Origin of the sequence: Candidatus Kapaibacterium sp. (assembly GCA_025059875.1) — a bacterium.
Taxonomy (GTDB): Bacteria; Bacteroidota; Ignavibacteria; order Kapaibacteriales; family HRBIN21; genus HRBIN21.
Genome location: JANXCT010000003.1, coordinates 1 through 57,671 on the forward strand (window position 1 = coordinate 1; position 57,671 = coordinate 57,671).

Annotated in this window: 50 protein-coding genes (1 of these 50 running past the window's edge); 22 read left to right on the forward strand and 28 right to left on the reverse strand. The window is 61.2% G+C overall.

Annotated elements, in window-relative coordinates; all coding sequences use genetic code 11:
- Positions 1–377, forward strand: a 377-nt coding sequence (locus tag NZ960_04850; GenBank protein MCS7176934.1) for a sodium:calcium antiporter, incomplete at its 5' end; no start/stop codon positions are given.
- Between the two features lie 16 nt (positions 378–393).
- Here NZ960_04850 and NZ960_04855 read toward each other — a convergent pair.
- Entirely contained in the window at positions 394–1,611 is a 1,218-nt protein-coding gene (locus NZ960_04855) for an MFS transporter (protein ID MCS7176935.1), read from the reverse strand.
- 191 nt (positions 1,612–1,802) lie between these two features.
- Between NZ960_04855 and NZ960_04860 the strand changes: the two genes are divergently transcribed.
- Positions 1,803–2,258, forward strand: coding sequence for an SRPBCC family protein (locus tag NZ960_04860; protein MCS7176936.1), 456 nt, complete (start codon positions 1,803–1,805; stop codon positions 2,256–2,258).
- A gap of 332 nt (positions 2,259–2,590) precedes the next feature.
- Here NZ960_04860 and NZ960_04865 read toward each other — a convergent pair whose 3' ends face one another.
- The 9 genes from NZ960_04865 to asnS all read right to left on the reverse strand — a co-directional run bounded on the left by NZ960_04865 (position 2,591) and on the right by asnS (position 12,522).
- Positions 2,591–2,812 (reverse strand): hypothetical protein, encoded by a 222-nt coding sequence (locus NZ960_04865; GenBank protein ID MCS7176937.1) that lies wholly within the window; start codon positions 2,810–2,812, stop codon positions 2,591–2,593.
- A 7-nt stretch (positions 2,813–2,819) separates the two neighbouring features.
- Positions 2,820–3,629 (reverse strand): 5'/3'-nucleotidase SurE, encoded by an 810-nt coding sequence (gene surE, locus NZ960_04870; protein ID MCS7176938.1) that lies wholly within the window; start codon positions 3,627–3,629, stop codon positions 2,820–2,822.
- Positions 3,608–4,969 carry an RIP metalloprotease RseP gene (gene rseP, locus NZ960_04875; protein ID MCS7176939.1) on the reverse strand — a complete coding sequence of 454 codons (1,362 nt, stop codon included), beginning with the start codon at positions 4,967–4,969 and terminating at the stop codon, positions 3,608–3,610. Before rseP ends, surE begins: the two co-directional genes overlap by 22 nt.
- A 15-nt stretch (positions 4,970–4,984) precedes the next feature.
- Positions 4,985–6,154 (reverse strand): 1-deoxy-D-xylulose-5-phosphate reductoisomerase, encoded by a 1,170-nt coding sequence (locus tag NZ960_04880; GenBank protein MCS7176940.1) that lies wholly within the window; start codon positions 6,152–6,154, stop codon positions 4,985–4,987.
- Complete coding sequence (locus tag NZ960_04885; protein ID MCS7176941.1) at positions 6,154–7,758, reverse strand: Rne/Rng family ribonuclease; 1,605 nt, start codon at positions 7,756–7,758, stop codon at positions 6,154–6,156. Before NZ960_04885 ends, NZ960_04880 begins: the two co-directional genes overlap by 1 nt.
- 68 nt (positions 7,759–7,826) lie before the next feature.
- Positions 7,827–8,459: an LON peptidase substrate-binding domain-containing protein gene (locus tag NZ960_04890; GenBank protein MCS7176942.1), complete on the reverse strand. Its 633-nt coding sequence runs from the start codon at positions 8,457–8,459 to the stop codon at positions 7,827–7,829.
- Positions 8,452–9,327 carry a pantoate--beta-alanine ligase gene (panC, locus tag NZ960_04895; protein MCS7176943.1) on the reverse strand — a complete coding sequence of 292 codons (876 nt, stop codon included), beginning with the start codon at positions 9,325–9,327 and terminating at the stop codon, positions 8,452–8,454. The genes NZ960_04890 and panC overlap by 8 nt, the downstream gene beginning before the upstream one ends.
- Positions 9,312–11,153 carry a M3 family oligoendopeptidase gene (locus tag NZ960_04900; protein MCS7176944.1) on the reverse strand — a complete coding sequence of 614 codons (1,842 nt, stop codon included), beginning with the start codon at positions 11,151–11,153 and terminating at the stop codon, positions 9,312–9,314. Before NZ960_04900 ends, panC begins: the two co-directional genes overlap by 16 nt.
- A 16-nt stretch (positions 11,154–11,169) precedes the next feature.
- Positions 11,170–12,522, reverse strand: a complete 1,353-nt coding sequence (gene asnS / locus NZ960_04905) for an asparagine--tRNA ligase (GenBank protein ID MCS7176945.1) — start codon at positions 12,520–12,522, stop codon at positions 11,170–11,172.
- Positions 12,523–12,647: 125 nt separating this feature from the next.
- Between asnS and NZ960_04910 the strand changes: the two genes are divergently transcribed.
- The 3 genes from NZ960_04910 to rpsR are packed head-to-tail and all read left to right on the forward strand — an operon-like array spanning position 12,648 to position 13,333.
- Positions 12,648–12,836, forward strand: coding sequence for a hypothetical protein (locus NZ960_04910; GenBank protein ID MCS7176946.1), 189 nt, complete (start codon positions 12,648–12,650; stop codon positions 12,834–12,836).
- Positions 12,833–13,093 (forward strand): 50S ribosomal protein L31, encoded by a 261-nt coding sequence (gene rpmE, locus NZ960_04915; protein MCS7176947.1) that lies wholly within the window; start codon positions 12,833–12,835, stop codon positions 13,091–13,093. The genes NZ960_04910 and rpmE overlap by 4 nt, the downstream gene beginning before the upstream one ends.
- Positions 13,094–13,096: 3 nt before the next feature.
- Positions 13,097–13,333, forward strand: a complete 237-nt coding sequence (rpsR, locus tag NZ960_04920) for a 30S ribosomal protein S18 (protein ID MCS7176948.1) — start codon at positions 13,097–13,099, stop codon at positions 13,331–13,333.
- Between the two features lie 123 nt (positions 13,334–13,456).
- On the opposite strand, the gene NZ960_04925 is transcribed toward rpsR, so the two are convergent.
- The 5 genes from NZ960_04925 to recJ form a co-directional block, all read right to left on the reverse strand.
- Complete coding sequence (locus NZ960_04925; GenBank protein ID MCS7176949.1) at positions 13,457–17,683, reverse strand: T9SS type A sorting domain-containing protein; 4,227 nt, start codon at positions 17,681–17,683, stop codon at positions 13,457–13,459.
- 136 nt (positions 17,684–17,819) lie between these two features.
- Positions 17,820–20,051, reverse strand: coding sequence for a hypothetical protein (locus NZ960_04930; GenBank protein ID MCS7176950.1), 2,232 nt, complete (start codon positions 20,049–20,051; stop codon positions 17,820–17,822).
- Positions 20,048–20,518 carry a 6,7-dimethyl-8-ribityllumazine synthase gene (ribE, locus tag NZ960_04935; GenBank protein ID MCS7176951.1) on the reverse strand — a complete coding sequence of 157 codons (471 nt, stop codon included), beginning with the start codon at positions 20,516–20,518 and terminating at the stop codon, positions 20,048–20,050. Before ribE ends, NZ960_04930 begins: the two co-directional genes overlap by 4 nt.
- A gap of 15 nt (positions 20,519–20,533) precedes the next feature.
- Positions 20,534–22,078 (reverse strand): glutamine-hydrolyzing GMP synthase, encoded by a 1,545-nt coding sequence (guaA, locus tag NZ960_04940; protein MCS7176952.1) that lies wholly within the window; start codon positions 22,076–22,078, stop codon positions 20,534–20,536.
- Positions 22,079–22,546: 468 nt separating this feature from the next.
- Positions 22,547–24,253, reverse strand: coding sequence for a single-stranded-DNA-specific exonuclease RecJ (recJ, locus tag NZ960_04945; GenBank protein MCS7176953.1), 1,707 nt, complete (start codon positions 24,251–24,253; stop codon positions 22,547–22,549).
- 148 nt (positions 24,254–24,401) lie between these two features.
- Between recJ and NZ960_04950 the strand changes: the two genes are divergently transcribed.
- From NZ960_04950 to NZ960_04975, 6 genes are read left to right on the forward strand one after another with little or no spacing between them, the layout of a single operon-like run.
- On the forward strand, positions 24,402–25,412 hold the full coding sequence (locus tag NZ960_04950) for a formimidoylglutamase (protein MCS7176954.1): 1,011 nt from the start codon (positions 24,402–24,404) through the stop codon (positions 25,410–25,412).
- Positions 25,413–25,445: 33 nt separating this feature from the next.
- A complete protein-coding gene (locus NZ960_04955; protein ID MCS7176955.1) occupies positions 25,446–27,449 on the forward strand; it encodes an extracellular solute-binding protein in 2,004 nt (667 codons plus the stop codon).
- Between the two features lie 9 nt (positions 27,450–27,458).
- Positions 27,459–28,700: an ABC transporter permease subunit gene (locus NZ960_04960; GenBank protein MCS7176956.1), complete on the forward strand. Its 1,242-nt coding sequence runs from the start codon at positions 27,459–27,461 to the stop codon at positions 28,698–28,700.
- Positions 28,701–28,703: 3 nt separating this feature from the next.
- Positions 28,704–29,870: an ABC transporter permease subunit gene (locus NZ960_04965; GenBank protein MCS7176957.1), complete on the forward strand. Its 1,167-nt coding sequence runs from the start codon at positions 28,704–28,706 to the stop codon at positions 29,868–29,870.
- A gap of 6 nt (positions 29,871–29,876) precedes the next feature.
- Positions 29,877–30,890: an ABC transporter ATP-binding protein gene (locus NZ960_04970; GenBank protein MCS7176958.1), complete on the forward strand. Its 1,014-nt coding sequence runs from the start codon at positions 29,877–29,879 to the stop codon at positions 30,888–30,890.
- Complete coding sequence (locus NZ960_04975) at positions 30,883–31,914, forward strand: ATP-binding cassette domain-containing protein (GenBank protein ID MCS7176959.1); 1,032 nt, start codon at positions 30,883–30,885, stop codon at positions 31,912–31,914. Before NZ960_04970 ends, NZ960_04975 begins: the two co-directional genes overlap by 8 nt.
- On the opposite strand, the gene NZ960_04980 is transcribed toward NZ960_04975, so the two are convergent.
- Genes NZ960_04980 through kdsA form a run of 4 tightly spaced genes read right to left on the reverse strand, consistent with a single transcriptional unit; the run spans position 31,911 to position 34,571 of the window.
- A complete protein-coding gene (locus tag NZ960_04980) occupies positions 31,911–32,510 on the reverse strand; it encodes a CDP-alcohol phosphatidyltransferase family protein (GenBank protein ID MCS7176960.1) in 600 nt (199 codons plus the stop codon). The two genes, NZ960_04975 and NZ960_04980, sit on opposite strands and share 4 nt — an antisense overlap.
- Entirely contained in the window at positions 32,501–33,268 is a 768-nt protein-coding gene (gene tpiA, locus NZ960_04985) for a triose-phosphate isomerase (GenBank protein ID MCS7176961.1), read from the reverse strand. The genes NZ960_04980 and tpiA overlap by 10 nt, the downstream gene beginning before the upstream one ends.
- On the reverse strand, positions 33,265–33,774 hold the full coding sequence (gene lptC / locus NZ960_04990) for an LPS export ABC transporter periplasmic protein LptC (protein ID MCS7176962.1): 510 nt from the start codon (positions 33,772–33,774) through the stop codon (positions 33,265–33,267). The genes tpiA and lptC overlap by 4 nt, the downstream gene beginning before the upstream one ends.
- On the reverse strand, positions 33,774–34,571 hold the full coding sequence (kdsA, locus tag NZ960_04995) for a 3-deoxy-8-phosphooctulonate synthase (GenBank protein ID MCS7176963.1): 798 nt from the start codon (positions 34,569–34,571) through the stop codon (positions 33,774–33,776). Before kdsA ends, lptC begins: the two co-directional genes overlap by 1 nt.
- Between kdsA and NZ960_05000 the strand changes: the two genes are divergently transcribed.
- The 4 genes from NZ960_05000 to NZ960_05015 all read left to right on the forward strand — a co-directional run bounded on the left by NZ960_05000 (position 34,570) and on the right by NZ960_05015 (position 39,741).
- Positions 34,570–35,196, forward strand: coding sequence for a hypothetical protein (locus NZ960_05000; GenBank protein ID MCS7176964.1), 627 nt, complete (start codon positions 34,570–34,572; stop codon positions 35,194–35,196). The two genes, kdsA and NZ960_05000, sit on opposite strands and share 2 nt — an antisense overlap.
- A 65-nt stretch (positions 35,197–35,261) precedes the next feature.
- On the forward strand, positions 35,262–35,633 hold the full coding sequence (locus NZ960_05005) for a hypothetical protein (protein ID MCS7176965.1): 372 nt from the start codon (positions 35,262–35,264) through the stop codon (positions 35,631–35,633).
- Between the two features lie 162 nt (positions 35,634–35,795).
- Positions 35,796–38,309, forward strand: a complete 2,514-nt coding sequence (locus NZ960_05010; GenBank protein MCS7176966.1) for an N-6 DNA methylase — start codon at positions 35,796–35,798, stop codon at positions 38,307–38,309.
- Positions 38,310–38,439: 130 nt separating this feature from the next.
- Positions 38,440–39,741, forward strand: coding sequence for an HAF repeat-containing protein (locus tag NZ960_05015; protein ID MCS7176967.1), 1,302 nt, complete (start codon positions 38,440–38,442; stop codon positions 39,739–39,741).
- Between the two features lie 28 nt (positions 39,742–39,769).
- On the opposite strand, the gene NZ960_05020 is transcribed toward NZ960_05015, so the two are convergent.
- Together NZ960_05020 and NZ960_05025 are read right to left on the reverse strand one after the other, a co-directional pair.
- Positions 39,770–41,950: a TonB-dependent receptor gene (locus tag NZ960_05020; protein MCS7176968.1), complete on the reverse strand. Its 2,181-nt coding sequence runs from the start codon at positions 41,948–41,950 to the stop codon at positions 39,770–39,772.
- Between the two features lie 115 nt (positions 41,951–42,065).
- Positions 42,066–42,515 (reverse strand): hypothetical protein, encoded by a 450-nt coding sequence (locus tag NZ960_05025; protein MCS7176969.1) that lies wholly within the window; start codon positions 42,513–42,515, stop codon positions 42,066–42,068.
- 203 nt (positions 42,516–42,718) lie between these two features.
- Between NZ960_05025 and menA the strand changes: the two genes are divergently transcribed.
- The 5 genes from menA (at position 42,719) to NZ960_05050 (ending at position 50,742) form a co-directional block, all read left to right on the forward strand.
- Entirely contained in the window at positions 42,719–44,074 is a 1,356-nt protein-coding gene (gene menA, locus NZ960_05030) for a 1,4-dihydroxy-2-naphthoate octaprenyltransferase (GenBank protein MCS7176970.1), read from the forward strand.
- Between the two features lie 4 nt (positions 44,075–44,078).
- Positions 44,079–44,711 carry a CPBP family intramembrane metalloprotease gene (locus NZ960_05035; GenBank protein ID MCS7176971.1) on the forward strand — a complete coding sequence of 211 codons (633 nt, stop codon included), beginning with the start codon at positions 44,079–44,081 and terminating at the stop codon, positions 44,709–44,711.
- A 2-nt stretch (positions 44,712–44,713) separates the two neighbouring features.
- Positions 44,714–45,745, forward strand: a complete 1,032-nt coding sequence (locus NZ960_05040) for an alcohol dehydrogenase catalytic domain-containing protein (protein ID MCS7176972.1) — start codon at positions 44,714–44,716, stop codon at positions 45,743–45,745.
- Positions 45,746–46,234: 489 nt separating this feature from the next.
- Positions 46,235–48,583 carry a hypothetical protein gene (locus NZ960_05045; GenBank protein ID MCS7176973.1) on the forward strand — a complete coding sequence of 783 codons (2,349 nt, stop codon included), beginning with the start codon at positions 46,235–46,237 and terminating at the stop codon, positions 48,581–48,583.
- 221 nt (positions 48,584–48,804) lie between these two features.
- Positions 48,805–50,742 carry a competence protein ComEC family protein gene (locus NZ960_05050; GenBank protein ID MCS7176974.1) on the forward strand — a complete coding sequence of 646 codons (1,938 nt, stop codon included), beginning with the start codon at positions 48,805–48,807 and terminating at the stop codon, positions 50,740–50,742.
- On the opposite strand, the gene NZ960_05055 is transcribed toward NZ960_05050, so the two are convergent.
- Positions 50,725–51,399, reverse strand: a complete 675-nt coding sequence (locus tag NZ960_05055) for a thiamine diphosphokinase (protein ID MCS7176975.1) — start codon at positions 51,397–51,399, stop codon at positions 50,725–50,727. The genes NZ960_05050 and NZ960_05055 overlap by 18 nt on opposite strands.
- Positions 51,387–52,202: a cobalamin-binding protein gene (locus NZ960_05060; protein MCS7176976.1), complete on the reverse strand. Its 816-nt coding sequence runs from the start codon at positions 52,200–52,202 to the stop codon at positions 51,387–51,389. The genes NZ960_05055 and NZ960_05060 overlap by 13 nt, the downstream gene beginning before the upstream one ends.
- On the opposite strand from NZ960_05060, the gene NZ960_05065 reads away from it, so the two are divergent.
- Positions 52,191–52,523, forward strand: a complete 333-nt coding sequence (locus tag NZ960_05065) for an MGMT family protein (GenBank protein MCS7176977.1) — start codon at positions 52,191–52,193, stop codon at positions 52,521–52,523. The genes NZ960_05060 and NZ960_05065 overlap by 12 nt on opposite strands.
- Before the next feature lie 103 nt (positions 52,524–52,626).
- Here NZ960_05065 and groL read toward each other — a convergent pair whose 3' ends face one another.
- From groL to NZ960_05090, 5 genes are all read right to left on the reverse strand, one after another.
- Positions 52,627–54,246: a chaperonin GroEL gene (groL, locus tag NZ960_05070; GenBank protein ID MCS7176978.1), complete on the reverse strand. Its 1,620-nt coding sequence runs from the start codon at positions 54,244–54,246 to the stop codon at positions 52,627–52,629.
- A gap of 33 nt (positions 54,247–54,279) precedes the next feature.
- Positions 54,280–54,579 (reverse strand): co-chaperone GroES, encoded by a 300-nt coding sequence (gene groES, locus NZ960_05075; protein MCS7176979.1) that lies wholly within the window; start codon positions 54,577–54,579, stop codon positions 54,280–54,282.
- Positions 54,580–54,776: 197 nt separating this feature from the next.
- Positions 54,777–55,211, reverse strand: a complete 435-nt coding sequence (gene atpC, locus NZ960_05080; protein ID MCS7176980.1) for an ATP synthase F1 subunit epsilon — start codon at positions 55,209–55,211, stop codon at positions 54,777–54,779.
- Positions 55,211–56,641 (reverse strand): F0F1 ATP synthase subunit beta, encoded by a 1,431-nt coding sequence (atpD, locus tag NZ960_05085; protein ID MCS7176981.1) that lies wholly within the window; start codon positions 56,639–56,641, stop codon positions 55,211–55,213. The genes atpC and atpD overlap by 1 nt, the downstream gene beginning before the upstream one ends.
- 60 nt (positions 56,642–56,701) lie before the next feature.
- Positions 56,702–57,409, reverse strand: a complete 708-nt coding sequence (locus tag NZ960_05090) for a succinate dehydrogenase iron-sulfur subunit (protein ID MCS7176982.1) — start codon at positions 57,407–57,409, stop codon at positions 56,702–56,704.
- Between the two features lie 147 nt (positions 57,410–57,556).
- Between NZ960_05090 and NZ960_05095 the strand changes: the two genes are divergently transcribed.
- Positions 57,557–57,671 carry the 5' portion of a glycosyltransferase gene (locus NZ960_05095; GenBank protein MCS7176983.1) on the forward strand. It continues 1,091 nt past the right edge of the window, so the window shows 115 of its 1,206 coding nt (coding positions 1–115); the start codon lies at positions 57,557–57,559; the stop codon falls past the right edge of the window.

The window sequence follows — 57,671 nt, forward strand, 5'->3', positions numbered from 1 at the left end:
GGAACGTCGTCGGCAGCAACCTCTTCAACCTGCTCCTCATCTTGGGTGCATCGGCCTCTCTGGCACCCGGTGGCATCCCCGTGCCGCCCTCTGTGAAGTCGTTCGACTTGCCAATCATGCTTGCCACAGCAATCGCCTGTCTGCCGATCTTCTACACGAACCGGCGGATCGAGCGCTGGGAAGGTGGCCTCTTCCTGGCGTACTACGCCCTCTACACCGGCTACCTGGTCACGAGTGCGCTCGGCTATCCTTGGGTGCGTGACGTAGAGGCCGCTGTGTTAGGGTTCGTACTGCCGCTGACAGCCATCACGCTGCTCGTCCTCTTCCTCGGCCATCACTGGCGCTCTCAGTCTCCCTCAGCCCCACCGCAGACGTAGACTTCTGCAGTTGAGATCAGCTAACGGAACGTGTCAGACCGTTCGTTCCAGAGCGGCGGGTGCTGGCTACTGTCGCCGCTAGGAAGACAACAGCCGCAGCCTGTCCTGCCAAGACGAGAGGCATGATGGCGTCGATTCCTCCCCGGTCATACAACCATCCCATCGCGCTGCTGCTGAGCATCCACGCAGCCCCGTACGCAGCATTGAAAACCCCATAGGCACTCGCCCGCCACGAATTCGGGGCTACGTCGGCAATAGCCGCCCGCATGACCGACTCCTGAATTCCCAGCACAATCCCCCAAAGCCCAATCCCCACCCAGATTCCAAGCGGCTCAGAAGCTACGACAGCCGCTGCTGAACAGACCGTGAGGGCGGGCACGAGGAAGAGCAGCTGTAGTTTCACGCGATCGTATAGGCTGCCAGCAAGGAGTGCGGCTACAGCATCCGTAGCCATCGCGATGCTGAAGGCCAGTGGAATTGCCGGCTCGGCGAGCAGCCCCTGCATCTTAACGTGGTATGCCACCAGCACGAAGTGTGGGAATCCAACGGCTGCGGCAGCAGCAAACAGCACATAGAGCCAGAAACGGCGCGACAAGCTCCTTGGAGCCAGTCCATACCCCCTCTCCTCGCGATACGGCTCCGGAGCGTGGCGCTGCGCCGCCAGTAGCGCCACCATGGTAAGGACCGCCGGCAGTCCCAACACAGCGAATCCCCAGCGGTACCCCGCGCCCATCTGTAGCACGAACGCTATGAGGAGTGGCCCTAATAGTGCCCCGAGCTGGTCCAGTGCCTCGTGGAGGCCGAATGCAATTCCTCGGCCTGTTGGTGGAGCTGCGTATGACAGCAGTGCGTCTCGCGAAGGCGTCCGCACTGCCTTTCCGAACCGCTCCGCCAGAAGTAGCGCTGCTGCCACCTCCCAGTGCCCCACCAGCGCTAGCGCAGGGACTGCAAAGACGTTGATCGCATACCCCAGTAGCGTGATTGCCCAGTACTGTCCCGTCCGGTCTGCCACCACCCCTGCGAAGAGCCGGAGGCCGTACCCCAGGAACTCTCCGACTCCGGCCACGATACCGACAGCAGTCGCGCTTGCTCCCAGCAGCGAGAGGTACTGGCCAGCAATGCTCCGCGCTCCTTCGTAGGTAGCGTCCGCGCACAGGCTGACAAGCCCTAAGAGGAGCACGAACCTCCACGTCCCTTTCCGCGCTGTCGCTGCCACCCCGCGGAGCCTCGGCATCGAAGAGACCATACCGACCTTCCGCTTGGCAGCAAAATTATGCCCCCGGGTATCCTACCTACGTCCGCTCCGCCGTTGGCCCCTTCGGATGGCCCCCGGACGGCTGACAGACCTGCCGGCCCGCTCTACGCCAGCCGCCTGCTCCATCGTCTCTACGAGCCGTGCCACAGACACAAGGCAGAGCAAGACCGATGAAGCTCTACCGCCTCTACCGAGAGCAATGGGTGCCGAAACCGCTAGAGGAGGTCTTCCCCTTCTTCGAGCGCCCGGAGAACCTCAGCCTCATCACGCCGCCCCAACTGGGCTTCCGGCTCTTGACCCCATCACCCGTCCCAATGCACCAAGGGGCTCTCATTGACTACACGATCCGCCTCCTGGGGCTGCCTGTGCGCTGGACGACCTACATCGCGGTCTACGATCCACCCCACTGCTTCGTAGACGTCCAGCTCCGCGGCCCATATAGCTTCTGGCACCACACTCATCGCTTCATCCCAGAAAACGGCGGGACGCGCCTCATTGACGAGGTCCTCTACATCCTGCCCTTTGGTCCCTTGGGACGCCTACTCCACGCCGTCTGGGTTGCCCGCTCGCTGGACTTTATCTTCTCCTACCGCCGCGAGCGCATCCGAGCCTTCTTCGGAGGGTAGTCCTACCGGCGCTAGCCGAGCTCCGCTGACTGCCAACCGAACGCGAAAGCACGCACTTGCGACTCCTCCTGACACCTTCTCGAAGTGCCCGACACACCCCCAGCTCGAGACCCTCTCACCTCCACCCACATTGCAGCCCAGCCACCGCAAAGCCTTCCTCATCCCATGCCTACGCCGCAGCGGCACCCTACGCCGTTTCCTACATCTACGAGTCCAATTCCCCAGCTATGCTCCCCGAGAGCCTCGCAGGCGCTGCTCTTAGCCATGTTGCTGTAAGCCGCACTGCTATTGACTGCACGTCGTTCAGCGTACCCTTCGAATCCGCAAGGGGGTTAGGTAGAGGGAGATTCGGTCTCGGTCGGTGAGCTAGCCTCGCGTTGGAGTTGCTCTATCCACTGCTGGATGTACTGCCGCAGGCGCTCTTCCACCTCTTCGTGGCTGGAGCCTTTGACCATGTAAGCCAGCTGCGGGCAGTAGGCAGCGTAGTCGCGTTCGCCTCGGCGACGGATCAGAATCTCGTAGTCGAGCGGGTTCGTGCTGCGCAGCTTCTCCATGGGCCTCTCATGGCGTGTGGGACATCGGCAGCGGGATGAGCCCTCCGAGGACACGCTCCAGATGCGGCAGTAGCGCTGTGTCGGTGAGCTCGTAGCGGATAGGGGTAACGGAGACGTAGCCCTGCGTCAAAGCAACATCGTCGGCATCGGGATCGGAATCGGCCAAGAGGTACTCGCCAGCCAGCCAGAAGTACTCGCGTCCCCAAGGATCACGACGGCGTTCGTACCAATCGCGCCAGACCGAAGTCCCTTGCCGCGTTATGCGGATACCACGGATCTGCTCCAGCGGGAGCGCGGGGATGTTGACGTTCAGCAGTGTCCCCGGAGGGAGCCCCAGCCGGGGCAGATGCTCCACCAAGTAGCGGGCTACAAAAGCGGCAACAGTGAAATCGGCCTCGAGTTCGTACGTGTCCAGCGAGAAGGCGATCGAGGGGATGCCGAGCAGCGTCCCTTCTGTGGCAGCCGAGACGGTGCCTGAGTAGAGGATGTTGACCGCGGTGTTGCGCCCATGGTTGATGCCGGAGGCCACAACATCGGGCCGCCACGGCAGAAGCGTGGTGACCGCCAGCTTGACACAATCGGCTGGAGTGCCGTTGACAGCGTAACCGACGGAGCGTCCATCAAGCCGGAAGGGCACTACCCGAAGCGGTTCGCTGACGGTTACGGCATGACCGACGGCGCTCTGCTGCCGGTCAGGGGCAACGATCACCACCTCCCCCAACGGGCGGAGCGCATCGGCCAAGGCATGGAGACCGGGGGCCTCGATACCGTCGTCGTTGGTCACCAGAATCCGCATCATCGCCGCAGGTCGTTCCACAGCACGAACAACATGAGCATCGCCAATAACGCAACCCCGATCTGCTGAATCGTGAGCTTCAGCCGCACAGGCAGTTCACGCCGCAGGAGTGCCTCAACTGCAGCGATGACCAGATGTCCACCATCCAGCGCCGGCAGCGGAAGCAGGTTGATGAAGGCCAGCATGACAGAGAGCTGAGCCACGAACAGCAGGAAGGCCTCCACTCCCACGCGGGCCTGTTCGGTCGCTAAGCGGGCAATCTGGACCGGCCCACCGATTGTCTCCCGCACGGAGAGCTTGCCCTGGAAGATGGCAGCAATTGCCGAGAAGAAGCCAGCTACGACACGCAGGGAGCTCTCCACCCCAATGCCAAGGGCCTGGGGCAGGCTGTACGTGAGGGTCTGCTTCGGGCCTGTGTAGACGGTCGTGATTTGGACACCAATCTTGCCGTCAGCATCCGGCCGGAGCCGGGCACTTAAGGTATCTGCACCACGCTTCCACAGCAGCGTGAACTCCTGCTGACGATGCTCCCGGACGAGCCGCACGAACTGGGTTGTGGCAACAATCGGTTGCTGATTCAGCGCCAGCAAGGTATCCCCGGCCGTAAGCCCAGCACGTCCCGCGGGCTTAAGGGCGTCTGTAGCCAAGACGACAACACGGCTTGGGTCTGGAAAGAGCTCTAGCTCGCGCTCTCTGACCAGCAGCGAGAGGAGCGTGGACTTTGGGATGCTGAGCCGATGGCGCTCCCCACCAGCAGGGCGCTCCAATTCAATGACCCGCTCCTCGCCCCGGAAATCCGTGGACACGAGTCGCTCCAACACCTCGTTCCAGGAGCTCACCTCCATCCCGTCAATGGCAAGAATACGGTCGCCGTCCCGGAGGCCCAGCTCAGCACCGAAGGAGCCTGGCGGTACGTAGGCAATGGTTGTCGTCTTCCACTCTTGCCCTCCTCTGAGGAGCGCCAGACCCGCGAAGATGCCAATGGCCGTGAGCACATTCATGATGACGCCAGCGGAGAGCACCAGCGCCTTCTGCCAGAAGGACTTGCTCCGGAATTCCCATGGCCGCGGTGAGGAATCGCCTGCTTCCGGGTCTTCCTCCACCATACCGGCAATCCGGACGTAGCCACCGATGGGCAAGAGGGAGAAGCGGTAGTCCGTTGCGCCTCGGCCAAGCCACCCTGGAGGGAGCGGCCCAAAGCGCCACCCGAGACCACGCATGTATCCAAACAACCGAGGACCCATGCCAATCGAGAACACATCCACACGGATCCCCACCGCACGAGCCGCTAGGAAGTGCCCCAGCTCGTGCACCGTCACGATGATGGCAATAGTGGCCAGGAAGTAGATGAGCTCTTGCACGGGGCTGTTCCTACGCTATGGAACTGACGTCGGTGTTCCATCGGCAATGAGTGCATGGACGAAGAGCCGCGCCTGACGGTCTATCTCCAGCACCTGCTCCAGTGTCGGGTGCGGCAGGACGTCGAAGTACCCTAGAGCTTCTTCAACCAGTCGAGGAATGTCCACAAAGCGGATTGCTCCCCGAAGGAAGGCCGCCACGGCGACCTCGTTGGCAGCATTGAGGACAGCCGGTGCAGAACCACCATGCCGCAACGCCTCCAAAGCCAGCCCCAGGCAAGGGAAACGTTCGGTGTCGGGTTCCTCAAACTCCAAGCGTCCGAGGGCTGCAAGGTCCAGTCGTGGCAGGGCCAACGGATGCCGCTGCGGGTAGCTGAGGGCATAGGCAATCGGGATACGCATGTCCGGGAGCGAAAGCTGCGCTTTGACCGAGCCATCTCGGAAGTACACCAATGCATGGATGATGCTCTGCGGATGGATGAGGACGCGGATGCGCTCCAGCGGCATCCTAAAGAGCCAATGGGCCTCGATGACCTCCAGCCCTTTGTTCATGAGCGTTGCCGAATCCACCGTGATCTTGGCACCCATCTGCCAGTTCGGGTGACGCAGCGCCTCCTCAACTGTGACTTCCGCCAAGCGCTCCTTCGGCAGCGTGCGGAAGGGGCCGCCAGAGGCCGTCAGCACAAGCTCCTCCACACTCCCGTCTGGCTCGCCTTGGAGGCACTGTAGGATGGCGCTGTGTTCACTATCGATCGGGAGCAAGGGGACGCGGTGCTCTTCGACTGCGCGCATCACCAGGTGGCCAGCGCTGACGAGCACCTCTTTGTTGGCCAAGGCAACGGGAATCCCAGCCTGGAGCGCTGCCAGAGTTGGAAGGATGCCGCCAGCTCCGACTAAGCTCACGACAACCAAACCATTGCTGCTCTCTGCCGCAGCCTCCTGTAGCCCCTCAAAGCCGCAGAGGACTGGCCCCGGGAACGGAACCTGGCGGCGGAACTCCTTCCAGGCTTGCTCATCCACAATCACCACGCCTGCAGGCTGGAAAGTACGGACCTGTTCGGCCAGAAGCTCTACGTTGGAGTGGGTTGCGAGGTAGCCAATGCGAAATGGCTCAGGCCACTGACGGAGCACTTCCAGGGTCTGCCGCCCGATGGAGCCGGTGGAGCCCAAGATGGTAATGGTGCGCATCAGGAGCGGTACTCGTCGGTGACATCACGCTGCCGGCGCAGTGAGAAGCATCGGAACTGGTCCATCGGCAAACGTGGCTCGGGCTGGACGCGCAGCCAGACGCGATAGCGCAGCATGAGCCGCAGACGCCGGGAGAAGATTCCCTGCGTGAGCTGACGTGCTACCGTCGGGTGGACCCGGACGAGTACCCGCCATTCCCGGGTGTGTGTCCGGAAGTTCCGTAGCCATCGCTCTAGGGAGTTGAGCACAACGACGCTGCCGTAGAGGCGTCCACTCCCTTGGCATGTCGGACAAGGCTCGGTGAGCTTCTCCAGGATGTTTCGCCCAACGCGCTGCCGGGTGAATGGCAGCATCCCTAGGTGGGTCATCGGGTAGACGACCGTCTTAGCGCGGTCACGCGCCAGCTCGCGTTTGAGCTCTTCATAGACCTGCTGCCGATGCCTCTCCTGCTGGAGGTCAATGAAGTCTACGAGCACAATTCCGCCAATATCCCGCAGCCGCACCTGGCGAGCAATTTCCCGCGCTGCCTCGAGGTTCGTACGTAGAGCATTGATCTCCTGACTCGGATCGCTGAGACTACGTCCAGCGTTGACGTCAATGACGGTCATTGCCTCTGTGTGATCGATTACCAACGAGCCGCCACTAGGCAGCGGGACCCGGCGCTGGTAGAGGCGAGCCACCTCCGACTCGATCTCGAAGCGGTCGAATAGTGATTCCTTGTCCGTGTAAAGCTCCAGTCGAGGCAGGAATCCTGGAGCAACTCGCTTGAGGTACTGTCGGAGGGCGTTGTAAATGGGCCGGGAATCCACCAGGATGCGCTCTACCTCTGGGGAGAGGAACTCCCGCATCGCTTCAATGTAGATGGGGTCCTCGGGGCGAAGGAGCTGTGGTGCCCTCCGAGTGCGTGCCTGCCGTTCAATGCGCTGCCATTCCGCCAGCAGCCACTTGAGCTCCTGCTGCAGGACTTCAGGGCTCTGTCCCTGGGCTGCCGTCCGGACGATGCAGCCGTAGTCCTCTGGCAGCACTGAGCGTACAACCCGCCGGAGGCGACGGCGCTCCTCTTCGTCGGTAATCTTCTGCGAGACTCCAACCCCAGAGCCCAAAGGTGACAGCACCACGTAGTGCCCTGGGATGGTGACGTGAGTCGTCACACGGACCCCCTTCTCCGCGTAGGCATCACGCATCACCTGCACAAGCACTTTCTGCCCTGCCTCCAGAGGGATGACCACTTTGCCAGCCCGTCGAGTCTGGAAGACAGGGTAGCTCGGTGGACTGCCGTTTTCTCGTCCGGAGCGGATCCTCTGCCGTGCTGCAGGTGTACTAGAGGCCGACTCCTCCTGTCCTTCCTCCTGAATGGCTGCCGTCAGTTCTGCTACTGACTCCGCCACATCGGAAAAGTGCAGGAAAGCATCCTGCGGCAGTCCAATGTCTACGAACGCTGCGTTGATGCCTCTCACGATCCGCTTTACCCGTCCCAAGTAGATGGCTCCCACAAGCCGTTCCCGGTCCGGGACATCAATCCAGAGCTCCGTCAGCCTCCCATCCTCCAGGACCGCAACACGGATTTCGCTGAGGAGTTCTGCAATGAGGATCTGGCGCCTCATCGTACCTTCCAACGCTCCGCCGGAAGACTTCCGCAGGAAAGACGAAGGCTGCAAGCGTTATCGTACACTTACCGGAAATGCCCGTTGCTCCTCACACGACGCACGAAGAGCTCCAACTGCTCCAGTCGGGGGAGGAGACGCTCCAGGTGTGCCCGCAGCCATTCCAACCGTTGGCGCTCGGAACGGAGCTCCAAGAGGTGCTGGCGCTGGAGGACCTCTAGCCCAAGCTGTCGGCCGATGAAGAATGAAAGGGGCTCGGCTTGGCGACTATCTGCTAGGATCAGCTCCTCTACATCTGGCGTCGTCCCACGGAGAAGCTGCAGGAACCGAGCATAGAGCTCCACACATGCTTGCCGCAGCTCGTCGGGGGCAGTATCCTCCTCGTCGAGGAGCCACTCCACCTCGGCCGTCCAGTATGGGTGCGTGCGCTCGTCTAGGCTGAGTGTCTGGTAGCGTTGGACTCCTTCAACGGCAATGTCCATGCGCCCATCACGGTAGCGGCGGAAAACCTCTCGCAGAGCACTCACACAGCCAACTCCGTAGAAACGACCCTGCCACAGCAGATTGATCCCCATCCGTTCCCGGCCATCTAAAACCCGCTGCACCAGCAGCTTGTACCGAGGCTCGAAGATGTGGAGCGGTATCACCTCGCCCGGTAGCAGCACAGTCGGTAGCGGGAAGACAGCAATCCGTTCAGCCACGCTGCCCCTCCAACAGCGGTACTTGGACGAGCTCGTTGTCAATGAGGCGCGTCGTCCCAAGCCGAGCAGCGACGAGGAGGACGAGCTCCTGGCCCGGGCTGAACGTGTCCGGCTCTTCCAGCGTGTACGCCTCGGCAGCAGCAGCGTAGTCCACCTGCAGCTCGGGGACGGTGAGGAGCTCCCGCTCCATCGTCTCAACGATTGCCTGTCGTCGGCGCTCTCCGAGCAGAACGAGCTCTCGTCCGCGCTGCAGGGCACGGTAGAGTACTGTTGCCTTCTGACGCTCCTCGGCTGATAGGTAGACGTTCCGAGAGCTCATTGCCAGGCCGTCCGGCTCCCGAACCGTCGGTGCGACGACGATCTCGGTATCCACGTTGAGGTCCCGCACGAGCTGCCGAACGACTAACGTCTGCTGCCAGTCCTTCTGCCCGAAGATCGCCACGTGAGGTTTCGTCGCTAGAAAGAGCTTCAGCACGATCGTGGCTACGCCCTCGAAGTGTCCAGGCCGGAAGCGGCCTTCAAACTTGCCGCTGATGCCGCGGACGCTAACCACAGTCGTGTAGCCTCCTGGGTACATCTCCTCCACACTGGGGACGAAGAGCACGTCGCAGCCGACCTCTTCTGCCAGCCGGCGATCGCGCTCCAGATCGCGTGGATACCGCTCGTAGTCCTCGCCTGGGCCGAATTGCGTGGGGTTGACGAAGAGGGTCGTAACGACCACGTCGGCAAGCTGCCGAGCACGCCGCATGAGACTGAGGTGCCCCTCGTGGAAGTAGCCCATCGTTGGGACCACAGCGATACGCCGTCCAGCACGGCGTTGCTGATCGGCGTACTGCTGCATGTGGTGCACCGTTACGATGAGCTCCATTCCTCCGCTTGGGCAATGAAGCGCTCAATGACGGCCAACCCTTGGCGCCAGAAGGCCGGCTGTGTGACATCAATCCCGAACTGCTGGAGCAGAACCTCAGGAGCTTCCGAACCACCAGCAGCTAACAGCTCGCAGTAGCGCGGTAAGAACGCCTCTCCCTTGCGCTGGTACTGCTCGTAGAGCGACAGGACTAGTAGCTCGCCGAAGGCATAGGCGTAGACGTAGCCGGGTGTATGGAGGAAATGCGGAATGTAGCTCCACCAGAGAGCGTAGTTCTGCGTCAGCTCCACGCTGCCTCGGAACATGGCCTGCTGTGTCTCCATCCAGTAGGCAGAGAACTCCTCGGTCGTCAGCTCCCCTTTCGTCGCACGCTGGCGGTGGATGGCATCCTCAAAGCGGTTCATCGCCACCTGCCGGAAGACCGTCGCCAGGAGGTCATCCAGCTTGCCCAGGAGCAGCGCCAATCGAGCCCGGCGGTCATCGGTCTGGCGCAGCAACCGCTGGAAGACGAGCATCTCTCCGAATGTTGAGGCCATCTCCGCCAGCGTCAGCGGCGCATGCGTCTGCAAGACGCTGTGCTGCCGCGAGAGGTACTGATGGATCCCATGCCCGAGCTCATGGGCAAGGGTCAGCACATCCCGAGTCGTACCTGTGAAGTTGAGGAAGACATACGGGTGCACCGATGGCACCGTAGGAGCAGCGTAAGCCCCTCCTTGCTTGCCCGGGGTGACAGCAGCATGAATCCAGCCCTGCTCGAAGAAGCGGTCAACGATGCGGCCGAACTCTGGAGAGAAGTCCCAGTACGCCTGGCGGACAATCTGCGAGGCTTCGCGCCAGTGCCACCGATGTAATCCCACCGGCAGCGGTGCATAACGGTCCCACTCATAGAGCCGATCCAGCTGGAGGAGCCGACGCTTCAGCGTGTAATAGCGCTCCACCAGCTCGTAGCCCTCAACAACGGTGCGGATGAGTACCTCAACAGTAGAGTCGCTGACCTCATTCTCCAGGTTCCGCGGAGCTAACCAGTGGGGATAGCCGCGGAGTTGGACGACCGTAGTGTGCCAGTCAGCCAGGAGCGTGTTGAAGATGAAGGTTAGGAGTCGAGCATTCGCACGCAGGCCTTCAGTGAAGGCTTCCGAAGCGCGACGCCGCAGCTCTCGGTCGGGATGGTGGAGGAGCGCCAGCAGCTCCTGCTGCTGGTATGGCTTGCCATCTAAGGTGTAGACGGCACCGCTGGTGAGCTCATCGAAGAGTCGAATCCAAGCAAAGCGGCTGGTTGTCTCCTTCAGTACCAGCACCTCCTCCGCTGCCTCCTCCAAGGTGTATGGCCGGAACTGGAGGGTATGGGCCAGCCAATGCCGCCAGCGTCGAATGCGAGGTGAGCTCAGGATACGCTGTTGGAAGTCCTCCGGAGCATGTATCCACTGCAGGGGCACGAACACCAGAGCGCGCTCTGCAATCGCGCTCTGCTCCCTAACTCGCTGCAAGAGAGCGCCAAGCTGTGGGTTCCCCGTGTCAGTCGACCACAGCAAGTACACGTAGCTATTGAGCCGAGAGCTCGTCTCCAGCAGGGCTTCATATTCGCGGAGCAGAGCCTCTACTTCCTCTTCGGTCGCTGTAGCGAATTTCCCACGCCAGCGTTGGGCAAAGGCTTCTGCCCGCTGCGGGAGTTCCTCGAGGTCAGAGCGGAACTCGCGGGAGTCAATTCCCGGATAGAGGTCTTTCAAGTCCCAAACGACGGTTTCGGCTCCAGAATCCCGGTTCTGCTCCCCCGTTATCGTCCCAGACTGGAGGCCTTCAGCTTTCAGAAGTGCTCGATAGTGCATTCTCGCACTGCTATGCTTATGGCACAATACGGTACAACATTCGCGGGAACGGAATCGTTTCCCGGATATGCTGGGCACCGGTGATCCACTTGACCGTGCGCTCTATCCCAAGCCCGAAGCCACTGTGGGGTACCGAGCCGTAGCGGCGTAGGTCCAGATACCACTGGAACGCCCCCTCCGGCAAGCCATGCTCGCGGATGCGCTGGAGGAGTGCATCGTAGTCGTCCTCCCGCTGGCTGCCTCCGATGATCTCCCCTCCACCTTCAGGAGCCAACATATCCATGGCGAGGACAAGGTCAGGGTTTTCCGGATCTCGCTTCATGTAGAAAGCCTTCACAGCCGCAGGATACCGATGGATGATGCAAGGCTTGTCGAATTCCTCCATGATAGCATCCTCTTGGGGTGCACCGAAGTCCTCGCCCCATGGAAAGTCTACGAGCTCCTCGCTCCCATCGGGCAATTTCCGGTGGAGCTTGACCCCTTTGCGGCGCACAATCTCCACGGCCTCGGTGTAGCTGATTCGATAGAATGGACGCCGCACCTTCTCTAGCATCGATAGGTTCCGCCCCAGTGTCCTCAGCTCCTGCTCGCAGTGGCGCAGCACGTACTGTACGATGTACTCAACCAAGTCTTCGGCCAGGTCCATGTCGTCCTCCAAGTCAAAGAAGGCTGCCTCTGGCTCCACCATCCAGAACTCCGTCAAATGGCGGCGAGTCTTCGAGCGCTCAGCTCGGAAGGTGGGCCCCAGAGTGTAGACCCGGCCGTGGGCCATTGCTGCAGCCTCCGCGTAGAGCTGGCCCGATTGGGAAAGGTAAGCCTTGCCCAGGTCGAAGTAGTCTAGCTCGAAGAGCGTTGTCGTCCCCTCGCAAGCATTGGCAGTCAAGATTGGAGCATCGATTCGCACGAAGCCATTCGCATCCAGGAACTCACAGATGGCTCGGATAACCGCCGCCCGAACCCGCATGATAGCATGCTGACGTGTCGAACGGAGCCACAGGTGGCGATGCTCCATGAGGAATTCCACGCCATGCTCCTTCGGCGTGATAGGATAGCCACGCGAGAGGTGGAGAATCTGGAAATCTCGCACCTGGAGCTCATATCCTCCTATGGCCCGCTCATCTCGGCGAACGATCCCTCGGACAATGACCGAAGATTCTTGTGTCACCTCCTTCACCGCCGCAAAGACCTCCGGGATGACCTCAGGCTGGAAGACGACCAACTGGCAGAAGCCCGAGCCATCCCGAAAGCGCAGGAACTGAAGCCGCCCTTTATCCGTGCGGTCTGCAATCCACCCTCTCAAGGTAACCTCCTCTCCGACGAGCTTCGGCAAGTCGGCAATTCGCTGGTAGCTGCGGTAGCGTGAACCCATTACTCTGGCCTGCTATAAGGCTCGCAAAATTACGCAACCCCGGAAGGGCTCTTTCCCGATGGAGCATCTACGACCTAGGGCGTAATTTTGCAGTCAGCCGTAACTCTGAGACTGCGGATTTGGCCATGGCGAAAGTACAGAGCTTTGCCGACAAGGTTCGGAAGGCAGAACAGCGAGGAAAGGGCCCCGTCATGGTGCAGGTCATCAAGGGGTACCGATCTGAGCGCGGAACGATTCGCTTCCTCAAGCGCTTCGTCCGCGTCAATGACCTGAGCGAAGTAGACACGTTGGACATTCAGAAGGACGGCCAATGAAGAAGGGCATTCACCCTTACTACCGCCCGGTTGAGGTCGTGATGACCGATGGGACTACGTTCGTCACCCGCTCGTGCGCTAAGCGTGACCGGCTGGTCCTGGAGATTGACTCCAAGAGTCACCCCTTTTTCACTGGCAAGCAAATCCTTGTCGACACCACCGGTCGTGTTGAGCGCTTCCAGCGCCGACTCCAGAAGACGGAGCAACTCCGCCAGCAGAAACAACTCCAACGGCAGCAAGAGACCTTACAGGAGTAGACCATGGCTGTCACCGTTCGCAAACGCAAAGCTCGTCGGCGCCCCAATCCCTTAGGGCGTAGCCGTTACGTTGACTACCTGAACATTGCTCTGCTTCAGAACTTCATCAACGAGGAAGGCAAAATCCTGCCTCGGCGTCTCACTGGAGTTACAGCGGTACAGCAACGCCGAATTGCGAAGGCGATCAAGTACGCGCGCCACCTCGCCCTCCTGCCGTTCGTTGGCTATGACCTGAAGTAGCGCCTCTCTACAATGGCGCTATCCTCCTCAGAAGAGGACTCTTTGCGCATCGCCGAGCAGAATCCATCGTACACAGTACGGCCCTCCAGGGAAACCCTGGAGGGCCACTTCCGTTTTAGCCACTCACTGCCCGATGACCAGTCGCCTCGTCTCCGTGTACGGACCCGAACGCAGGCGGTAGAAGTAGATCCCTGGTGCAAGCTGCTCCACCGGCAGCGCGACTCTGTAGACTCCCGCCTCTAAGACCCCTTCCACAAGCGTCAGCACCCGCTGTCCCATCGCATCGTACACCACTAACTCCGTCGGAGCAGCCATCCCGATGGAGAACTCTACCTCTACCTGCCGCTGCCCACGAGCCAGCGGCTGCGGATGCACTTGTTGTAGGCTGTACCCCTGTGGACTCAGCCTCACTCGACGGAGGTCGTAGACGCATACTGGCACCACCTGAAAGCTGCTGCCGGTTGCTGTAAAGATAACGCAAGCATTCCCTGGAGCTTCTACATTCAGCTTGATCTCGCTCTCCTTCGCCAGCGGAGCTAGATACGCCGTGAACAGCACCCGTACCAACTCCCCGGGTTGGCCGGTGAAGTATTCACCCTGCGGAGCCAGCAACCAGAAGCGGAGCTCCCCACCGGCTACCTGCACATTCTCCAGCCGCAGCCTTGCTGCAGCCGGGCCTAGCCGGATGCTTCCAGCTTCCGGGGCAATAACTGTGGGATCGAACGTCATCCGCACCCGAAGTGCCGTAATGGCTGCTCGCTGGATGTCATCGCCTGGCTGGACTTGCACCGGAACCCAGAACTGCGTCCCCGGTATCCCACTCCATGGACCGCCAGCGATCTGGAAGCTCCGCTGGAAGAAGAGTGCCTCTACCGATAGCCGGGCTCGCACCTCCGGTCGCTCCGAGCTGGTGTTTGCAATCACAAGCTCAACGTCGTAGTTACCTGCCTGCGGTACCATATAGACTACAGGGATGTCCACCCCCGCCCCAGGCTGCAGCTCGAACGGTGTAGTAGGTGCTGCTGGACCGAGCTGGAAGGTTGCCCCTGGCGTAGCGTTCTCCAGACGTATCTCTGTAATCCGAATCGGAGCTGTTCCTGTATTCGCCAGACGCGCATTCAGAGTGCCCTCCGTCCCAGCACAGACGGTCGTCCGTGCACCCGTCAAGGCCAACCCTTGGCTGATCCCATTCCCCAGCCAGACGCAGACGGCTTCCGCATTATTCTCGGCATCACTAACTAGTCGCAGCTCTGCTTGGACGGGCCCTGCCTGCTGAGCTACGAACTCACCCGTAAAGGTCACCCGCTCGCCAGGTTGCAGCACTCGAGGAAGGCCAAGGGCCGCCTTGTTGTATCGGAACCCGAGCGTTCCAAAGGTAGCCCCTGTCTCCCCTACACTCCCTGCTGGCACAGCCACGATATCCTCTATCCTCACAGCGTCTTGGAACTCCCACTCCAAGCATTCAATCGTCACCGTCCCTGTATTGGGTGTCGGAGCATTCACCAATGTCGTACCGAAGTCTACCTGTGGTGTCATCCGTACCCGCGGCACAATCCCAATCCCTCGCAGGCTAACTGTCACCGGGACCCCGGTGGTGTTCTGCAAGGTTAGCTGCAGCTGGTAATAGCCCGTCGCTTGCGGGTCAAAGCGCACTGGCACGAGCCTTTCTTCACCCGGCTGGAGTGTCAACCCCACGAAGTCCCCACGGTCGTAGAGGAATCCCGTCGTTGGCCCCGAGGGCACAGCATCTGTCACTGTCAGCTCCTGTGTCCCAACGTTGCGGATGAGCACCCCACTGCGCCCGTTATCATCGTACGGGCCACGTCCCACTCGGCGCCGTCCCCAGTCATATCCTTGTGCCCAAATCTCCGCCCTCACTCCCACACCCTGTAGCAGCGCCACGCTGTCCACCCGACTGGCATTGCTGCTGAACTCAATGGCGTCCGTGTACGACCGGACCTCTGAAGGAAGGAAATTGACCTGCAGAGTACGTACCTCACCGGGACGTAGCACCAGCGGATTGGTTGGCGAGATGGTCGGCCAGTTCACCAGACGGAAAACTCCTGGTTCCCTCGGGCCTCGATAGCCCGTGATGACCAAGTCCGTCCGACCTGTGTTGCGCACTTGAATCCATCCCGCAACCTCTGTCTTTACGGGAACGGATCCGTAGTCGTAGTCGCTGACCTGAATCTCTGGCTCGTCCACCCGTGCCCTAAGTTCTGTCAGGTAGCGAAAGCTACATTCATCTCCGATTCCTACTGAGTCCACAAAGCTGCCGACGGCTGTCGCTGTGAAGCGGATCTGGTACTCCACCTCCTCGCCCGGCCGCACCACTAATGGCAGCGTTGGCGGTGACACAAACGCAAAACCTCTGTTCCCGTCCTTCAGCCGTAGCTGCGTGATCCGCATCGGCTGGTAGCCAGCCACGTCTGGCACACTGATCCGAACCGTTAGCATCCGGCTCTGCCCTATCTGCAGTAGTCCATAGTCGAGCAGTGCTGGCTCCATGCGCACTACAAACGGAGAATACTCCGCTGTAATGCAGGTGTCATTCCCCCGCCGATCGGAGAAGACCACTACCGCCCGTGCTGGCTGGAGTGGGTCCTGCACTTCGAGGCGCCACCGCACCGCTGCTGTAGTACCCGGTATCAGCTGATCTAGCAGCGTCAGTGTGTAGTTGTAACTCCGCTCCGCATCCAAGCGTACCTCCGACAGGTTGCTGCGAATGGCTGCGTCCGTAGGACGATCGCTCACGAACCCCTCCGCTGTCCCGTCGCATTGCTGCGTCCACGTCACTAGCGGTGGCAGCGTGTCAGCCGGGTCCAGCATCCTGCCGAATGCCATCGTCGTTACAAAACCGTACGAGTCGTAGTCAGAGCCTCCGTAAGAGTATGCCATGAAGGGGAAGTTCCCACTCCGCGAGCGGATCTCAAAGACTCCGTTGTACGGCAGGCGCAGCAGCTTGAACGCCCACATCCGCCCGTTGACCCGAACTCGGAAGGGAATCCGTGTGGGGTCGAACTTAGAGCGAATCGGTGTCCAAACGAGCTGTCCCCCAATGAACTCCCCGAACTCTAAATCGCTGGGCACTGTCCCGTCTGGATTGAGCGGGAAGACCAGATTGATGAAGTTTCGCGGGAAGGGAGCCACCGCCCCTCCACGGGCACCAGGAGTGGAGAAGATGACATGGGTCTGGGCCTGCTCCAACGGCGGTAGTGCCATCTGGAAGGGGTCCGTAGGCTGCGGTGGATCGGTCTCTTGCCCTTTGTTGTACTGCACTACATAAATCGGCTTGTCAGCAGAGATCACGATTGGCCGAGGTCCTGCCGGATCCGGGTCTTCAATATCCAGCCATGCCTCCCCACGCAGTCCACCAAACCCCTTGGTGATGACGGCGTACTCTTGACCATCCAGATACACCCGCGTATTGGGCTCTTTGGCAAAGATGCGGACGACGGAATTCTGATTCCGCATTCGGTTTGCGCCGAAGATCGGCGTCACGAAGTACGTCTTGCCCCATGCGTACATGGGTAGCTCCATCTCCACGATGAAGTCGCACCATCGCATGGAGGTGGGCACGTTCGCACACTGGTTCCCTGAGATAACCGCCACCGGCTTTGTAGCCACAATCCGACTTCCACTCAAGTCAGCTTCCGGCCCGTAGCTGCTGATTGCCACTACATCTCCCTTCTGCAGCGTCCATCGCTTCGTCTGTCCAGGCCGCATGCCCCCACGTGTCCTCGTGTAGGGGTTCCCATACAGTGTGAAGAAGACCTCCGTGTTGTCATAGGCTGCCACAATCACCGTCTCCGAGGGCAGATAGTACCCTGGGTACATCGCCGACATGTCCGGATAAGAGGCTACGACGTACTCAGTGCCCAACATCGACACCGGTATCGCCATGAAGGCGTCCGTCGTGTAGACGAAGCGCGTCACGCCGTAGACGGCAATCGGGACCTCCGACACGATATGGACCCCCGCTTTGGAGTAGATTTGATCCTCCGACGGAGCATCCCCCGTAGGAGCCTTTGTGTATGGCTGGCCGATTGCGGGCGTCAGCGTCACCTCCACAACATCATGCGGGATAGTGTAGACCTCCCGGTAGAAGCCCTTGCCTGGGACCTCTACGACGACCTTCCCGCGCGCCCAAGCAGCGATGTAGATAACCACATTGTTCTGTGCCCCGAAGACTTCTTCATAGCAGGGGGGGAAGGAGAGGTAGAATTCTGTGCCAACATTGCTGTTCTTGAAGCGCTGGAAGCAGACCTGACCTGTCTGCGCCGCTACGTTACTGACCGCTAGGAGCAGCATTCCAACGATGCTCCCCCACAGAACTCGCTGCAGTGTCATAGTCCACCCCGCTGGGTAACTGTGCAACATCCTAGCACTATGTGCCCCAAAGTTACAAATTCTGCCCGGACTAGGCTTAACTGCCAAAGTCGTCCGTGCGACTATGTCAAACCGCAAAGAGCGCCCTTTTCCTCCCTTACGGACGCAGAAGGAGGACCTTGGCTTGCGCCCACTCTCCCGTCGCCGCCGAGAGGGCCGTAATGATGTAGACCCCCTCGGGAACCAGTTCCCCCCGCTCGTTGCGACCGTCCCAATACCCCATACGACCGCTCGTCTGGAAACGTGCTACTACAAGCCCCTCAAGCGTTAAGACCCGGACGATGCTCTGCTCTGCAAGACCATCAATTCGAAGCACTTCGTCCTGCTCTGGCACAAACGGCTGTGGAAAGCAGCGTAGAGAGTAACTTCCTTGCGGCAGGCGCGCAGAAGTCTCAAGCACTGCCAGCCCTGCCCGAGTTCCAGCGAAGACACGGCCACTCTGATGTTCTATCGTCACGCCACGCACCCCATTGCTCGGGAGAGGGCTATTCTCAGCCGTCAGGCGCAATAACACAGCCGTAGCATCTGGGTTTACAACCCAGAGTCCCGCGTCAGTGGCCAACCACTTGTTGTTGTGGACATCCACAGCTATGGCGTACACGGCCTGCTCGCGCAAGAGACTGACGTTCCGGACTACCGGGATGCTTCCACTGAGCACAGCCCCAGGGTTGAGAACGACGCCAACCCCGCTCGGAGTTCCCACCCACACCATTCCCTCGCGATCTACCGCTAAGGCGTAGATGATGTTACTCGGCAGCGCCGAGCTTGCCGTGGTTAACCGACCGAGTACCTCTGGACGCCCTCCTTCTGCTTCGCGGAAGTAGAAGAGTCCATCGCTGACAAGGGAGCCGAACCACTTCGTCCCGAAAGGATCCACCACGAGTGGAAGATTCTGCCGCTGGCTCGTGGGTAGCCCAGTGGCGAAAGACTCTACCTGGCCGTCTGGAGTACGTCGGAAAAGCGCACCACTAACACACCAGTGGCATATCCCCCACAGGTTGCCCATAGCATCGGCGGCCAGCTCGCCAATGGCAAGGTACATCGTATCCGACGGTATCCCTCGGAGTGGTGTCGTGGTGGCGTCATAGCGCGTCAGGACGAACCCTGTGTCCGTAGCCATCACCTGCATGAGCCCCCGACCCCAGCTTGCGAACCAAGCTTCCCTACCTGCGGCCGAGACAAAAGCTCGGTGGTACTCGTTTACACCTAGCTGCGGTGCGGTAGCCGTAGTAAATCCATACCACTGTCCACGGTAGAGGCAGGCAAAGCCGCGCCCAGCCGTGCGATCCGTAGCACACCAGAGGTTCCCCTCAGCGTCAACAGCACACGAGAGTAACAAGTTCGTATGTGGAGAGTTTGGTCGTAGCGGATGCCAGCGCTGTCTATCCCAACCCCACAGCCCCTGCTCTTCGGCACCCACCATTAGATAGAAGCTCCCCCCGACGACGCTCCCCCACATCCCCGACAGCGTGGCTGTTGGAGCCACGAGCTGTTGACGGGTCGGCAATTCCTGCCATACTTCCCCTCGCGTCGCCACCCAAAGGCTGTCCCGATGGCCCGCTATTCCAACAACAGGTTGCGAATACGCGCGGAGCTGCCCGACAGCGCCGTCTCGGTAGAAGAAGACCTCCGTCGCCGTTGCTACAACCAGTACCGACGCCATCGGCAGCAAGAAGCGCACCCCTGAACTCAGCTCTCGGCTCTGGATGACACGCCACGCCGCCGGGTCCCCAAGGAAAGGAGCATCCAACCCAATGGCGGCCAGTCCCGATGCTGTCCCTACCCACAGAGTATCCCGCCATGCGCAGAGAGCGGTCACTGCTGTCCCGGCTTGGAAGCCTCCGATCCGTAGGACTGATTGGGCAATGATCCGGCGACGTAGCTCCAGCAGAACCAGTCCAAAGCCCGTTCCTAAGTAGGCATAGGGACCGCGGAGGAGGATTGCTGTGATCTGCTTCGAAGGGAGCCCCGGCTGTGTATAGATGTCGGTGACGTGGTACCACTCCCCACTGCTGTCCCGTACCTCCACGATACCATCGAAGCTGCCGGCCACAACATAACCGTCACCGGCGGCAATGGCAGTAAAGTCGTGTGTCAAGAGCCCCTCCGTGCGTCGCACAGTTGTCAGCTGTCCTGTCTGTGGGGTGTAGGCAAAGAGTCCTCCGCTAGTGGCAGCCCAGAGGCGTTCGCCATCGGTGGTGACACCTCGGACCGTGAGGAGCGAAGTGTGGAGCTCCCACCGCTCGATCCGCGGAACAACGTCAGCGAGAGCGGCACTGCTACCAAGTGCAACGCCTAGCAGCACGCATTGCAGCCCTCTCTGCATCATTCACGCAAGCGCCGCAGGAGATTGACCATCTCCAACGCCGTCAGAGCAGCCTCTGCTCCCTTGTTCCCAAGCTTCCCACCTGACCGCTCGAGGGCCTGCTCCAGCGTGTCCGTCGTCAACACGCCGAAGACACAGGGAAGACGCACCTGAAGAGCGCTCTGCATGATCCCAGCCGCTACCTGGGCGGCAATGTACTCAAAGTGTGGGGTCTCGCCCCGAATGACGGCTCCAAGCGCAATGACAGCATCGTATCGGCCACTCCGGGCCAGCTCTTGGACAACTAGCGGGATCTCAAAGCTCCCCGGACAGTGCACGACCGTAATCGCATCGTCCGCCACCCCATGCTGGCGCAATGCGATGAGAGCCCCCGCCAGAAGGCGCTCGGTGACGAGTTCGTTCCACCGTGCGACAACGATTGCAATCGAGACACCCTCGCCGTACAGTCTCCCCTCTATGGCCTGCGGCATGGCAAGCCCACAAATTCACTCCCACTCAATCGTGGCTGGCGGTTTGCTGGAGATGTCGTAGACGACACGGTTGATCCCCCGCACTTCGTTGATGATACGGTTTGCAACCGCTGCCAGGAACTCCTCTGGCAACCGAGCCCAGTCAGCGGTCATCCCATCGGTGCTGGTCACAGCCCGTAGAGCACACACGTACTCGTACGTACGTTCATCCCCCATGACTCCGACGCTCTGGACAGGGAGGAGTACGGCGAAGGCTTGCCAAACACTGTCGTAGAGTCCTGCCTTCTGGAGCTCCTCCACGAAGATGGCATCGGCACGCCGCAGTAGCGTAAGCCGCTCAAGAGTCACCTCCCCAAGGACGCGAATGGCCAGCCCTGGCCCGGGGAAAGGATGGCGCCGCAGGAACCCCTCTGGGATTCCCAGCTCTCGTCCGACGGCCCGCACTTCGTCCTTGAAGAGCTCACGTAGAGGCTCCAGCAGCTTGAGCTGCATGCGCTCCGGGAGGCCGCCAACGTTGTGGTGGGTCTTGATCGTCGCCGATGGGCCTCGCACAGAGGTAGACTCAATCACATCGGGATAGAGGGTCCCCTGGGCTAACCAACGGGCATCGGGGAAACGCTGGGCTTCACGCTCGAAGAGCTCTATGAACGTGTGCCCAATGATCCGGCGCTTCAGCTCTGGATCCACAACCCCCCGAAGTCGGCTCAGGAAGAGCTCGCTGCCGTCCACGACCGTCAATGGAATGCGGAAGTGCTGCTGGAAGAGATCCGCAATTGTTTGGCTTTCCCCCTCGCGCATGAGGCCAGTGTCTACATGGATGCAGTGCAGACGGTCACCGATGGCACGATGGACGAGGACTGCCGTCACTGTAGAATCCACCCCACCGCTCAAGGCGCAGAGGACCCGTTCCCTATTGACCGTGCGGCGAATCTCTTCCACGGCAGCTTCGATGAACGCTGCTGGCGTCCACTCTGCGCGGCAACCGCAGATACGGCGAGCGAAGTTCTCCAGCATCTGGCGCCCGTACGGAGTATGCTCGACCTCGGGGTGGAACTGCACTCCCCAGAACTGGCGCTCCCGATAGCGGATAGCAGCAATGGGGGCATTCTCCGTGTAGCCGATACGTTCAAACCCTTCCGGCAAGCGGCTGAGGGCATCCCCATGGCTCATCCACACCGTCGTCGGGCTAGGGATGCCGGCGAAGAGATCGCTGCTATCCAGGATATGGAGCTCGGCGCGACCGTATTCGCGCCGGTTCGCCTGGATGACCTCCCCGCCGAAGAGGTGCCCCAGCAACTGGAGTCCGTAGCAGATTCCCAAGATCGGAACACCGAGCTCAAAGACGCCCGGATCCGGATACGGCGCCCCAGGCTCGTAGACGCTAGCTGGCCCCCCTGAGAGTACGATTCCCTGCGGGGCCAGGGCTCGTAGCGTGGAAGCCGGTGTACTGTACGGCACAATTTCAGCGTATACGCCGCTCTCCCGAATCCGGCGGGCAATCAACTGCGTATACTGGGAGCCGAAGTCCAAGACAACGATCCGCTCACGATGCTCCATCAGTGCAGGCAGCCACACCAGTCGCTACAAACTTAGGGCGCTTGCCCTCTCACGGTGGCTTCCCAGCAGGTATAGAGCGGCTATCCTGTGCTGCCGAAGCCTGTGGGGAGCGTTCGTAGAGGAAAGCCTTGCCTCAAGATGGCCACCACTCCCCGACCCGAATACCTCCGTGTGGCCACAGCAGTGTGGTAGCGGTGCTGCAGCCACGGCAGCCCTCCCAAACTGTCCGTTAGCCACGACTCACGGCGTCCCTTCCTGCCAGGCCGCCAGGACATTTTCCAACCGAAGAGACGCTACCATTCGCCCGTTGCAGAGACGGCCAGATGAGGTACCTGGGAGCTATATCACGGGCGCCGCCCGAGAGGACCTTCTCCTTGTGGATTAACGCTGCCACCTCTGCGATGGCCTCGCAAAGGACCGACCACCAACTCGCTCCTCCCGGAGAACTAGCAGAAGAAGTCTGCTACGCCCTCACTTCAGGCATGGCCGTTCGCTATCCAAGCAGAAATCACGCACGTGAATGACTGGCACACCAGCTTGCCGTTCCGTCCCGCCTCGCTCCTCTAGAGTGTAGAGGATACTCAGCGGTTGCCGCTCCCCCACAACATCGAGGTAGTGCACGCCATTCAATACGCCATCCATCCAGACCCCTTGCTGTTCCAAGCGGCAGCTATTGTCGGAACGGCAGCGGTGGAGGCGGACGCGATGTGCCAGGAAGACTGGGCGGAAGTTCTCGTACCCGAACGGCGCCAAACGGCGAAGCAGCAGCAAAAACTGCGGCGTAATCTTGGCAAAGTCTAGCACGGCATCGACTCGGAGCTCGGGACGTTCAGCAGGCTGCAGCTCACTCTGACTAGCGAATCGCTCCACAGCTTCGCTGAAAGCCCCTACCTGGTCCTCCCGCAGAACGACACCGGCTGCAAACGGATGGCCACCGTAATCGCATGTATGGGCTGAACACGCCGCCAGCAGCTCCAGTAGGTTCACCGCTCCTCCACTTCGCGCCGAGCCCTTCACGAAGCCACCAACACGGCTCAGCAAGATGACCGGAACTTGGAAGCGTTCTGCGATCCGCGTAGCTACAATGCCCAGTACGCCAGGGTGCCATTGCGGGTTGTAAAGCACCACCGAACGGTATCCTTGGCGCGTCAGCAGCTCCTCAGCTTGCCCTATGGCCTCAGCATAGACCTGCTCAGCGATTGTGCGGCGCCGGAAGTTCTCGCACTCCAGCTCCTGAGCGATCCGGAACGCAACACCTTCGTCCGTCTGGAGCAGCAGCTCCACAGCTCGGCGGGCATCCCCTAGCCGTCCGGCAGCGTTAATCCGCGGTGCTAGTGCTAGCAGGATGTCGGCCGTCGTGACGTTCTGCGAAGGCATCCCAACGCACTGCAAGAGCCCTAATAGCCCCGGCCGAGGTTGGGTCCGGATTCGCTGTAACCCCAAAGCCGTCAGTACACGGTTCTCCTCCACAAGAGGAACGAGGTCTGCCACCGTTGCCAATGCCACCAGGTCCAAATACTCAAACGCCTGCTCCGGCTCGCCCCACCGCTGTGCCGCTGCCCAAACGAGCTTGAAGACAACCCCGCAGGCAGCCAACAGTGGGAATGGGAAACCACTATCAGCGAGCCGGGGATTCAAGATGGCTGTAGCCTCTGGCAGAGGTCCGGTCGGTTCGTGATGGTCGCAAATGATGACATCCGCTCCTCTCTCGCGAGCATACGCAACTGCCTCCGCAGCGTTGATACCGGAATCCACGGCAACGATGAGCGTGGCCCCCGCATTGACTGCCCGCTCTACTCCTTCTACCGTCAGCCCGTAGCCCTCTTGGAACCGGTCAGGGACATGGTACCTCACCTGGAGGCCCCAGCGCGACAGAAAGTCTACTAGGACGGCAGTGCTGGCAGTGCCATCCACGTCGTAGTCCCCGTGAACCCAAACTAGTTCCTGCTCGTAACGTGCTCTCTCCAACCGAGCGACCGCTGCCTCCATATCATGGAAGAGCCACGGTGAATGGAGCTGTTCGGCCGAAGGATGGAGGAACCGTTGGGCGGCCTCAGGAGTCCGAATGCCACGAGCTGCGAGGATTGCCGCAATCCCCTTCGGCATTCCAGTGGCACGGGCTAGCGCTGCAATCTCTTCCTCTGTGGCCAAACCACGCCACGTCCAGCGGTATTTCACTGTTGCCCCTGCAGAGTGTGGGACTGACCCGGACGCAAAGTTAGGAGCCGCAACGACGCCAGGAGAAACTGAGCTGCTTCGTTGCCTTTGCGCTGCAGCGTATCTTTGCGACAGCGAGGGGGAGCTTAGGACGTACAGCTCCGCAGACATGTTGCTGACACCGGAAACGGTGCTCGCACTGCGCCCTACAGCACCTGAAGTCTTCTTCAGTCGCTACCTACCGGACGACCCGCGCCTCGGGGAACTCGTCCTCCGCGGTATCCCAACGGAGGCGCAGCGCCTCGATGCTGTCTTCCTCGGTATCCCCCAGGACCTCGGCGTCATCCAGAACGCTGGACGCCCCGGCGCTGCAGAGGCGCCCGCTGCGATTCGCTCAGCCTTCTACCGGCTGACCCCCGACACTGGGACGTCGGCTGGGCTAGACCAGCTCAGCATAGCTGACCTCGGCGACATTGACCCAACGGACAAGTCGCTGGAGGAGCTCCATGCTCTACAGGAGCGCTGCATCTCGGAGCTCCTCATTCACGCCCCGTGTGTCATTGTCCTCGGCGGAGGACACGATATCGCCTACCCTAACGCAGCCGCGCTCCTCCGGCACTCCCCTTGTGGCATCCTCGTCTTCGACGCCCACCCCGACGTGCGACCGCGCATTGACGGCAAACCGCATTCCGGCTCTGCCTTCCGCCAACTGCTGGAAGAGCTCCGCTTTCCAGCGGAGCGCTTAGCCTACATCGGCCTCCAGCCCTACGCTATTGCCCGCGAGCACCGGGAGTACCTCCAGCAGCGAGGGGCACATCTCTGCTTCCTCCCAGAACTCCTCCGGCGAGGGATGGCGTCGGTCTTACCGGAGCTGTTCGCCGCCATCTCCGATGGCGGCCAACTTCCTGTCTACGTCTCCATCGACATGGACGCCATCCCTGCGGCATTTGCCCCTGGAGTGAGCGCGCCAGCTACCATCGGTATTCCGCCAGAGCAGCTCTTGTGGGCAGCCCATTTCTTGGGCTCCTCTCCGAACGTCCGCCTCCTGGACATCGCCGAGCTCAACCCGCGATACGACCTAGACCATCGGACAGCCCGTCTAGCAGCCCTCATCCTGGCAACGTTCCTCGCAGGGCTACTCCAACGGCCCCAGAGCTCTGCATCTACGGAGAACTCCTAATTTGGTGCTTCGCACATCGCTCGGGAGAGTGCCATGGTTCGCCTGACGGCCACATACAGTAGGGTTGCACTCTGGAGCTTATTTGGTAGCGCCCTCCTTTTGGCAGCCTGCCAGCGTGGCGCCCGTTCAGACCAGGAGTTGGAACGACTGGCAGCGAAGACTCAGAACACCTCTCTCTGGAAGCAGTACGACACCCCTGTGGGTGCCGACTCTACTGTCCCTGCTGAACTGGGAGGTCCAGGGTTTGAACGGATTGCGGATTCCCTTGGGTTCCGAACGTACGTTCCAACCCCAGAGGAGCTGCCTTTCTTCGGCGACCCTAGGGCGAAGACTGGCGGGAAGATTCGCATCGTCGTGACCCGCTTCCCACTCAACTTCCGGCCGTATGGGCAGCACTCCAACTACGTGGAGAACTCTATCATCGCCTCACTGGTCTACGAAACCCTGCTGGGTCTCCACCCGCTCACGCGGGAATTCGTCCCCGCATTAGCCTCGCACTGGAAAATCCTGCCCGACCGCAAGACGTTCCTCTACCGGATTGACCCGAATGCCCGCTTCTCCGATGGCAAGCCCGTGACCGCTGAGGACGTTGTGGCTACGTGGCGCCTAGTAATGGACGAGACGATTCTAGAGCCCTCGCTCCAGCTCGTCTTCGGCAAGTTCGAGGAACCCCGAGCGCTCAGTAAGTACCTGGTAGAAGTGCGCAGCAAGACCCTGAATTGGCGCAACTTCCTCTACTTCTCTGCTGCGCTCCCAATTCTCCCTGCCCACGTCATTGGGAACATGACGGGCAAGGAGTTCTTAGAGCGCTTCCAGTACGAGATTCCGCCTGGTTCCGGAGAGTACATCCTGCTGCCGGAGGACGTCCAGAAGGGCAGATCCTATGCCTTGACGCGCCGCAGCGACTACTGGGCTAAGGACTACCCAACGGCTCGCTACGTTGGGAACTTCGACCGCATTGAGTTCGAGGTCGTCAAGGACAACCCGTTGCTGGCGTACGAGATGTTCAAGAAGGGAGACAGCGACTTCTTCATTTTCGGCGCTCTCACGACCGAGCATTGGGTCAAGGACACAGCCTACGAAGCGCTCCAGAAAGGCTGGATCCAGAAGCGGCGTGTCTACACCGACGGTCCCGTTGGTACCATAGGCATCGCCTTCAACATGCGCAAGCCCCCGTTCGATGACATTCGCGTGCGCAAAGCCTTTGCCTACCTGCTCAACCGAGAGGCCCTCATCCGGGAGTTGCTCTACGACGAGTACGAGCCTATGGACTCCTACTACGCCAACACGGTCTACGAAAACCCTAACAACCCCAAGGTGCGCTACAACCCAGAGCTGGCACAGCAGCTCTTGGCCGAAGCTGGCTGGAAGACTCGTAACGCCGAAGGGATTCTGGTCAAAGACGGGAAGCCCTTCGTTGTGGAGATGGGCATCCCCAAGGCGATCGAGCGTTTCATCACTCCCTACCAGCAGGAGCTCCGCAAGGCCGGCATAGACCTGCAGCTGAAGTTCCAAGACCCCAATACGCTCTGGCGCAACGCGATGGAGCGGAACTTCTCCCTCTTCTTCGTGAGCTGGACAGGACTCCAGACCCCGAATCCAGAGACCTCGCTACGCTCAGAGCTGGCCGACAAGAACGACAACAACAACATCGAAGGGTTCAAGAACCTCCGCGTAGACCAGCTTTGCGACATGTACGACACTGCTTTCTCACGCGAGGCACAAATCCGCATCATCCGCGAGATCGACAGCATCACGATGGCATCGTACAAGAACGTGCTCATGTGGTACCCTCGCGGCATCCGGATTGCGTACTGGAACAAGTTCGGAATGCCCGAGTATGTCCTACCACGCTTCACACAGATAGGCTACGTCGAGCTGGCCATCATCAGCACATGGTGGTACGACCCCGAGAAAGCACAGCGGTTAGCGGAAGCTCGCCGCACAGGTGGAACGCTCGCCCGCGAGCCTGTCGAGGTGCGGTACTGGAAGGAGTTTGACGAGCAGCGCCTCCTGGCGCAAGTTCGACCACGCTGAGCGGCTTCCATGTGGGAGTACTTCCTTCGCCGCTTACTGCTGACGATCCCTACCTTCCTAGGAGCCACACTCGTTGTGTTTGTCATCATCCAGCTAGCACCTGGAGGCCCCTTAGAACAGCAGATTATGGCGCTCCGTATGGCCATGGGTGGGGAAGCCGCCGCTGGGGGCGTTGCAGGGCAGACTGGCGCAATGATCCCCGAGAGCGCACTCCAAGAGCTCCGACGGTACTACGGCTTCGATAAGCCGATCCTCATCCGTTACCTGACTTGGCTGGGGCTCTGGCCGCGGGAGCTGGAGAGCTACATCGCCACCCCAGGGCGAATCCGCAACATCGGCGGTGGTCAGCAGGTGCTGGTGGAGAAGACTCCCGAAGGCTACCGCCTCATTGACCCGTCAACAGGCAACCCGCTGACGGGCTGGCATGTTGAACCGCAGCCGAGCGAACGTGGCGAGGAGCGTGTCCGCATCTACCGCACGGGATTCAGCGGTATCCTCACAGGAGACTTCGGCAAGTCGTACACCTACAACGAACCCGTGCTGCAGCTCATCCTCCAGCGCCTACCCGTCTCGTTGCAGTTCGGGCTCATTGGCTTCATCCTGAGCTACTCCATCTGCATCTACCTCGGCATCCAGAAGGCCCTGTCGCACGGTACGCCGTTTGATTTGGTCTCCAGCACCCTGGTCTTCATCGGCTACTCCATTCCTGGATGGGCGCTTGGGGCCTTCCTGCTGATGCTCTTCGGCACCCAGTCCTTCGTAGAGCTCTTCCCTTTGGGCGGCTTCCAATCGGAGTACTACGAGCAGCTATCGCTGCTGGAGAAAATCTTGGACCGTGCATGGCATTTCGTCCTGCCAACAATCGCCTACACCGTCGGCAGCTTCGCTTCGTTGACCGTGCTCATGAAGAACTCGCTCCTGGAAAACCTGAGCCAAGACTACATCCGGACCGCGTTCGCCAAGGGGCTCTCAGAGAAGCGCGTCATCTGGCTCCACGCCCTCCGCAATTCCATCATCCCGATTACTGCCAACATCGGCTACATCATCGGGCTGTTCCTGGCAGGCTCGTACCTCATCGAGCTCGTCTTCAACATTGACGGCGTTGGGAAGCTCTCCATAGAGGCTGTCTTCGCCCGCGACTACCCAATCGTCTTCGGGTTTACCGTTCTGGCCGTGCTCGTACGGCTCTTTGGGGCCATCCTCTCCGACTTAGCGCTGGCACTAGTTGACCCACGCATCCGCTTCAAGTAAGTGATGGCAGTCCCTCTGGAACAGCAAGAAGCCCAGCAATCAGAGCTCGCCGAACGGTCTGCCCAGTCTTTGAGCATCTACCAGCGTCGCTGGCGGAAGTTCCGGAGCCTGAAGCGGGGCTACTACTCCTTGCTGATCCTGACGGGAGCCTATGTCCTCTCGTTCTTCCTGCCGCTGCTCGTCAACAACAAAGCCTTGGCTGTCCGCTATGAGGGACGCTGGTACTTCCCAGCGGTCGAGTCGTGGCTGAACTCGCTCCCCCTCATCGGAGGGCTCTTCAGTTCTGGGTTCTACAGTGGCGAATCCCTTGGGCAACGCGGGAACCCTGGAGAGTGCAACTACCGACTCCTCCAGCGCCAGTACGAACGGGAAGGGGGCCGCAACCTCGTCATCCTGCCACCCTACCCCTACAGCCCGATCGAGGACGTGACCGTAGAGGGGAACATGGCCTTCCTGGCGCCGTTGGAGCAGGATCCGACGGGCTCCGTGCGCCTTCTGGGGACTGATGACCGAGGACGTGACGTCTTTGCACGGATGGCGTACGGGTTCCAAATCTCCCTCTCGTTCGCGCTCCTGCTGGCACTGCTGGAGTACCTCATCGGCGTGCCGATTGGAGCCGCCTTGGGCTTCTTCGGTGGCCGGTTCGACATCCTGGCCCAGCGACTCATAGAGATTTGGGCAACAGTGCCGTTCCTCTTCCTGGTCATCATCGTCGCCTCCATCGTGCGCCCGAACTTCATCCTCCTCTTGCTGCTGCTGGCACTCTTCACATGGATCGGGATCACCGTGCTCATCCGCGCAGAGTTCTACCGTGAGAAGGCCAAGGACTACGTTGCCGCAGCTATTGCTATTGGTGTCCCACGCTGGAAGGTCATGTTCAAACACATCCTCCCAAACTCGCTCGTGCCCATCATCACGTACTTCCCCTTCTCCGTCGTTGCCGGTATCGGCGCTCTGGTCAGCCTGGACTTCTTAGGGTTTGGGCTACCGCCGCCGACGCCGAGCTGGGGAGAGATGATGAGCGTTGGACTCCAACACTTGGCGACGGGCAAGTGGTGGCTGATGCTCTCGCCCATGACAGCACTCTTCCTGACGCTGACGCTCATCGTCTTCATCGGCGAATCCGTCCGCGAGGCCTTTGACCCGAGGACCTTCTCACGCTTGCGGTGAGGAGTGATGGCGGAGAAGTCACCGCTGCTACGGATTCGCAACCTGCGTACCTACTTCCGGATTGAGGAGCAGTGGGCAAAGGCGGTGGATGGCGTCTCGCTGGACATCTTCCCTGGCGAAGTCCTCGGACTCGTGGGGGAATCGGGCTCGGGAAAGTCTGTGACAGCGCTCTCCATCCTCCGGCTCATCCCGGACCCGCCTGGGCGCATTGTGGACGGAGAAATCTGGCTCAACGGCACCAACCTGCTGGCCCTACCGCTGGAGGAGATGTACCGAATCCGCGGCGGCAGGATTGCGATGATCTTCCAAGAGCCCATGACCTCGCTTAACCCTGTCTTCACCATTGGCATGCAGGTCACGGAGACCATCCTGGCGCACGAGCGTGTGAGCGAAGCCGAGGCGCGGGCCCGCGCGATAGAGCTCCTCCGCCGCGTTGGAATCCCTGATGCCGAGAAGCGGCTCAATGACTACCCCCACCAGTTCTCTGGTGGGATGCGGCAACGCGTCATGATCGCCATGGCGCTGGCCTGCAACCCAGAGCTGCTGATTGCCGATGAACCGACCACGGCGCTGGACGTGACAATCCAGGCGCAGATCCTGGAGCTCATGCTCGAGCTCCAAGCACAGCGCGGCAACGGGGCCATCCTCTTCATCACGCACGACCTGGCCGTGGTGGCGCAGATCTGCCAGCGCGTCGCCGTCATGTATGGGGGCAAAATCCAAGAGATGGCGCCCACCGAGGAACTCTTCCTCAACCCGCTCCATCCCTACACGCGCGGACTCCTCGAGTGCATTCCCCGCCCGACAGCTCCAGGGCAGAAACGTCGCCGGCTCTACGCTATCCCTGGCAACGTGCCGAGCATCCTGCAGCTCCCACAGGGCTGCAAGTTCTGCACTCGCTGTCCCGTCAAGCTGGACATCTGCGACACGGTGGAGCCGCCTCTGGTAGAGGTTGCCCCCAACCACTTCGTGCGCTGCCATCTGGTCTCACCGATGGAGGGAGGGCTCCGGTATGAGTGAGCTCCTGCTGCGGGTAGACGACCTGCGGGTCCACTTCCCCGTCTACGGTGGCGTGCTCCAGCGCATCGTCGGCTGGCTTCCCGCCGTCGATGGAGTGAGCTTCTCCATCCACCGTGGTGAGACGTTGGGGCTCGTTGGAGAGTCCGGCTCGGGGAAGACCACCGTCGGGCGGGCTATCGTGGGGATTATTCCCTTCTCCTCCCCTGATGCCCGCATCAGCGGCCATGCGTGGCTCCACCCATCGGGAGAACTAGAGCCGGTAGACCTCCTCCAGCTCTTCTCCCGTCACCGCCGCAACGGCTACCCACAGCGGCTTCGGCTCCGCTACCGACGCCACGTCCAGATGGTGTTCCAGGACCCCTTCTCCTCGCTCAATCCTCGGCTGTCGGTTGGGCAGATTGTGGCCGAGCCTTTGGAGGTTCACTTCCCCGAGCTGTCGCGGGCCGAAATCCAGGAGAAAGTTGTCTGGCTGCTGGAGAAGGTAGGGCTGCAGCCCGAAGACCGCATGCGGTACCCCCACGAATTCTCCGGCGGCCAGCGCCAGCGCATTGGCCTGGCCCGAGCCCTCGCCACGCGTCCGGACCTGGTCATCTGCGATGAGCCGGTCTCCGCACTGGACGTCTCCATCCAGGCGCAGGTCATCAACCTCATGGAGGACCTGCAGGAGGAGTTTGGGATGGCCTACCTCTTCATCGCGCACGACCTCTCGGTGGTGCACCACATCAGCGACCGCATCGCCGTCATGTACCTGGGGCACATCGTGGAGATCGGCTCCGCCGACACGATCTACTTCAGCCCTCGGCATCCGTACACGAAAGCGCTCATCTCCGCTGTCCCCATTGCTGACCCACGACAGAAGCGGGAGCGCATCGTCCTCCGAGGCGAAATCCCCTCGCTGCTCCGCAAGCCACCCGGCTGTCCCTTCCACCCCCGCTGCCCAATTGCCCAGCTAGAGTGCACGCAGCAGATGCCTGCGCTAGAGGAGAAGGAGCCCGGCCACTGGGTGGCGTGCCCGTACGCTTAGCGGTAGAAGCGACTGAAGGCCGCAGCCACAAGCTGTCGATAGCGCCACGCGTAGACGGCAAGAGTCCAGAGTGCCAGGAGTGTTACCACCAGGAAGAAGCCCCAGACGCCATCGCTAGTCAGCATCCGCTCGGCGAACTCAGCATGAGGCTGCCGACCGTCCCGCCAGAGGGCAACCAAGAAGACTACGACAACGAGCCCTCCTAGTTGCACGAAGGTCTTGGCCTGCGCTGCCGGTAGCGTCCGCAGCAGCTCTCCCTGCTGGATGGCATGCCAGCGCAAAAGCGTCGTAGTGATGTCCCGCGCCACCAAGATGGCCACCATCCACGCTGGCGCAATCCCCAGCCAGCCCAGCGGCAACAGGACCGAGAGTGCCAGTACCTTGTCCGCCAGCGGGTCCAGGAATGCTCCTTCAGGAGTGCTCTGCGCGTATCGACGAGCAATCCAGCCGTCAACCCCGTCAGTGAGAGCTGCAATGGCAAACAGAAAGGCTCCCAGCCACACCACCCACGCCTGCTCCACCCCCAGACATACCCCCACAAACGGCGCCAGCACCAGGCGCGTCAACGTCAGTATGTTGGGGATGTTCAGCACCATGCCCGCCGAATCGCCGAGCGGACGATTGCACAGAACTCCTCAGCTCGCAGCGATGCTGTACCCACCAGAACCCCAGCAACTTCGGGAATGCCGAGGATGGACTCCGCGTTGCCGGCGTGGACGCTGCCTCCGTAGAGGATAGGGACCTCCGACGGAAGGCCCTGCTGCAGTAAGGAGCGGCGCACCACTGCATGGGCTTCGGCAATCTGCTCCGGTGTCGCCGCAACCCCTGTCCCGATGGCCCACACGGGCTCGTAGGCCACCAGGAGTCCTGTCCACATCGTCGCTGGTACACGTCCCAAGACGCCGCTGAGCTGGCGTTCGATAACGGCTGCCGTCTGCCCCGAACGCCGCTCCTCTAGTGTCTCGCCGATGCAGAGGATGGGCCGCATGCCGAACTCTACTACCCGCTGTAGCTTACGGGCAAGCTGCGCGTCGCTCTCACAGGCGTAGCGGCGCCGCTCCGAGTGCCCTACGAGCACAAGCTGGCATCCCAGTTCCGCCAGCATACGAGCCGAAACCTCCCCTGTGTAAGCTCCCTCCACCTCTTCGTGGCAGTTCTGTGCCCCCCAGAGGACTGGGCTCCCTTGGAGGGCTCGAGACACCGCCTCTAGGTTCGGAAATGGCGGGCAGACGGCTACCCGTACTCGGGGGCAGCGCTCGAGCTCGTTGGCAAGCTCCCCGCGCAGACGCAGTGCCAAGCAGTGGGCCTCCGACGGTGTTGTGTGCATCTTCCAGTTCCCCACCACCCACCTCATTGGCGGCGCCCACGCACGCGGAAGACCCGGTACGTCTGGAGATCGTGGCTCGCCTCGAATCCAACGCCCTCGATGACCTCCCTCGGCGTTATGATAGTGACCGGTGCTGAGGAGAAGAACTGCTGCCGCTGGCGGTCCCACCACAGCTCCGTCGTCTGCAGGCTCCGCCCCTCCGGATGCGAGCGGGCAACGACCCGACCGAAAGCGGCCATGAGTCCAGAGCGCTCCTCCACACGGGCACTATCGGCCGAGAGTTCACCGACGAGCTCCCCAGAACGGAAGAAGCGGGCTTGGACGTGCCCACGCAGCACCGTCTGGTCCCGCTCCGGCAGCACCCATGCCGTGTCGGCCGTGACCTCAGCGCGTGGAGTGCCTGCCGAGTCCAGGAGCCGAACCCACACCTTGACGGCAAGCTGTGGTGGTAGTGCCTGCAGCGACTCCTCCGGGAAGAGCTCCCCCTCCGGACGCACGCCCCCGGGGGAGCAGGAGAGCAGGAGCAATCCCATCACGACACCCCAACCCCGCACCGCTGGGCCGCCTGCCAGAGTTCCACCACCTCCTGCAGGAATCCCTCCACCATCGCCAGCGGGAGCTGAGTCTCCGGGTCGCTCAGCGCTTGCGTCGGGTCTGGATGGGTCTCGAAGAAGATGCCGTCCACTCCGACGGTGACGGCAGCCCGAGCCAGAGCCCGAACGAACTCCCGGCGCCCGCCAGAACGCTCCCCAACATTGGGCTGCTGAACCGAATGGGTGGCATCGTAGAGCACCGGACAGCCAGTCTGCCGCAGAATCAGCAGTGAGCGGAAGTCCACCACCAGGTCACGGTAGCCAAACATCGTCCCCCGCTCGGTCAACCACACCTCGCTACCGCCCCCCAGACGGACCTTCTCCACCGCGTACGCCATGCTTTCCGGGGCCATGAACTGGCCCTTCTTCACGTTCACCGGCTTGCCCGTAGCGCCGGCGGCCATGAGGAGGTCCGTCTGGCGGCAGAGAAAGGCCGGAATCTGCAGGATGTCCACATACTGCGCCGCCAGACCTGCCTCCGCCGGCGTGTGAACATCTGTTAGCACGGGAATGCCATACGTACTGCGAATCTCGGCCAGGAACTCCAAGGCTCGTTCGTCTCCTATGCCGGTGAAGGAGTGGGCACTCGTGCGGTTTGCTTTGCGGTAGGACGCTTTGAAGACCAGCCGCACGGGCAACTCAGCGCAGACGCGGCAGAGGTAGTCGGCGACGGTGTGGAGCAGCTCTCGGGATTCCACAACGCAAGGTCCGGCAACAATGAGCAACGCCTTCTCCATGGCCAGCGGCAAAATTAGGCAAGCTCTCTTGCTCCTTCTGCTTGCGGGAAGCGTCGCTGCAGCCACCACTCCGCGGGACTCCCTACTCCGGCTGAACTCTGGCGGGCCTCGCTGGATCAGCGGTGAGGAGCTGCTCATGGCGCTCTACGGCTACGTGCTCACCCCTGTGTGGCTGGCTTTCGGGACGGCCTCGCTCGTCTCTCCGACTGTGCTTCTGGATGCATCGCGCCAGCAGTGGGGCTGGTCCATAGGGACCGGGGTTGGATGGAGTCCGGAGTCCACCGCTCAGCGCTTCTCGCTCCTCCGCCTCCAGGTAGATTACGAACGGCTGGGAGCCGCCCAGTTCAGCACGACGCTCCTGGCTGATTGGAACGCTGTGCCCATCTTTCTGCCCGAGCTCTTCCGCCTGGGAGGCAGCTTGGGGCTGGGCCAGAGCTGGCGTGCACCCGAACGCCGCCCGTACCTGCAGGCTGAGGCCTGGCTCCGGAACGCGATGGGGATTTGGTACATGGGCCTCTTCCCCCAGCACTCGCTGGGGCTGCGCCTGCGCTATTTCCCCGCCGTGTCTGCGCTACCCGCACGCTGGCAGCTCGCCCTCGGCTGGTGGGCTACCTTCGTGTGGTGAAGCACCCCGCAACCCGCCGCTAGCCCTGGCGTATCTTTGCGCTGCGTGCACCCTGCGCAGCCCCGATGACCCCATTTGACCAAGCACTATCCGACTACCTCAGCCGACTGGAGCAGCTACGCCACCAGGGAGCCAGCGAAGACAGCATCCGCCACGTGTTCCTGCACTTCCTGCAGACCGCCTTCCCGGAGCTCTCGGCCGCCCGGCCCATCCAGGTGGAGCAGCACGTGCCGGGCCTCTCCGTCCGCGGAGGCTTCGCCGACGCCATCTGCGGCGACCTCATCTTTGAGTTCAAGCGGAAGCTCGACGACCAGACCCGCTCCGATGGCCAGCAGCAGCTCCAGCGCTACCTGGCCGCACAGCCGCAGCCTGAGCACTGCGTCGGCATCCTCACTGACGGCCAGACCCTGGAGGTCTACGTCCTGCGGGACGGATAGCTCCAGGAGCTGGACCAGTTCCGACTCGACGCCGGCCGAGCCGATGAGTGCCGGCTGTGGCTGGATTGCTACCTCTTCCACGAGAAGCAGCTCCGTCCGACGGCCCGGGACATCGCCCTACGCTTCGGGGAGCGGAGCCCGACCTTCCAGGGGAGCCTGCAGTTGCTAGACAAGGCATGGCAACGGCTCAAAGCGGATCCATCGGCGCAGACGGAGTACACCCAGTGGCAGAGCCTGCTCTCCATCGTCTACGGCAGCCCCATAGGCACCGAGCAGCTCTTCCTGCGCCACACGTACCTGGCCCTCTTCGCCCGCCTGCTGGCCTTCGTGGTGCTCCAACGCAGGGTCCCGCAGGATAGCGAGCTTGCGGGGCTACTCACCGGGCAGACGTTCGAGCAGCTCGGCCTCTACAACTTCGTCGCCGACGACTTCTTCTCCTGGATTGACGACGCAACCGCCTCTCCCCTGCTCCGCTCCCTGGCAACCCGCCTGACGACCTCCTACGACCTCTCCGCCATCCGCGAGGACCTCCTGCAGGAGCTCTACCAGGAGCTCGTGGACCCGGCCACTCGGCATGACCTCGGGGAGTACTACACGCCCGACTGGCTTGCCGAGCTGACGCTGCGCGAAGCGGGCATCCTGCAGGCCCTTCCGTTCCAACCTCCCGACGACCGGCTCTTCCTGCTGGACCCCGCCTGCGGCTCCGGGACCTTCCTCTTCGTGGCCATCCGGCTGCTGCGGGAGTCGGGGCTCTGCGGAGCTGAGCTGGTGGACTTCTGCGTGCACTTCCTGGCGGGGATTGACGTCCACCCGCTGGCAGTTGCAATTGCCCGCACCAACTTCGTCCTGGCGCTGAGCCAGGATTTGAGGGAGTACAGCAGGGACCTGCACGTGCCCGTCTACATAGCCGACAGCCTCACCGTCTCCCACCGCCGCCAGCGCGTCATCTCCGTCCCTGTTGACGTCGACGACATCGCGCAGCTCTCCGGCAAGTGCGGGGAGTCCCTACCGAGGGAGTTCTCGCTGCCGGCCACGCTGAGCGAAGACCAGCTCAACGCTGCCATTGACGCCCTGCTGGGGTTTGCCGAGCCTTCCATCACCGACGTAGATGCGCAGCAGGGCTTCCACTCCCGGCTCCTCCAGCTCGGACTCCCACGTGGACAGTACTACCTGTGGCATGCAAACCTGCGCCTCATGCGCTGGCTCCTGGCCTCGCCCCCGACGGACACGGTCTGGGGCTTCGTGCTGAAGAACGCGTACCGCCCCAAGCTACTCGCCGCTCGGAAGTCCGCCCTCGTCGTGGGGAATCCGCCGTGGTTGGCCTACCGCTACATCCAGCGGCGCGACTACCAAGACAAGGTGCGCAGGCTGACCCTGCAGGACTACGGCCTGCTGCAGGGCTCCCAGGCCCACCTCTTCACCCAGATGGAGCTGGCGACGCTCTTCTTCGCCTTCTGCGCCGACCGCTACCTCGCCGACGGCGGCACCATCGCGTTCGTCATGCCCCGGAGCGTCCTGACCGGCACCAAGCAGCACGACGTCTTCCGCCAGCGGTTCGTAGCCACAGCGGCGCTCATCGTAGACTGCGAGCGGGTCAGCCCGCTCTTCAACGTCCCCTGCTGCGTGCTCGTATGGCGGAAGCACTCCTCCGGAGCCCACGCACAGGGCATCCCTCTGCTGGTCCTGGAGGGCAAGCTGCCGGAGCGTAACGCACCGCTGCAGAGGGCGTTACGCATACTCCGGCGGTGGCAGGGATCCTACACCCTTCCCAGCACCGCTACGGCGAAGAGCTTCTACCACCCAAAGGTTACCCCGGGTGCTACAATAGTGCCCCGCTGCCTCTGGTTCGTACGCCCCCGGGCCGAAGCACTCGTCATCAGCCAGCAACGGCCACCGTTGGAGACCGACCCTACCGTAGAACCTCGGACCAAGCCGCCGTGGAAGGGCCGGCGGCTGCAGGGGAGGGTAGAGGCGGACTTCCTCTACGCAACGCTCCTCTCCGACGACATGCTGCCCTTCGGCTGGCGCCGCCTGGCGCTCGTCGTGCTCCCCATAGACGCCACCACCCGCCACCTCATCACTGCCCAGCAGGCCATCACGATGGGGGCAACGGGACTAGCCGACTGGCTGAAGCAGGCAGAGTCCATCTGGAACCGGCACAGGAAGTCACAGCTCGATCTGCTGGGCCGCCTCAATTGGCAGAACGACCTTACCGACCAGAGCCCTACGGGCGTGTACAAGCTGCTCTACAACACCAGCGGGACGTACCTCTGCGCATGCGTCGTGGACCCCAGCGATGCGAGCGTCCAGCAGGTCCATGGCCTGCCGGTGAAGGGCTTCTTCGGGCAGTACACGACCTATTTGTTTGAGACGCTCGATGGCGACGAGGCACATTACCTCTGCGCCATCCTCAACGCTCCGTGCGTGGACGCAGCCATCAAGCCGTTCCAGCCAAGAGGTGCCTTCGGTGCCCAGAGCGGGAAAGGAACTCCTTCCCATCCCGCGCTTCAACCCACAGGACCCGCTGCACGTGCAGCTAGCGGAGCTCAGCCGGCAGTGCCACGCGAAGGTGAAGCAGAGCGTTGCTGCGATGGACCAGGCGTTGCTGAAGCAGCCCATTGGCCGGCTGCGCCAGCGGATTCGGCAGCAGTTGCAGACCGAGCTGGAGCAGATTGACCACCTGGTGCAGCTCTTGGGGTTGCCGTAGCGGAGTGGCTGCGCACTCGCCATCGGACGCACCTCGTATTTTCGCCCGCGGGACTTCGGCCGTACGTCCAACACTCCGCGGAGGCTTGCTCGAGTTCCGATGTGTGCCCTCCTCGTACTGCTCTCCACGTTCTGCTGTGCGGCCCAGCAACTGATATGGCTGGGGCGGCTCCCCAACGGGGGCACGAGCGAGGCAATGGCTGTCTCCGACGACGGCACGGTCGTGGTCGGCCGAGCCGAGAACGTGAACTACCAGTGGCGGGCCTTCCGCTGGACGGCCTCGGGCGGGATGGTGTCGTTGGGGACCTTCGGGGGGAGCTTCAGCGAGGCATTGGGCGTGGCGGCGGATGGCTCTGCCGTCGTCGGCCGGGCCCAGGACACGCTCGGACGCTGGCGGGCCTTCCGCTGGGAGGCCTCCACGGGGATGCGTGACTTGGGGACGCTCGGCGGACGGGAGAGCGAGGCGGTAGCCATCTCGCCAGCAGGGGTTGTCGTCGGACGGGCTATGAACGGGAGCCTGCAGTTCCGTGCCTTCCGCTGGAGTACTACCTCCGGCATGCAGGAGCTGGGCACCCTCGGCGGGCTGGAGAGCGCAGCGCTGGCAATTGCCCGCGATAGCTTGGTGGTCGTCGGTTGGGCCGAGAACACTGACCGGCAACCGCGGGCCTTCCGCTGGACACCCTCCGGCGGGCTCCAGCCGCTCGGCACCCTCGGTGGAGCCCGTAGCGAAGCCTACGATGTCTCTGCCGACGGCTCTGTCGTTGTGGGACGGGCCGAGAACAGCGACCGCCTCTGGCGGGCCTTTCGCTGGACGGCAGCAACCGGGATGCAGGAGCTGGGAACCCTAGGTGGTCGGGAGAGCGCTGCGCTGGCCGTCTCCGCCGATGGTTCCGTCGTGGTGGGCTGGGCTACCACCCCAACCGGAGACTGGCGGGCCTTCCGCTGGACATCGGCCACAGGGCTCCAAGACCTCAATGTGCTCTACGCGCGCGCCGTCGGACGCTCGCTGTTGTATGCAGCCCGTGACATCTCCGCCGACGGGCGGTACATCGTCGGCTACGGCATCAACGCCGCCACAGGGCGGCAAGAGGCCTATCTGCTGGACACCCAAGGCGCGAGCGATGCCGAGGAGTTACCCCTCCGCCCGTCAGCGCTCAACGTGGAGCTGCAGCCGGTGGTTGGAGGGACGATAGGCTCCGCCTCGTACCAGCTACCTTCGGCTCTGTGGGTCTCGCTCAGCGTCGTGGACCTCCTCGGCCGCACTGTGGCATCGCTCGCCGAAGGTTGGCATTCTGCCGGCGTACACCGCGTCGCGCTCCCTCCGCTGCCAGCAGGGACGTACATGCTACTCCTCCGCACAGAGCATGGGACACTCTCGCGCCCGTTCGTCGTACTGCGCTGAGTCCACATAGCCTACGGGCTTTCCCCCACTACGGGCTCTCCCCCACACGCCATCGGACGCCGACGTAGACCAGCCGTGCCTCCAGCGGTCCCCAGACCAAGGAGGCATCGAAGTAGGGCCCACGCGGATTCCCTGGGTCCACGACAGCCGAGTGTTGTAGGGCATTCGTCAGGTTCTCCACCCCAACGTAGAGGTCCCAGACTCCGAAGCGGCGCGTCACTTGCCCATTGACTCGGAAGACTGCGGGGAAGCGCTCTCCCCAGCGGAGGCTATCGGGATTGCCCGTCGCCGTCGGTAGCCGACCACCGCTGTTCCAGACGAGCGTTGCATCCACCTGCCACTGGTGGCCTGCAATGGCATAGCTCACCGTTGCCAGCACCCGGTGGGGCGAGACCAAGGGACGGCGCCGCCACTGCCCGCCCGTCTGCGCCCAGGTATCCCACCAGCGGTAGGCCAGCCGGAGCTCGACTCCGGCCACCCTCCCCTCTGCCTGCAGCAGGAGCGAGTTCGCGTAAGCCTGACCAGCATTCTGCAGCAGCAGTCGGCGCGGGCTCCAGTCCAAGTCCGGCACCACTTGGTTCCGGAACTCCGTCCGGTATGCCTCTAAGTCCAGCGTCCACAGCCCTCCGACGGGCAACAGTAGGGTCAGCGAGCCGCCGTAGTTCCAGCCCCACTCCGGCGAGAGAGGCCCGAAGGTAACCTGGCGGGAGCTCAGGAAGAAGGGTAGGTTGTCCGCCACGACGTTCGGCACACGCATCCCTCGACCGCCAGAGAGGCGCACCGTTACGCCAGTCCAAGGCTGCCACTTGAGATAGGCCCGTGGTGTTAGGAATGCCCCGTACTGGCTATGCCAATCTGCCCGGAGCCCGGCCACTACCGTGAGGCCGGAACGGAGATAGAGCGTCGCCTCCAAGAAAGCCCCAGGAACGAGCTCGCGTCGGTTCCACGCCGTATCAGCGAACCGCTCATCGTAGGAGTCCACCAGCAAGTTTGCTCCGTAGCGTAGGCACGTCCCGTCCTCCCACTCGCTGACGAAGAGTGCGGCGAACGTTCCCATGGACTGCGTGCCCTTGTACGGATAGCGCCCCAGTGTCGCCCGCACCTGCTGCCCCACCAGCGCCGTCCGCACCCCGAACTGAGTGATGTCGGAGAGCCTCTGGGTGCTCTTGCCCACAAGCTCACCTCGACGCCCGAGGATGTGGAGCAGATACGACCGCTCTGGGACTGCCGTCCGGAGCGTACCGCCATGGCGCTCATCCACCACGGCTTTCGCAAAGACCTGGAGCTCGGGCTCCTCCGAGTGCAATAGCCACACCATACCCCCGAGCTGCCGCGCCAAGGGCATGTCAATGAAGCCATCGCGGTTGACATCCCGCTCCCACCCTGACCATCGGCCGTTGAGGAAGCCCATACCCTGCCACGAACGAGATATTGTCCGGGTTGAGGCTAGATTTAGCTCAAGCCTTCCAGCAGAGCTGGCGAATAGGTTGGCGAAGAGCGGGGGGCTATCGTACGGCTTGCGGTAGTCGACGCAGACCGTTCCGGTAAGCCCCTCGTAGCCATCTGCAACAGACGTCGCTCCCTTGGAGATGGCAATCCCCTGCAGGAATGGCCCCGGGATGTACTCCCACTGGAACGGGAGCGAAAGCCCACGGAAGAGCGGCACCGCCTCCACGAGCGTCTGCACGTACACCCCGCTCAGGCCCAGCATCTGAATCTGCCGCAGCCCCGTCAGCGGGTCGGAGAAGGTGGCCTCCACCGTCGGGCTCTTCTCGAAGGATTCTGCCAGTGTACAGCAGGCAGACTGCTCCAATTGCTGAATGCTGATGAGCTCCGTCTTCACCGGTGCTGGAGCAATCGTCGGGGCTGCAGCCTCAACCGCGACTTCCCCGACCTCGTAGTCCGCTCTCAACACGATGACCAGCGGCCCCGTCACCCCGGCAGGCAGGACGGTATCCCGGCTGCGGTACCCAACGGAGCTCACCCGCAGGGTGTCCACGCCATCCGGGCGCGGGAGGCGGAAGTGACCGTCGGAGTGCGTCAACACCCCAATCTCGCTCCTTACCCACTGCACGCGGGCTCCAGGCAGTGGGCAGCGGGTTCCATCGGGCTCTTCGCCGTAGACGATCCCTTCAACGTACGGCTGCGCCACCGCCGATAGCACAGCAAGCATAGCAGACCAGATGCCCACAACCATGAGGGCAAGCATTGTCTCCTCCAGCGTTTGTGGAACACGCTACTGCGCAGCACGGAACGGGTGCTGTAACCTGTACACGCAGCCCCGTAGGGAGGACGCCCCTACAGACCCACTCCCGCTGGAGGCTTCAACACCGGAGGATACAGAGTGCCGTGAGGTCTGGTGAAGGCTGGTGGTGCGTTCCTCTCAGAGAGGTCCGAGTTTGCCAGCTCCAGAGGATAGGAAGGGCCAGCTTCAGGTGGCCAACGATAGCGGTCGGCAGCACGAGCCCCTCTTTCCCTTTCTCCGGAAGCCCCTGCGGAATGAGCTCAGTGATGCTCTCGTAACAGTGCCCGTCAAAACAGCATGGCGGCAGCTCATCCGAGGCCGGCTCGGAGCAGTCTTCTGCAGCGACACAGCAGCTAGCCTCCTCTTCCGCTGACGGCATTGCCTGGATGTGGAGGGACGAGAGCGTGCAGGGCTCCGTCAGGCACAAGCGGGAACAGAGGATGAGCGGCAACACGAGAGTCACGCTGCCGTAGAGGCCCAGGAGGATACCGCTGAGCGCTCGGTACCGATGTCGGAGCGTCCATCTCATCGCAAGCTGAGGTGACGATGCCGATACCACGATATTGCTCGATTCGCCCCTACCGCGCCCACTTCCTAGGGAGCACTCCGCTCAAGGAAGGCTCCCCTAGAGCTCCGTCCTCGCACCCCTGCCAAATCGCTAGCATGCTGGAAGTGGCGGGTTTGTATTTTTGCTGACCGGCTGGTCAGTCGAACCATGCTTTGGGTCTCCTGATGGATATCCAGGCACTGCGAGCGGCCAAGCAGGTCTTCCGCGAGAACAAGGCCTTGACGCTCGTCACTCACGGTAGCGATGGGCTGTGGGCCGGTAAGGCCTACTTCGGCGAGCAAGACGGCTACCTCTACGTCGCTCTGGAGCAGGGCCGGAACTACCGCAACGTCATCGAGAACCCGCGTGTCTTCTTCGTGATCGAGCGTGGCGTCCCCGACCGCTTCATCCAAGGCGAAGGGATAGCTGAACCCTTGGGGCCTATCACAGAGCGGCCCGAGCGCAGCATCATCTTCCGCAAGGCGTTGGAACTGGTGCTCTTCGCCAAGCTCATCCCCGGAGTGACGCTCTTCCGGATTCGCCCCACCCGGCTCTTCGTATCGGACTTCACTCGGGAATGGAAGCCGCGAGCTGTTGTAGAGGTCACCGATGCCGTCCTGGACTACTTCCGCAACCAGCTTCGAGACAAGCCCTCAAAGGTGGCTGTCTTCTGGAAGGCTGTCCGCTCGTTCTCGTTTACGGTCACGCTGGCGCCAGTCCTTCTCGGCTCGCTCGTTGCACCGGTCTTCCACTGGGGCCTGTTCTTGCTGACCCTCTTGGGCACACTCCTAGCGCACGCCGGAGTAAACGTCATCAGCGACTACGTGGACTGGCGGCGTGGGGCAGATACCTGGAAAGTCCTCGGCTCCAGCCGCGTCTTAGTGGATGGCCTCATGCAACCGCAGACTCACTTGCGGTTTGGGATCATCCTCATGGTAGCGGCTGCCATCATTGGCGCCATTCTGGCATCCCTCAGCGGTCCAGCGATTTGGTACCTGATGGCAGCAGGGGCTGCGATTGGCATCTTCTACACCGTCCCGCCAATTGGGCTCAAGTACCGCGCACTCGGCGACATCGCCGTCTTCCTGGCCTTTGGCCCTTTGATGGCGCTGGGTGCCTACTACGTGCAGACCTCGCAGTTGGATTGGCTCCCCGTGTGGCTCTCCATCCCGATTGGCCTGCTGACGATTGGCATCCTCCACGGCAACAACTACCGCGACATTGCCGAGGACCGAGCGGCCGGATACCACACGGTAGCGAGCCTCTTAGGGCCACGAGGTTCAGCATACTACTACGCCGTCCTTGTAGTGGCGGCATACGTGTCACTTCTGCTCCTCGTTAGCCTGAAGCTGCTCCCAGTATGGTCGCTCGTGGCGCTCTTGACACTACCCGTTGGGTGGCGTAACATTCAGGTGGCCTTCAACCACGCTCGTGTTGCCTTCAGCTTCCTAGACCTGCTGACGGCCCAACTCCACTTGCTGTTCTCGCTAGCCGTCGTCGCGGGTCTGATCCTCCAGCGACTTGTGCCAGTAGTGTGGTGACCGAATGGGCCTCTCCTTTGCTGGTTTTCCGTTTGGCGGGGTCATTCTGGCGGCAGCCTGGTGGTTCGTGCTCTTCTCGCCGTGGACGGCGCCACAGAACTCCTTCTGGCTGGGGATGGCGATGGCTACAGGGACACTGCTCGGCTACAGCGCCTGGGTCCTCCGCCGAGAGTGGCAGCCCCTCTTCCGAGTAGAGGCCCGATGGATTGCTCTAGGGATCGGATCAGCCTTCGCACTCTACGGTCTCTTCTGGGTCGGCCACGCACTGATGGTCGCCCTCTTCCCTGGAGCGAGCGCCCTCGTCAACGCTGTCTACGCCCGGCGCGCTGAAGCCCCTGCCTGGCTCATTGCTCTCCTACTGGCGGTGTGGATCGGTCCGGCGGAAGAGGTCTTCTGGCGGGGCGTCCTCCAACGCTACCTACAGACGCGGCTTCGGCCCATCTGGGGACTACTAGTCGCCACAGTGCTCTACACATTGGTACACATCTGGGCCGGCAACCCGCCGTTACTACTCGCTGCCTTCGTCGCCGGGATGGCCTGGGGTGCGCTCTTCCTCTGGACGGGCTCCCTCATCCCAGGCATCATCTCCCATGCCCTCTGGGACGTGCTGATGTTTGTCCTACTGCCACTCCAGTGAGAATGCGTGCTGTCGTGCTCCAAGCCCATGGCGAGCCGCACGAGGCCCTCACCTACCGAGTAGACCTCCCTGAGCCAACGCCAGCCCCTGGCGAAGTAGTCCTACGGGTTCGGGCAACCTCGCTGAACCGAGTAGATACTGTCATCCGCCGCGGCTATCCTGGATTGACACTACAGTTTCCACATATCCTCGGTGGCGATATCGTTGGCGACGTCGTTGCCTGTGGCGAGGGTGTGCAGTTGCTGCGGGAAGGGACGAGGGTGCTCGTCTACCCAATCGTGTGGTGTGGCACCTGTTCCCTGTGCCGCAAGGGACTGGAACATCTCTGCCTCCGGTGGCAGTACTTCGGCATGCACCGGGCTGGTGGCTATGCCGAATACGTTGCTGTCCCAGAGCGTTGCTGCATCCCTCTCCCCGAACACCTGTCGGATGTAGAAGCGGCATGCCTCGGCGTCGCTGGTCTCACCGCTTACCATGCCATAGAGGCGGCTGGCGTCAGCGAAGGCAGCATACTGCTCGTCTGGGGAGCAACCGGAGGTATGGGCACCTTCTTACTCCAATTGGCCCGACACCGAGGTGCTTACGTCATCGCCACCACTCGCAGGATGGAGCAGGCCGAACTCTTACACTCCTGGGGGGCCGACTGGGTCCTGCCAACCCTTCCGCCAGAGGCTGTCCTGCAGGCCGTCCAGGAGCGCTTTCCTGAGGGCATTGACGCAGTCATAGACTACGTCGGCCCGGCCACCTTCCCTATCAGCTTCGCACTCCTACGCAAGGGTGGTCGCCTCATCTTCTGTGGGATCCTCACCGGTCGGGAGACCACACTGAGCATCCACCAGACCTACTTACGACACGTCAGCCTACACGGCATCTACCTGGGGACCCGTGCTGAGTTGCAGGCGCTCATCGGGCTGGTGACCGACGGTATAGTGCGTCCCTACGTTGCAGGCGTCCACCCACTTTCGGAAGCACCACTGCTGCATCAGCGGATGGAAGCGGGGGCAATTGTAGGCAAGACAGTGATGGTGCCGTGAGGCGGTTTCCATCCCCGTCCCTGCGGCTCCGTACAAGGCTGTACCGCGCCACCACTGAGTCCGCCGTTCGTTGGTCTGAAACGGCCGTTCATTGCGCGAAAACCACCGTTTGTAAAATTTCGCTCCTACCCCCTTGACATGTTGGGACAGATACCATAACTTTGTACTCAGCCAACAATCCTGTCGCTCGCCTCGGGAGCAAAAGGGCAGGGTTGTTGGCTAAGGTAGCGCTATCCTCTACAGGTATAGAAGGAGCCTCTACTGGCACTGCTCCGAGCAATACAGGAAGAGCGATCCCGAAAAGGCGAGAGCACGGGGGAGCTCCTACAACGGTCCCGACCTAAGAAGACTATCCAACGGATGATAGCCGTACCGGACCCTCTTCTCTTCCGGGGTCAACCGCCCATGGGCTCACCCCCTGATCGTCTCGACCACAGACTGAGGCAGACGCTTCCTTGAAGTATGTTCCACAAATGTTGGAGGTCACTAATGACGAAGGGACATCGTTGGACCCACGGGCAGCATCGTTCCGACCCGCTTCACGACTCGAAGTGCCTGCTCCGGAGACAGCCAGTACGCTCACTCCGGGCCCTGGTGTGGGGAGCCGTGCTCACTCTCCTGCCATCCCTGCTGCCGGTCACGACCATTGCTCAGCAGGACTGCCTGACCTTTGACGCCACCGGCGTGAATCACTGTGCACAATGGTTCATGTCGGTCTCGCGCTGCAACTGGATCGCGACCCCACCTGCGGGGCATCCATCGCCAGCAATGCAGTTCATAGATAGTGCAGGAGGCCCCTCTATAGCAACAAATGCAACACCGTTCTTTGCCGGGAACTGGCTGCAGAAGGCCCAACAGGGCTGCCTCTGCTTTGACTGGATGATAGACCTCCAGTACCCTTCCTCGCCCCCGCCCACATTCAAAAACCCCGGCATCGGCATATGGACGGGGACGGCGCCTCCCCCTGTCGCCAACGTAACGAACGCTCTGCGGGCCGAACTCATTGCTCTTCCAGGTGCGCCGGACATGCAAGAAGACCAATGGTATCGTATCTGCCTTCCCATTGGTCCTTGTGTCGGCGGGAAACTGCCCACAGATGGGAGGTTCACTTGGCTCCTCTCCAACCTACCACCCGGCATGGACACCTGCACGGCCTGGAACATGCTCATTGCGAACGTTACTGGTATCTATCTGGGAATTGACTACCACAACTCGCCTTCCGAGCAGGTGTACTTCGATAACTTCTGTTTTCGCTGTGCGCAGGACCCAGGGGTCTCTGGACTCTGCCGCGAGCTGTGGTCACGGGTGCAGCAGCGCCTTGACTCCGCCTGCTGCACGATCCAATGGCAGGTTCCGAGCCTCGGGGGAGCCTTTGCCGTAGCGTCTCTGCAGTACTTTGTCTCTGGCGGCCTTGTGGACACTTTCTACGCCACGGGCTGTCCCTACACAACGAGTCCGCCCGATCTCCACAACACAGTCAGCGGAACTCTTACCTTCAGCCCACCGTGTACCAATCCCTTAACGCTCTTCAGCGAGATTACGCCAACGACTGCCAGCGGGGAAGTGACTGTCCAGATCTGCGCTCGTCTCATTGGTACTGGCCAGATTGTTGAGTGCTGTGACACCGTCATTATCCGATGCCCTCGTGCCCCCATTACGCGCTGCGACAGCCTTGCCGTAGAGCCTTTCATTTGGCCCGGGCTCAACCTTTCAGGGCGGACCTTTACCATCTACAACCTGAAACAGCCAGCCTCGCCCATCAGGGAGGTTCGCATCCAGCTCGTGCCCGACCCCAACCCGGGGAATCCAACGTTCAAGTGGAACGGCGGTGGCCTCTTGGTCGACGGAGGCCCCCGTCCGTGGGGCGTGGCGAACAGCGGTATACCGTACTACAGCCAAATCAGCATGTGGTGCCCTCCACGAGGCCAAGCCCCACAGGGTCCGGCGGCAAGCAATACAGTCCGGTTCAACTTAGGCGTGGACTACACGCTAAACTGGAGGGGGAGCGCCCAGCTGACAGTCATCCACTGCGACGGGGATACTTGCCGACTAGCGTACGACAACTGGTGTGCGAAGCCCAATCGTAGAGATTGTCTACCCATCGTGCTGCCCCCAGTGAAAGGGATCGAACTACTAGTTCGTCCAACCGTTAGGTCGGCATACCTGCTCGAAGCACAGATTGATACCTCCTTGGTACCGGGCACAGGTGATCTCCACGCCTGTCATGCTTCCATCGTCCCGATAGCGAGGAATTGGCGAGTCATTGGGGCCAGCGTTGACGACCAGCTCACCCGCGATGAGCGCGAGTCAGGACGGTACCACCAGTGGTCTGGCGACACCAGAGTCTCCGACGGATGGGCTATCGTGAGCCTCACCCCATGCAAAAGGCCGACGAACCCCATAAAGAATCCTTGGCGACTACTGGCAACCATAGCTTCGAACGAGCCGACGACTGACACCCCTCGGGTCGCCATCACTTTCTACGACCAGGATGGCAATCCACTTACCAGCGATACCGTACGCGCAACGACACGGCTGACGCCGGTATCGGTAGAGACCACCCAGCCCGGCGGCGACCAGAGCGGCATCCTGCGAATTATTCCGAATCCAGCCGCAGACGAGGTGCGTGTCGAGTACCGCCTTGCCCAACCTAGCGATGTCGTCGTTGAGCTCTGCGACGTGCTGGGTCGGTGCCGCATGGCAGCGCAGTTGGGCTGGATGCCGGCAGGGATCAATACATTCGGGATGAGCACGGCGGAACTGCCGGTGGGCAGCTACATGCTGCGCCTGCGCACGGCTGACGGGGTGCTGACGGCATCGCTGCAGGTGGTGCGGTAACCTTCAGCATCGGCGGAATTGCTACAGCGGCTCCCTCGCCCGAGGGAGCCGCTCCGTTTTTTCAAAACTGCCAAGGCCCCTAAGAGCAAGGCTTCCGCAGCGCATCCCAGAGCTAGGCCAGAAGGCGGCTATAACCACGGCATACCGGCAGCTTGCGATGGTCCTATTAGAATCACACAACCGGGTCTTACTTTTGGAAAGGCAAATTCCACTGCCAGTGGATGGCAACACTGCCGACAATGGCACAGATTCCGGCGCTCAGGTTAGGCATCTTGAGCCTGGTTAGCGCCGCTTGTGCATTCGCACTGCCAGTGCAATGGAGCTCCGGCCTCGTGGCCCTTACCCTCTGTGGAACGCTGCTCATCGCTATCTTCTTCCTGTGGTGGCGACAGATTGTGCTGTGCTATGCAATCGCCGCGATTGGCATTGGGGTCTTCCTGGCGTCGGCATGGCGCTGGGCGTTGCCTCCTATGACGGATGCTGTCGTACAGCCATTCCCCGCGTACATAGAGGGTAGGATTGTCGACATCCTACGGGTCCAGCCTCCGCGGCTGCGCTGCATTGTGGAAGGGCAGGTGGATGCCCAGCCCCTACCGCCGATGCAGGCCCGAGTCCTCCTCTCTATCGCGGAGATAAGAGGCACGGAACCCTGGACACAACCTGGCCGGACGATCCGAGCAACCATCCGCCTACGCCCTCCACGACCCGCCATACTACCGACTGACTTCCCCGAGTGGGACTACTGTGCGCACCTTGACGTCCAATGGGTGGGCTTCGCACATGCGTCGGATGTCAGCCTCTGGGAGGAGCAACCTCGCTCTCGCACAGACCTTCTGGAATTCCTGGCACACCAACGACAGCGCCTCCGCCAGTGGATTGCAGACCTCTATCCCTCAGATGTCCGCCCGCTGGCGCTAGCATTGCTGGTCGGAGACCGCTCGGAGCTTGCCCCTCAGCAACGCCGCGAGTTTGCCCTTACGGGAGCTGCCCATGTACTCGCCATCAGCGGACTCCACGCTGGAGTTGTGGCCGGGATAGTTTTCATTGTGCTTGGCTTCCTCCCTTACCACTGGCTGCGATGGCTCTGCGCAAGCCTCTTGCTTGTGCTCTTCGTTGGCCTCACTGGAGCCCAACCCTCAGCACTCCGAGCTGCTGGAATGGCAATCCTCGGAAGTGCTCTGTACTTGCTCCAGCGGCAGCCACACCCAGTCAACGTCGTCGCTGCTGTGGCTTTTGGGTTACTGCTCCTCCAGCCCGAACTGTTCTTCTCTCGCTCTTTCCAACTCTCGGTCTTGGCTACCCTTGGAATTGTCGGACTCTTCGGGCCATTTGCTCGGTGGCTCCAGCAACTTGGGCCTGCCCTGCCCCAATTCTTACGAGACATGGTAGCACTGACACTAGCAGCAACGTGCGGGAGTGCCTCAGTTGCTGCGATGGCCTTCGGAATCTTCTCCCTGCTCTCGGTCCCGATCAACGTAGCTGCTGTGCCAATGAGCGGGGCGGCGCTGGTAGCTGGACTCCTGGGGATGCTCTCCTACGGCATAGCACCGCCCATTGGCGAACTCTACACAAGCGCCGCCATCGCATGCTTGCGCGGGCTGGCATGGCTAACCCACCACGCTGCCCAGCTCCCGTTTGCTGCCCTAGAAGGACACAGTGCAGCCATTGCAGCTGTCGGAGTCAGCGGTGGCCTTCTATGGCTCTTGAAGGCTCAGCGCTGGATGCATGTCCTCCCGCGGCTCTGCGTCGTTGTCGCTGGGATCGCCTTGGGGAGTTATTGGCTCCGACCGAGCATACAGCCACGGCTTGTTCCTCGCGAGCGGCTTGTTGCAGCATTCCTGCCGACAGCACCGGACACAACCGTGGTTGTACTCATCGACCGACTCCCGCGGCACAAACCAAGGCGAGATCCAGCCCTAGAAGACTACCTCCGTGCCCTTCCGGGGCATCTCTCCATCGCCTATACTGGCTACACGGGCGAACTCCTTGCTCTTCAGTGTTTCCGCTCTCGCGCCAACGTCTCCGTGCTCCCGGCCCCTCCGGTCCTGGTGGACTACATCCACCAGCTCTTCCACTCGCCGCAGCCGCTGCACCAACTCTACCGGCCTCTCTTGCTTCCCGCTGATCTGGATAGAATAGCTTCAGAGCAGCTCGAATGACGGGGCCTTTGGCAACCGATCCCGACAGAACAGTAGAAGCTGCCCACTGTGGATCTCCACGTGCACAGGGGCTCGCCGGACGACGTTTCGTGCGCTCTCCCGCACTCCCCACCGCAGCAGCTCGCCACGTAGCTCCCAGATGAATCCTGTTGTTGTAACACTTGCCTCTGGCTGCGGGACCAACGAGACGGTCTCCCCGACCTCCAACCCCACGACCGCAGACGTGGTTAGTGGTATCCCGTAGCGATGGCTGTCGTAGAAGCACAGTTCTAGAGTTGTTGCATAGCGCACGGCAACGCTCCAGTTGATGAGCGTATGGTCGGGTTCCTCTCCCTGGAAGCCGACGACTAAAAGACGCTTCCAGCCCCGCTGCTGCGCAAAGCAGAGCACTTTCTCGAAATCATTCGTGTCCTGGTCCACAATCTGCACCAGTGGAATGTCGTTGAACAGTTCCCGCTCAGGGGACACGAGCAGCGTATCCAGGTCCCCGACGATATACGACGGCAGAAGCCGGTAGTGGCGGTAGAGCTTAACAGCCGCTCCGTCAGCGGCGATGAGTGGAGCGTAAGAGCACCGTTTGAACACGCCCTGTTCTGGTATCGTTCCGTCAAGGCAGACAATAGCATCGAAGTTGCTGGAGAAGGTCACCCGCAGCATGTGCGCTCCCACCGGTCGAAGATAGCAAGGAGGCGCTCCACGCCGTCCGTTAAGGCCGCCGGACCAGGCTGCAGGATGATGGATGAGGGGATCTCGTAGAGCTGGTTCGTGCGCACGGCGGGAATAGCATCCCACCCTGGCCGCTGTCGCAGACGCTCAGGCTTGAACATCTTCCCACACCACGACGCGATGATGATCTCAGGACTGCGGCGCACGACCTCATCCGGATCCGCGATAATGCGCCGCTTCGCATCAGGATAGCGGCTCAACTCCTCAAAGACATCCTCACCACCGCATATCGTAATGAGCTCGCTCACCCAGCGAATCCCGCTAATGAGGGGATCGTACCACTCCTCAAAGTACACCCGAGGACGACGTTGCCGCTGAGCCCCACGTTCAGCAGCACGCTGAAGACCAGCCATGAGCTGCTCGACATACCTCTCAGCCTCCGCACTCTTCCCAATCAACGCTCCCAGGCGCAGAATCATTGAGAGGATCCCTTCGACAGAGCGATGGTTGAAACAGATGACCTCTACCCCCTGCCGGATGAGCTCGGCACATATAGATGCTTGCAGGTCCGACCACGCTAAGACTACATCGGGCTCCAAAGCCAGGATGGCGTCAATCTTCGCATCCAGGAACGTGGAGACCTTTGGCTTCTGGCGAGCTTCACGCGGCCGTGTGACGAACCCCGAAACTCCTACGATGAGATCGCCAGCACCCAAGGCATAGAGGGTCTCTGTCGTCTCCTCGGTGAGACACACGATCCGTTGTGGTAGCCGCGGCTGGAGATGGAGCCCCATCAGGATTTCTACGAACGCGTCTACGCCCTCGTCCAGCAGATCCCGCGCGGCAAAGTTACAACGTATGGGCATATCGCCCGAGCCCTAGGAATCCGCGCTGGAGCACGATTGGTGGGCTGGGCACTCTATGCAGCCCGAGGCTCACCTGAAATCCCTTGCCATCGCGTTGTGAATCGCCGAGGAGAGCTCTCCGGCAAGATGCATTTCGCTACCCCAACGCTCATGCGCGAGCTCCTCGAGAGCGAGGGCGTGCAGGTTGTCGGTGACCGTGTGGACCTCCGAAAGTACCTCTGGCTTCCACCATGCGCAGAGCAACTGTAAAAAGTTACCCCTGTGCCCACGGGCGGGGCGTGGGACACAGGGGTATTAGGGGGGACGGTATGTGTGTGGAGGGAACTTGGGACAAGTTCCATAGCTATAGACGTTAGTAGTCCACCGGTGGTGTGTTGGTGGTGGACTTCTCTTTCTCCGGCTTCTCTACGACCGTTGCCTCGGTCGTAATGAGCAGGCTGGCGACGGAAGCAGCGTTTTCTAGAGCGATCCGAGCAACTTTCGTCGGGTCAATCACCCCGCTCTCAAGGAGGTTCTCAAACTGCTCCGTTGCGGCATTGAAGCCGAAGCCATCCTGCCCCTCCTTGACCTTGGCAACGATGACGGAGGGCTCAAGTCCAGCGTTCGCGACGATTTGCCGGATGGGCTCCTCCAGAGCACGACGGACGATGTTGATGCCCGTCCGCTGATCTTCATTCTCCGGGTTCAGACCATCCAGCACTGCCATGGCCCGCAGATATGCCACGCCGCCACCCGGGACGATCCCCTCCTCAATCGCAGCTCGAGTGGCATGGAGTGCATCCTCTACGCGTGCCTTCTTCTCTTTCATCTCCACCTCTGTTGCCGCACCGATCTTGATGACGGCGACACCGCCGCTGAGCTTCGCCAGGCGCTCCTGAAGCTTCTCGCGGTCGTAGTCCGAGGTAGTCTTCTCGATCTGCACTTTGATTTCGTTAATGCGCCGCTTGATATCCTCTGGCTTCCCAGCCCCCTCGACAATGGTCGTCGTATCCTTGTCAACGACGACCTTCTTCGCCGTACCCAAGTAGGCAAGCGTTGCGTTCTCTAGCTTGAACCCCTTCTCTTCGCTGATCACGGTACCTCCTGTCAGGATGGCAATATCCTCCAACATTGCCTTCCGCCGATCCCCGAAGCCGGGAGCTTTGACGGCGCATACCCGAAGTGTCCCACGCAACTTGTTGACGACCAGGGTTGCCAAAGCCTCTCCCTCAACGTCCTCCGCGATGACCAAGAGCGACCGACCAGACTGGGCTACCTTCTCCAGGATCGGCAGCAGGTCCTTCACTGCCGAGATCTTCTTGTCGTGGATGAGGATGTATGGGTTCTCCAGCACAGCCTCCATAGTCTCAGGGTCGGTGACAAAATACGGCGACAGATACCCGCGGTCAAATTGCATCCCCTCCACGACTTCTAGCGTTGTCTCGATTCCCTTTGCCTCCTCGACGGTGACAACGCCGTCCTTGCCGACCTTCTCGATCGCATCTGCTACCAGCTTGCCAATCGAGGAGTCATTGTTTGCTGAGATAGTTGCAACCTGCTCAATCTCCTTCCGGCCTTGAACTTCACGGCTGATTCGACGCAACTCCTGCACGATAGCGTTGACAGCCATGTCAATGCCCCGCTTCAGATCCATGGGGTTTGCACCAGCAGCCACGTTCTTGAGCCCCTCGCGGAAGATAGCCTGCGCCAATACCGTCGCTGTCGTCGTGCCATCACCAGCAACGTCGCTGGTCTTCGAGGCAACCTCGCGAACCATCTGTGCTCCTAAGTTCTCGATAGGGTCTTCCAACTCAATCTCCTTCGCAACGGTGACACCATCCTTCGTAACGACCGGTGGTCCAAACTTTTTATCGATGATGACATTGCGACCCTTCGGCCCCAGAGTTACCTTTACAGCATTTGCCAACTTGTCAACCCCTTCCTTGAGAGCTGTGCGTGCCTCAGCATCATACAAGATGATCTTCGCGGCCATTGTTTGCTCCTCCTCACTTGTTGGACTTACCGCCTACTTTGCCTCTGCATTAATGATGGCGTAGATGTCGCTTTCGCGCATAATAAGGTATTCCTCGCCGTCAATGGTGACCTCGGTGCCAGCGTACTTACCGAACAGCACTCGGTCACCAACTTTGACCTGCAGCGGTATGAGTTTTCCGTCTTCCGTTAGCTTTCCTTTCCCAACAGCAACAACTTCGCCCTGCTGCGGCTTCTCTTTTGCAGTGTCCGGGATGATGATACCACCCTTCGTTACTTCCTCCGGTGGGGCTGGCTTGACAACCACTCGGTCATACAAAGGGGTGAGCTTCATCGGCATCCTCTCTGCTTGTTGTACATCAACCACAAAGCTTATAACGATTACGGGGCTGGGGGGTATTGTTAGCACTCCCCTACGAGGAGTGCTAATCGCCGGCCGCAAAATTACGAAGTAGAGCCAGATTCACGGAGCACAAGTTCGGCAACTACCTGAACTCTTTGCTGGAATCCTGCCCTCTATCTGACTCCGAATCAATCCTCAGAAATCTGCCTCCGGGCCCGCGCCAACTGAGCGGTTCGGAAGTTGATCTCGGCTTCCCGAAGCTCTTGGCGGGCCCGCCGGAGTTCGTCCCGCGTCTGGGCTGCATTGAGCTGGGCTCGTGCTGACTGGAGCCGCTGAGCCGCCTGCTGGAGATCTATCTCCTCCCCTGCAACGATGCTCTCTACGAGTACTGCAACGTGGTTGTGGAGGACTTCGACGAACCCACTACCGATAGCGTAGTAGACCGGCGTCAGATCAGGCAGCAGGATTTTGAGCACCCCTGGCTCCAGAGTCGAAAGAATGGGAGCATGCTGGTAGAGCACTTGGAATGGAGCCACCGTCCCCGGGAGAGTCACAGCAACCGCCTTGCCCTGGAAGACCGTCCCTCGAGGAGTGATGATATCGACGTCGAGAGCCCTGTCCATTACGCCGCTGCCTTGATTTCAGAGGCCTTCAGCTTCTTGGCCTTCTCCAGGGCCTCATCTAAAGTACCAACGTAGCTGAAGGCCACCTCCGGAACATCGTCAACCTCACCATCTAAGATCGCCTTGAAGCCCGCGACGGTATCCTCTACTTTGACGTACCGACCCGGCAACCCTGTGAACTGCTCAGCGACGTGGAATGGCTGGGAGAAGAACTTCTGGATCTTCCGAGCTCGGTAGACGATGAGCTTATCCTCGTCAGAAAGCTCGTCCATCCCCAGAATGTTGATGATGTCCTGCAGGTCCTTGTAGCGCTGCAGTACCTGCTTGACCCGCATTGCTGTCTCGTAGTGTTCCCGCCCGATGACCAAAGGATCCAGAATGCGGGAAGTAGACTCCAGCGGGTCCACAGCCGGATAGATACCAAGCTCCGCAATCTGGCGCGAGAGTACCGTCATGGCATCCAGATGTGTGAAAGTATTAGCCGGTGCTGGATCGGTAAGATCGTCGGCTGGGACATAGACGGCCTGTACGGAGGTAATGGAACCCCGTAGTGTCGAGACAATCCGCTCTTCCAGCGCCCCCAGCTCTGTTGCCAGCGTGGGCTGGTAACCAACTGCTGAGGGCATACGACCTAAGAGAGCCGACACCTCCGAGCCAGCTTGCACGAAGCGGAAGATATTGTCAATGAACAGGAGCACGTCGCGACCTTCCTCATCGCGGAAGTACTCAGCGATCGTCAGTGCTGTTAGCCCCACGCGAGCCCTTGCTCCTGGCGGCTCGTTCATCTGGCCGAAGACGAGCACGGCCTTATCCAAAACACCCGAGGCCTTCATCTCCAGCCAGAGGTCGTTCCCTTCACGTGTTCTCTCGCCTACCCCGCCGAAGACGGAGTAGCCTTGGTGATACTTGGCGATATTGTGGATGAGCTCTTGGATGATCACAGTCTTGCCAACCCCGGCCCCGCCGAACAGCCCTGTCTTCCCACCACGGGTAAAGGGCTCAATGAGGTCGATGACTTTGATGCCCGTCTCGAACATCTCTTTGCGGGTATTCAGCTCTACGAAGGCTGGGGCTGGCCGGTGGATGGGGTAGTACGCCTTCGCCTGAATCGGCCCTTTCTCGTCTATTGGCTCCCCAACAACGTTGAGAATGCGCCCTAACACTCCAGGTCCCACGGGGACCTTGATTGGCCCTCCAGTGTCGTAGACCTTCATCCCACGGACTAGGCCGTCCGTCGAGTCCATGGCGATAGAGCGGACACGATCTTCCCCAAGGTGCTGCTGTACCTCACAGATGAGGATGTCCTCCTTGTCCGACCCAGGCAGCTTCCGCGGGATTTTGAGTGCGTTCAAGACTGCTGGAAGCTCCCCGTTCGGGAACTCGACATCTACCACCGGCCCGATCACCTGTACGATGTAGCCCTCGTTCATCGCTGTCGTGTAGCTATTGTTCTCAACCGTTCAAGTCCCGCAAAACTAAGCAAATCCCCTTCAGCGCTCTACTGAGAGCTTCTTCAGCTGGGAGATGTGCCAAGTGATGTTGATCTCCTTCGGACAAGCCTCCACGCAGTTGAAGATTGTGTGACAGCGCCAGACGCCGTTCTCTGTACCGACAACAGCTAAGCGCTCTTCTGTTGCACCGTCACGCGGGTCAAAGATGAAGCGGTATGCCTTCAGCATAGCTGCTGGAGCCAAGTAATCAGGATGTGACCACAGAGATGGACACGATGCGGAGCAGCATCCGCAGAGAATGCACTTCGTAGATTCCATGATCCGCTCCATCTGCTCCGGAAAGACACGGTACTCTCGCCCATCCTCTGGAGGCTCTTCCTTCGGAATCAGGTAAGGCTTGACGGCCTCGTACTTGCGGAAGAAGGGCTCCATATCAACCACGAGGTCCTTGATGATCGGGAAGAACGGCAGCGGCTCGATCGTGATCGGTCGGCGGAGGTCCAAGTCTTTGAGCAGTACGGTACAGGCAAGCGCGTTCTTGCCGTTGATCTTCATCGCATCAGAGCCACACATCCCATGAGCACACGAGCGACGGAAGGTCAGCGTACCATCCTGCTCCTCTTTGATACGGTGGAGAATGTCCAGGACACGGTCGGTCGGATGGGTATCTTCGACGGTAAAGAGCTGGTAGTGCGGACGAGCGTCCGTCTCAGGGTTATACCGCAGGATCTTTACCTGGAGCCGCATGGGTCTACTTGGCATCTCTCTAAGCACCTGCGCACAAACTTACGACCTCACCTGAGTTTCCCTTCATTGACCTTCGTCATCCCTCCAGTGGGACATCGCAGTCATACGTCTACCTGAGCTTAGCTACCGAGCACATACTACGAGGATATGGCTACAGGCTCAGTCATCCTCATTGGCCCGGCACATCCCCTACGCGGCGGAGGGATTGCAACGTACACAGAAACCTTAGCGGCAACGTATCGGCGCTTAGGACGGCGAGCTG

Coding starts and splice junctions, on each gene's coding strand:
- kdsA (MCS7176963.1), bottom strand. CDS start 34,571: ATGGAGAAGGCGTTGCTCATTGTTGCCGGACCTTGCGTTGTGGAATCC.
- tpiA (MCS7176961.1), bottom strand. CDS start 33,268: ATGAGGTGGGTGGTGGGGAACTGGAAGATGCACACAACACCGTCGGAG.
- asnS (MCS7176945.1), bottom strand. CDS start 12,522: ATGGGTTCACGCTACCGCAGCTACCAGCGAATTGCCGACTTGCCGAAG.
- NZ960_04970 (MCS7176958.1), top strand. CDS start 29,877: ATGGCGGAGAAGTCACCGCTGCTACGGATTCGCAACCTGCGTACCTAC.
- NZ960_04880 (MCS7176940.1), bottom strand. CDS start 6,154: ATGCGCACCATTACCATCTTGGGCTCCACCGGCTCCATCGGGCGGCAG.
- NZ960_04900 (MCS7176944.1), bottom strand. CDS start 11,153: ATGCACTATCGAGCACTTCTGAAAGCTGAAGGCCTCCAGTCTGGGACG.
- NZ960_05040 (MCS7176972.1), top strand. CDS start 44,714: ATGCGTGCTGTCGTGCTCCAAGCCCATGGCGAGCCGCACGAGGCCCTC.
- NZ960_05065 (MCS7176977.1), top strand. CDS start 52,191: ATGGAGCCCCATCAGGATTTCTACGAACGCGTCTACGCCCTCGTCCAG.
- rpmE (MCS7176947.1), top strand. CDS start 12,833: ATGAAGAAGGGCATTCACCCTTACTACCGCCCGGTTGAGGTCGTGATG.
- NZ960_04855 (MCS7176935.1), bottom strand. CDS start 1,611: ATGCCGAGGCTCCGCGGGGTGGCAGCGACAGCGCGGAAAGGGACGTGG.
- panC (MCS7176943.1), bottom strand. CDS start 9,327: ATGGAGCTCATCGTAACGGTGCACCACATGCAGCAGTACGCCGATCAG.
- NZ960_04965 (MCS7176957.1), top strand. CDS start 28,704: ATGGCAGTCCCTCTGGAACAGCAAGAAGCCCAGCAATCAGAGCTCGCC.
- atpD (MCS7176981.1), bottom strand. CDS start 56,641: ATGAACGAGGGCTACATCGTACAGGTGATCGGGCCGGTGGTAGATGTC.
- NZ960_05025 (MCS7176969.1), bottom strand. CDS start 42,515: ATGAGATGGACGCTCCGACATCGGTACCGAGCGCTCAGCGGTATCCTC.
- NZ960_04865 (MCS7176937.1), bottom strand. CDS start 2,812: ATGGAGAAGCTGCGCAGCACGAACCCGCTCGACTACGAGATTCTGATC.
- NZ960_05045 (MCS7176973.1), top strand. CDS start 46,235: ATGACGAAGGGACATCGTTGGACCCACGGGCAGCATCGTTCCGACCCG.
- groES (MCS7176979.1), bottom strand. CDS start 54,579: ATGAAGCTCACCCCTTTGTATGACCGAGTGGTTGTCAAGCCAGCCCCA.
- NZ960_05000 (MCS7176964.1), top strand. CDS start 34,570: ATGGCCAGCGGCAAAATTAGGCAAGCTCTCTTGCTCCTTCTGCTTGCG.
- NZ960_05005 (MCS7176965.1), top strand. CDS start 35,262: ATGACCCCATTTGACCAAGCACTATCCGACTACCTCAGCCGACTGGAG.
- NZ960_04930 (MCS7176950.1), bottom strand. CDS start 20,051: ATGATGCAGAGAGGGCTGCAATGCGTGCTGCTAGGCGTTGCACTTGGT.
- NZ960_04955 (MCS7176955.1), top strand. CDS start 25,446: ATGGTTCGCCTGACGGCCACATACAGTAGGGTTGCACTCTGGAGCTTA.
- rpsR (MCS7176948.1), top strand. CDS start 13,097: ATGGCTGTCACCGTTCGCAAACGCAAAGCTCGTCGGCGCCCCAATCCC.
- NZ960_04975 (MCS7176959.1), top strand. CDS start 30,883: ATGAGTGAGCTCCTGCTGCGGGTAGACGACCTGCGGGTCCACTTCCCC.
- NZ960_05015 (MCS7176967.1), top strand. CDS start 38,440: ATGTGTGCCCTCCTCGTACTGCTCTCCACGTTCTGCTGTGCGGCCCAG.
- menA (MCS7176970.1), top strand. CDS start 42,719: ATGGATATCCAGGCACTGCGAGCGGCCAAGCAGGTCTTCCGCGAGAAC.
- atpC (MCS7176980.1), bottom strand. CDS start 55,211: ATGGACAGGGCTCTCGACGTCGATATCATCACTCCTCGAGGGACGGTC.
- NZ960_04960 (MCS7176956.1), top strand. CDS start 27,459: ATGTGGGAGTACTTCCTTCGCCGCTTACTGCTGACGATCCCTACCTTC.
- NZ960_05090 (MCS7176982.1), bottom strand. CDS start 57,409: ATGCGGCTCCAGGTAAAGATCCTGCGGTATAACCCTGAGACGGACGCT.
- NZ960_04910 (MCS7176946.1), top strand. CDS start 12,648: ATGGCGAAAGTACAGAGCTTTGCCGACAAGGTTCGGAAGGCAGAACAG.
- NZ960_05055 (MCS7176975.1), bottom strand. CDS start 51,399: ATGCTGCGGGTGACCTTCTCCAGCAACTTCGATGCTATTGTCTGCCTT.
- NZ960_04885 (MCS7176941.1), bottom strand. CDS start 7,758: ATGAGGCGCCAGATCCTCATTGCAGAACTCCTCAGCGAAATCCGTGTT.
- NZ960_05035 (MCS7176971.1), top strand. CDS start 44,079: ATGGGCCTCTCCTTTGCTGGTTTTCCGTTTGGCGGGGTCATTCTGGCG.
- NZ960_04950 (MCS7176954.1), top strand. CDS start 24,402: ATGTTGCTGACACCGGAAACGGTGCTCGCACTGCGCCCTACAGCACCT.
- lptC (MCS7176962.1), bottom strand. CDS start 33,774: ATGGGATTGCTCCTGCTCTCCTGCTCCCCCGGGGGCGTGCGTCCGGAG.
- groL (MCS7176978.1), bottom strand. CDS start 54,246: ATGGCCGCGAAGATCATCTTGTATGATGCTGAGGCACGCACAGCTCTC.
- NZ960_04860 (MCS7176936.1), top strand. CDS start 1,803: ATGAAGCTCTACCGCCTCTACCGAGAGCAATGGGTGCCGAAACCGCTA.
- NZ960_05020 (MCS7176968.1), bottom strand. CDS start 41,950: ATGCTTGCCCTCATGGTTGTGGGCATCTGGTCTGCTATGCTTGCTGTG.
- ribE (MCS7176951.1), bottom strand. CDS start 20,518: ATGCCGCAGGCCATAGAGGGGAGACTGTACGGCGAGGGTGTCTCGATT.
- NZ960_05050 (MCS7176974.1), top strand. CDS start 48,805: ATGGCAACACTGCCGACAATGGCACAGATTCCGGCGCTCAGGTTAGGC.
- NZ960_04980 (MCS7176960.1), bottom strand. CDS start 32,510: ATGGTGCTGAACATCCCCAACATACTGACGTTGACGCGCCTGGTGCTG.
- NZ960_04925 (MCS7176949.1), bottom strand. CDS start 17,683: ATGACACTGCAGCGAGTTCTGTGGGGGAGCATCGTTGGAATGCTGCTC.
- NZ960_05060 (MCS7176976.1), bottom strand. CDS start 52,202: ATGGGGCTCCATCTCCAGCCGCGGCTACCACAACGGATCGTGTGTCTC.